This is a genomic window from Flagellimonas aurea (genome assembly GCF_017313785.1).
In the GTDB taxonomy this organism is placed as follows: domain Bacteria; phylum Bacteroidota; class Bacteroidia; order Flavobacteriales; family Flavobacteriaceae; genus Flagellimonas; species Flagellimonas aurea.
Genome location: NZ_JAFLNL010000010.1, coordinates 1 through 57,671, shown reverse-complemented (window position 1 = coordinate 57,671; position 57,671 = coordinate 1). Strand labels below are relative to the sequence as shown.

Annotated in this window: 49 protein-coding genes, 1 tRNA gene and 1 pseudogene (1 of these 51 running past the window's edge); 17 read left to right on the top strand and 34 right to left on the bottom strand. The window is 42.7% G+C overall.

The window, feature by feature from the left end:
* The 10 genes from J0656_RS15830 to J0656_RS15785 all read left to right on the top strand — a co-directional run.
* Positions 1–1,067 carry the 3' portion of an RluA family pseudouridine synthase gene (locus J0656_RS15830; RefSeq protein ID WP_207035635.1) on the top strand. It extends 556 nt beyond the left edge of the window, so 1,067 of the gene's 1,623 nt are visible here — the last part of the coding sequence; its start codon lies beyond the left edge, outside the window; it ends in the stop codon at positions 1,065–1,067.
* 496 nt (positions 1,068–1,563) lie between these two features.
* Positions 1,564–6,078 carry a two-component regulator propeller domain-containing protein gene (locus J0656_RS15825; RefSeq protein WP_207035634.1) on the top strand — a complete coding sequence of 1,505 codons (4,515 nt, stop codon included), beginning with the start codon at positions 1,564–1,566 and terminating at the stop codon, positions 6,076–6,078.
* Between the two features lie 128 nt (positions 6,079–6,206).
* Positions 6,207–6,353: a hypothetical protein gene (locus J0656_RS15820; protein WP_199912659.1), complete on the top strand. Its 147-nt coding sequence runs from the start codon at positions 6,207–6,209 to the stop codon at positions 6,351–6,353.
* 68 nt (positions 6,354–6,421) lie between these two features.
* A complete protein-coding gene (locus tag J0656_RS15815; protein WP_207035631.1) occupies positions 6,422–7,354 on the top strand; it encodes a DUF4412 domain-containing protein in 933 nt (310 codons plus the stop codon).
* Between the two features lie 17 nt (positions 7,355–7,371).
* On the top strand, positions 7,372–8,076 hold the full coding sequence (locus J0656_RS15810; RefSeq protein ID WP_207035629.1) for a hypothetical protein: 705 nt from the start codon (positions 7,372–7,374) through the stop codon (positions 8,074–8,076).
* 15 nt (positions 8,077–8,091) lie between these two features.
* Entirely contained in the window at positions 8,092–8,673 is a 582-nt protein-coding gene (locus J0656_RS15805) for a hypothetical protein (RefSeq protein WP_207035627.1), read from the top strand.
* A gap of 8 nt (positions 8,674–8,681) precedes the next feature.
* Complete coding sequence (locus J0656_RS15800; protein ID WP_207035625.1) at positions 8,682–9,245, top strand: hypothetical protein; 564 nt, start codon at positions 8,682–8,684, stop codon at positions 9,243–9,245.
* Between the two features lie 21 nt (positions 9,246–9,266).
* Positions 9,267–9,806, top strand: a complete 540-nt coding sequence (locus tag J0656_RS15795; RefSeq protein WP_207035623.1) for a hypothetical protein — start codon at positions 9,267–9,269, stop codon at positions 9,804–9,806.
* 22 nt (positions 9,807–9,828) lie between these two features.
* Positions 9,829–10,410, top strand: coding sequence for a hypothetical protein (locus J0656_RS15790; RefSeq protein ID WP_207035621.1), 582 nt, complete (start codon positions 9,829–9,831; stop codon positions 10,408–10,410).
* A complete protein-coding gene (locus tag J0656_RS15785; RefSeq protein WP_207035619.1) occupies positions 10,410–13,439 on the top strand; it encodes a hypothetical protein in 3,030 nt (1,009 codons plus the stop codon). Before J0656_RS15790 ends, J0656_RS15785 begins: the two co-directional genes overlap by 1 nt.
* Positions 13,440–14,162: 723 nt before the next feature.
* Here J0656_RS15785 and J0656_RS15780 read toward each other — a convergent pair.
* The 16 genes and pseudogenes from J0656_RS15780 to J0656_RS15715 form a co-directional block, all read right to left on the bottom strand.
* Positions 14,163–14,234: transfer RNA gene (locus J0656_RS15780), tRNA-Arg, on the bottom strand.
* A 90-nt stretch (positions 14,235–14,324) separates the two neighbouring features.
* Complete coding sequence (locus J0656_RS15775) at positions 14,325–14,729, bottom strand: response regulator (protein ID WP_207035617.1); 405 nt, start codon at positions 14,727–14,729, stop codon at positions 14,325–14,327.
* Between the two features lie 102 nt (positions 14,730–14,831).
* Positions 14,832–15,245 carry a DUF6691 family protein gene (locus tag J0656_RS15770; RefSeq protein ID WP_207035615.1) on the bottom strand — a complete coding sequence of 138 codons (414 nt, stop codon included), beginning with the start codon at positions 15,243–15,245 and terminating at the stop codon, positions 14,832–14,834.
* Positions 15,242–15,799, bottom strand: coding sequence for a YeeE/YedE family protein (locus J0656_RS15765; RefSeq protein WP_207035613.1), 558 nt, complete (start codon positions 15,797–15,799; stop codon positions 15,242–15,244). The genes J0656_RS15770 and J0656_RS15765 overlap by 4 nt, the downstream gene beginning before the upstream one ends.
* 59 nt (positions 15,800–15,858) lie before the next feature.
* Entirely contained in the window at positions 15,859–16,062 is a 204-nt protein-coding gene (locus tag J0656_RS15760) for a YgaP family membrane protein (RefSeq protein WP_207035611.1), read from the bottom strand.
* 10 nt (positions 16,063–16,072) lie between these two features.
* Positions 16,073–16,378: a hypothetical protein gene (locus J0656_RS15755; protein WP_207035609.1), complete on the bottom strand. Its 306-nt coding sequence runs from the start codon at positions 16,376–16,378 to the stop codon at positions 16,073–16,075.
* Between the two features lies 1 nt (position 16,379).
* Positions 16,380–19,574 carry an efflux RND transporter permease subunit gene (locus J0656_RS15750; protein ID WP_207035607.1) on the bottom strand — a complete coding sequence of 1,065 codons (3,195 nt, stop codon included), beginning with the start codon at positions 19,572–19,574 and terminating at the stop codon, positions 16,380–16,382.
* Positions 19,575–19,590: 16 nt separating this feature from the next.
* Positions 19,591–20,679 carry an efflux RND transporter periplasmic adaptor subunit gene (locus J0656_RS15745; RefSeq protein ID WP_207035605.1) on the bottom strand — a complete coding sequence of 363 codons (1,089 nt, stop codon included), beginning with the start codon at positions 20,677–20,679 and terminating at the stop codon, positions 19,591–19,593.
* A 7-nt stretch (positions 20,680–20,686) separates the two neighbouring features.
* Entirely contained in the window at positions 20,687–21,991 is a 1,305-nt protein-coding gene (locus tag J0656_RS15740) for a TolC family protein (protein WP_207035603.1), read from the bottom strand.
* Between the two features lie 153 nt (positions 21,992–22,144).
* The gene (locus J0656_RS20315) at positions 22,145–22,279 is read right to left on the bottom strand and encodes a hypothetical protein (RefSeq protein ID WP_255307398.1); all 135 of its coding nucleotides are present in this window, start codon (positions 22,277–22,279) and stop codon (positions 22,145–22,147) included.
* Positions 22,280–22,285: 6 nt separating this feature from the next.
* The gene (locus tag J0656_RS15735; protein ID WP_207035600.1) at positions 22,286–23,743 is read right to left on the bottom strand and encodes an NAD(P)/FAD-dependent oxidoreductase; all 1,458 of its coding nucleotides are present in this window, start codon (positions 23,741–23,743) and stop codon (positions 22,286–22,288) included.
* Positions 23,744–23,820: 77 nt separating this feature from the next.
* Positions 23,821–24,858: a cytochrome d ubiquinol oxidase subunit II gene (gene cydB, locus J0656_RS15730; protein ID WP_207035599.1), complete on the bottom strand. Its 1,038-nt coding sequence runs from the start codon at positions 24,856–24,858 to the stop codon at positions 23,821–23,823.
* 4 nt (positions 24,859–24,862) lie between these two features.
* The gene (locus tag J0656_RS15725) at positions 24,863–26,236 is read right to left on the bottom strand and encodes a cytochrome ubiquinol oxidase subunit I (RefSeq protein WP_207035598.1); all 1,374 of its coding nucleotides are present in this window, start codon (positions 26,234–26,236) and stop codon (positions 24,863–24,865) included.
* Between the two features lie 133 nt (positions 26,237–26,369).
* A complete protein-coding gene (locus tag J0656_RS20310) occupies positions 26,370–26,498 on the bottom strand; it encodes a hypothetical protein (protein ID WP_262707577.1) in 129 nt (42 codons plus the stop codon).
* Between the two features lie 94 nt (positions 26,499–26,592).
* A pseudogene (locus J0656_RS15720) lies at positions 26,593–27,805 on the bottom strand (NAD(P)/FAD-dependent oxidoreductase).
* Between the two features lie 221 nt (positions 27,806–28,026).
* Positions 28,027–28,233: a YgaP family membrane protein gene (locus J0656_RS15715; protein WP_207035597.1), complete on the bottom strand. Its 207-nt coding sequence runs from the start codon at positions 28,231–28,233 to the stop codon at positions 28,027–28,029.
* Between the two features lie 163 nt (positions 28,234–28,396).
* Here J0656_RS15715 and J0656_RS15710 point away from each other — a divergent pair, with 163 nt between their 5' ends.
* The 3 genes from J0656_RS15710 to J0656_RS15700 are packed head-to-tail and all read left to right on the top strand — an operon-like array spanning position 28,397 to position 30,955.
* Positions 28,397–29,617, top strand: coding sequence for a sulfite oxidase (locus J0656_RS15710; protein WP_207035595.1), 1,221 nt, complete (start codon positions 28,397–28,399; stop codon positions 29,615–29,617).
* Position 29,618: 1 nt separating this feature from the next.
* A complete protein-coding gene (locus J0656_RS15705) occupies positions 29,619–30,071 on the top strand; it encodes a monoheme cytochrome C (RefSeq protein WP_207035593.1) in 453 nt (150 codons plus the stop codon).
* 5 nt (positions 30,072–30,076) lie between these two features.
* On the top strand, positions 30,077–30,955 hold the full coding sequence (locus tag J0656_RS15700) for a sterol desaturase family protein (RefSeq protein ID WP_207035591.1): 879 nt from the start codon (positions 30,077–30,079) through the stop codon (positions 30,953–30,955).
* On the opposite strand, the gene J0656_RS15695 is transcribed toward J0656_RS15700, so the two are convergent.
* From J0656_RS15695 to J0656_RS15640, 12 genes are all read right to left on the bottom strand, one after another.
* Positions 30,952–31,953: a c-type heme family protein gene (locus J0656_RS15695; RefSeq protein WP_207035589.1), complete on the bottom strand. Its 1,002-nt coding sequence runs from the start codon at positions 31,951–31,953 to the stop codon at positions 30,952–30,954. The two genes, J0656_RS15700 and J0656_RS15695, sit on opposite strands and share 4 nt — an antisense overlap.
* A complete protein-coding gene (locus J0656_RS15690) occupies positions 31,953–32,222 on the bottom strand; it encodes a heavy-metal-associated domain-containing protein (protein ID WP_207035587.1) in 270 nt (89 codons plus the stop codon). The genes J0656_RS15695 and J0656_RS15690 overlap by 1 nt, the downstream gene beginning before the upstream one ends.
* Positions 32,223–32,238: 16 nt before the next feature.
* Positions 32,239–32,583, bottom strand: a complete 345-nt coding sequence (locus J0656_RS15685; RefSeq protein WP_207035585.1) for a rhodanese-like domain-containing protein — start codon at positions 32,581–32,583, stop codon at positions 32,239–32,241.
* 98 nt (positions 32,584–32,681) lie between these two features.
* Positions 32,682–34,097, bottom strand: coding sequence for an MBL fold metallo-hydrolase (locus J0656_RS15680; protein ID WP_207035583.1), 1,416 nt, complete (start codon positions 34,095–34,097; stop codon positions 32,682–32,684).
* A gap of 55 nt (positions 34,098–34,152) precedes the next feature.
* Positions 34,153–35,886 (bottom strand): SulP family inorganic anion transporter, encoded by a 1,734-nt coding sequence (locus J0656_RS15675; RefSeq protein ID WP_207035581.1) that lies wholly within the window; start codon positions 35,884–35,886, stop codon positions 34,153–34,155.
* Positions 35,887–35,949: 63 nt separating this feature from the next.
* Positions 35,950–36,582 (bottom strand): Crp/Fnr family transcriptional regulator, encoded by a 633-nt coding sequence (locus J0656_RS15670; protein WP_207035579.1) that lies wholly within the window; start codon positions 36,580–36,582, stop codon positions 35,950–35,952.
* A 142-nt stretch (positions 36,583–36,724) separates the two neighbouring features.
* Positions 36,725–37,798 (bottom strand): sulfatase-like hydrolase/transferase, encoded by a 1,074-nt coding sequence (locus tag J0656_RS15665; protein ID WP_207035577.1) that lies wholly within the window; start codon positions 37,796–37,798, stop codon positions 36,725–36,727.
* 4 nt (positions 37,799–37,802) lie between these two features.
* The gene (locus J0656_RS15660) at positions 37,803–39,392 is read right to left on the bottom strand and encodes a fibronectin type III domain-containing protein (protein WP_207035575.1); all 1,590 of its coding nucleotides are present in this window, start codon (positions 39,390–39,392) and stop codon (positions 37,803–37,805) included.
* Positions 39,392–40,759 carry a (R)-1-hydroxy-2-aminoethylphosphonate ammonia-lyase gene (gene pbfA, locus J0656_RS15655; RefSeq protein ID WP_207035573.1) on the bottom strand — a complete coding sequence of 456 codons (1,368 nt, stop codon included), beginning with the start codon at positions 40,757–40,759 and terminating at the stop codon, positions 39,392–39,394. Before pbfA ends, J0656_RS15660 begins: the two co-directional genes overlap by 1 nt.
* A gap of 6 nt (positions 40,760–40,765) precedes the next feature.
* A complete protein-coding gene (locus J0656_RS15650; protein WP_207035571.1) occupies positions 40,766–42,421 on the bottom strand; it encodes an alkaline phosphatase family protein in 1,656 nt (551 codons plus the stop codon).
* A 77-nt stretch (positions 42,422–42,498) separates the two neighbouring features.
* Positions 42,499–43,947 carry a SusD/RagB family nutrient-binding outer membrane lipoprotein gene (locus tag J0656_RS15645; protein WP_207035569.1) on the bottom strand — a complete coding sequence of 483 codons (1,449 nt, stop codon included), beginning with the start codon at positions 43,945–43,947 and terminating at the stop codon, positions 42,499–42,501.
* A gap of 24 nt (positions 43,948–43,971) precedes the next feature.
* Positions 43,972–47,181: a SusC/RagA family TonB-linked outer membrane protein gene (locus J0656_RS15640; protein ID WP_207035568.1), complete on the bottom strand. Its 3,210-nt coding sequence runs from the start codon at positions 47,179–47,181 to the stop codon at positions 43,972–43,974.
* Positions 47,182–47,463: 282 nt separating this feature from the next.
* On the opposite strand from J0656_RS15640, the gene J0656_RS15635 reads away from it, so the two are divergent.
* On the top strand, positions 47,464–48,030 hold the full coding sequence (locus J0656_RS15635) for a helix-turn-helix domain-containing protein (protein WP_207035566.1): 567 nt from the start codon (positions 47,464–47,466) through the stop codon (positions 48,028–48,030).
* On the opposite strand, the gene J0656_RS15630 is transcribed toward J0656_RS15635, so the two are convergent.
* Genes J0656_RS15630 through J0656_RS15620 form a run of 3 tightly spaced genes read right to left on the bottom strand, consistent with a single transcriptional unit; the run spans position 48,031 to position 51,156 of the window.
* Positions 48,031–48,705, bottom strand: a complete 675-nt coding sequence (locus tag J0656_RS15630) for an HAD-IA family hydrolase (RefSeq protein WP_207035564.1) — start codon at positions 48,703–48,705, stop codon at positions 48,031–48,033.
* Complete coding sequence (locus tag J0656_RS15625) at positions 48,702–49,874, bottom strand: TIGR03364 family FAD-dependent oxidoreductase (protein ID WP_207035562.1); 1,173 nt, start codon at positions 49,872–49,874, stop codon at positions 48,702–48,704. The genes J0656_RS15630 and J0656_RS15625 overlap by 4 nt, the downstream gene beginning before the upstream one ends.
* The gene (locus J0656_RS15620) at positions 49,864–51,156 is read right to left on the bottom strand and encodes a DUF5690 family protein (RefSeq protein ID WP_207035560.1); all 1,293 of its coding nucleotides are present in this window, start codon (positions 51,154–51,156) and stop codon (positions 49,864–49,866) included. The genes J0656_RS15625 and J0656_RS15620 overlap by 11 nt, the downstream gene beginning before the upstream one ends.
* Positions 51,157–51,423: 267 nt before the next feature.
* Here J0656_RS15620 and J0656_RS15615 point away from each other — a divergent pair, with 267 nt between their 5' ends.
* A complete protein-coding gene (locus J0656_RS15615) occupies positions 51,424–53,073 on the top strand; it encodes a solute:sodium symporter family transporter (protein ID WP_207035558.1) in 1,650 nt (549 codons plus the stop codon).
* Positions 53,074–53,119: 46 nt separating this feature from the next.
* On the opposite strand, the gene J0656_RS15610 is transcribed toward J0656_RS15615, so the two are convergent.
* The gene (locus J0656_RS15610) at positions 53,120–53,809 is read right to left on the bottom strand and encodes a LytR/AlgR family response regulator transcription factor (RefSeq protein ID WP_207035556.1); all 690 of its coding nucleotides are present in this window, start codon (positions 53,807–53,809) and stop codon (positions 53,120–53,122) included.
* A 3-nt stretch (positions 53,810–53,812) separates the two neighbouring features.
* A complete protein-coding gene (locus J0656_RS15605) occupies positions 53,813–54,811 on the bottom strand; it encodes a sensor histidine kinase (protein WP_207035554.1) in 999 nt (332 codons plus the stop codon).
* Positions 54,812–55,072: 261 nt separating this feature from the next.
* Here J0656_RS15605 and J0656_RS15600 point away from each other — a divergent pair, with 261 nt between their 5' ends.
* Positions 55,073–55,633, top strand: coding sequence for a YceI family protein (locus J0656_RS15600; RefSeq protein WP_207035552.1), 561 nt, complete (start codon positions 55,073–55,075; stop codon positions 55,631–55,633).
* Positions 55,634–55,682: 49 nt separating this feature from the next.
* Here the strand turns inward: J0656_RS15600 and J0656_RS15595 are convergent, their stop codons facing one another.
* A complete protein-coding gene (locus J0656_RS15595; RefSeq protein ID WP_207035550.1) occupies positions 55,683–56,690 on the bottom strand; it encodes a DUF4421 family protein in 1,008 nt (335 codons plus the stop codon).
* A 227-nt stretch (positions 56,691–56,917) separates the two neighbouring features.
* On the opposite strand from J0656_RS15595, the gene J0656_RS15590 reads away from it, so the two are divergent.
* Positions 56,918–57,571: a carboxypeptidase-like regulatory domain-containing protein gene (locus tag J0656_RS15590; protein ID WP_207035548.1), complete on the top strand. Its 654-nt coding sequence runs from the start codon at positions 56,918–56,920 to the stop codon at positions 57,569–57,571.
* Positions 57,572–57,671 lie beyond the last annotated feature (100 nt).

Here is a 57,671-nt window from a genome sequence, read left to right as displayed (position 1 = left end):
TTACACGTTCCGAGAACTTGCGGTTAGAAAAAGCTATTGGTGCATACAGGAAGTTGGAAGAACGAATTGAAGCACTCAAAATGCTACGTAAAACCAAGTCCAATCAGCTACAGGATGCTATTTTTGAATCGTTTATTTTTTTGAACGGTGAGGGAGAAGGCAAATCCGTTAAAACGGTATTTACCGATTTTGGGGTGGATGTACCACCTGCAGGTGCAGGAGAGTGTGCTGCTCCAAAACTGTTTCAATATGCATTCAAGCAAGGGTTGAAACCTGTGGCTCTAGCTGAGTTCTGGTGGGGACCGTCTCCCGATTCGGAAATAAGGGAACATGGTAAGTTTTACCCGGCATGTAAAGGCAAGTGCCAGCCTATTCTGGCACATATGCTCAATGGAATCCCTGTAAAACCAAATCCCTTGTTGGAAAATTTTGGAGCAGGAAAGAAACTGGAAGTGCTGTTTGAAGATGAACATTTGGTTGTCGTAAATAAACCTACCGGCATGTTGTCCGTGCCAGGCAGGCACATAAAAGATTCTGTAAAATCCCGTATTCTGGAACAGTATCCGAAAGCTTCCGGCCCCATAATTGTACATCGGCTGGATCAGGATACCTCTGGAACAATGATTGTTACCCTTTCCAAAAAAGCGAACAAGCTGCTGCAACAACAATTCTTGGAGCGTACGATTCGCAAAACCTATTTTGCGGTTCTAGAGAAACCAATTGAAGAAAACACCGGGGAGATAGCGCTTCCTCTTATCTTGGATATCAATAACAGGCCCATGCAAATGGTAGATTATAAACACGGTAAACCTGCTTTGACACACTATGAGGTCATAAAAAAAACAGCCCATCAAACCTTAATCAAATTAAGTCCTATAACGGGACGTTCACATCAATTGCGGGTACATTGCGCCCATAAATTGGGACTTCATGCACCAATTGTTGGAGATAATCTATATGGTACGCCTTCAAAACGACTTTGTTTGCATGCACAACAGGTAGAATTTGTTCATCCCATTAACAATGAGCGGATAAAAATCAAGATAGAAATGCCTTTTGTTATTTAAAAATTGTGGGGTAAATCACCCATTAAGAAAATATTGGTTAATTCATTTTGATGGATTGTAGAAAAGTAGCTCCGGCAAGAATCGAACTTTTTTCCCGGACCCCAGTTTTACTGGGGTTTTCACGTTTTGATTTCAAAATGTTGACGATTTGTGAACTTTTGTGATTGATTCGTCTTTCATCATTTCAAATATACCTAAACAATTACAAAATTGTCAATTAAGTAAAACTGATTAATATGATATGCATGTTGAAAATAAGATAATACAGTCCTAAAAATATACTTGGGATTGTTTAACCATTGAGATGATTCTATTCTACTACACCCCGTGATTAGTAGATAATGCCTTATAAAAATTAAATTATCTACGCGTTTACAATATGAATAGGCCACTTACCTACTCTAGATTCATCAAAGCGAACATGTTAGGCCAAAATCGGGCTCTAGGTTTAAGAAAAAAGGTATATTGTAAAAACAAACCTCAACCATTAAAGACATTGCAAAAAAAAAGTAGCCATAACGGCCTTGTCTTTTTATACCCGTGCACCATACTGGTCTTATTATTGTGCCTTGGCAAGTCTACATTTAGTCAAGCTCAAGGTCCACCCGAGGCCCACAATCGATTTTCATTCAATAACCTTACAGTAAATGACGGCCTTTCCCAGAACAGTGTAGTGGGCATCGCTCAAGACACCACCGGATATCTTTGGTTTGCCACACAGGATGGGTTGAACAAATACGATGGAAGGGAATTTAACATCTATAAAGAACAGTTTGAAGATGTTACCAGACCCACTTACAGTAAACTTGGCAAGGTGTTCATTGACTCCGATAACACCTTATGGGTCATCACCAATCCCGGGACCTTAAAATTCTATGATAGAAAAAAGGAAGAGTTTCAAAAAATAAAATCCATAGATAGTGCCAGTGTTGTGTACGAAGATTCGCGAAGGAACATCTATATTGGCACTTATAAAAAGGGGCTCTTTCAAATCAAAGCCAATAAGAAGGATACTATCCAAGTGCTTGGAGGTCAAAATAAGTCACTGGAGATATACGATTTAATCGATTGGGGTGACCATCTTTGGATAGCCGCCTCGGGAGGAGTCTATAAGCTGAACAATGATAAACAGGCCTTGGATACCATCTACCGATCATCTGGGACAAACTTTAGTGCTTTTACCACAAATGGAGAAAATATTTATGTGGGCTCTTATCAAAAAGGACTATTTATAAAGTCGGCCTCGTCAGAAACCTTTGCTCAATTCAAGGGGTTTGGAAATGAAAAATTCCCAACGGATCTGGTCATACAAGACCTTTTATTGGACAAATATGGCCGATTATGGGTTGCAACGTACGGACAAGGTTTGTACATCATTGATTTCTCCACCAAGAGCTTTAGGCATTTTTTGGCCGATAGAAACAATCCCGATGCCATTCATTATGATGACATTTTATTTCTATTCGAGGATTTCACAGGAACTATTTGGCTAGGTACGGATGGTGCGGGGGTCAGCTATTATGATGAGTACTTGGCCAAGTTCAATATTCTCACCAACAAAAATGTGCCCAAAGAGGCCCATGTGGATGTCATAAGGGCCATTGCCAAGGAAGGCCGAAGCCTTTGGCTGGGAACCTCGGGCAAAGGGTTGACCAAAATTAATTTGGATACCCAACAGGCCTTCACCATCAAAATCGGGGAATCCAATTTAATCGGGGACAGGATCATGTCCCTGTATCACGATGGCAATACCTTATGGATCGGACATCAAGAACATGGTCTCCAGAAAATGCGGGGCAACAATCAAATTGAAACCATTGAAGAATTACGAAATCATACGATTTGGAAGATTTATAAGGCGCCCAACAACAATCTATGGCTGTGTACAAGAAACAGGGGGCTTATCTTATTCGATGAGAAAAATGGTATTGTAGCCCAATTCAATTCGGAAAACTCCAATTTGACCACGGACAATATTAGAACCATTGAACATTTCAAAGACAATATTTTTTGGGTGGGGACTGAACAAAGTGGCCTCTTTTCCCTTAACATGGATACCCGAAGGGTAGTAAAAATTGACTCAATTGCCGATGATATAAAATCCTTGCTTCATAAAAATGATAGACTTTGGATAGGTACAAACGGAAATGGACTGAAGTCCTATGAACCATCCACAGGAGAAATTCTACATTTTACGGTTAAAACTGGATTGCCGAACAATGTTGTCTATGGCATCCTACCGGACGAACAAGGGAACCTTTGGTTGAGCTCCAATCAAGGTATTTCCAGGTTTTCATATCATAATGGGAAACATTCCGTGGAAAATTATGGAAACTACGATGGTCTACAATCTTATGAATTCAATACTGGGGCCTATTTCAAAGATGAAGATGGAACGCTTTACTTTGGTGGTTTGGAAGGTCTCAATTGGTTTCGGCCGGAACAATTGCAGACCAATCCCTTCAAACCCAAAACCGTAATCACCAATATAAAGGTTTTTAACGATACCCGGAATCTTTCAGAAAACGTTCCTTTAAAGCATACACAGAACACCATTACATTCGCGTTCTCATCCTTGCAATTCTCTCAACCCAGCTTAAATCAATATAAATACAGATTAATAGGCAATGATGAAAATTGGATCAATGCAGGCAACAACAATACGGCCCGATATACAAATTTGTCTCCCGGCGAGTATACCTTTCAGGTACTCTCCAGTAATTATGATGGTATTTGGGGCGATGTTCCGGCTACCTACAATTTTGAAATAGAACAGCCTTGGCATTTTACAAATATGGCCATTGCCGTGTTTACCACTTTTATATTCCAAGGCTGTTTTATTGCCATTGGCATTTTTATGCTACTGCTTTACTTTAGGCTAAGGAAGCGGGATTATCTATTGTACGGTGTTTATATTTTGATATTTGCTACCTATTTCTTTTTAAGAATAGACCTTGAACTGGAATTACAGCTTTTTTTTAAGAATTATGACACTTCCTATTATTTTTTAGCCCCACTGGTGTTTTTACTATCAGGGGTTTTCATTGCTTTTGTTGACTCGTTTGCAGAAATCCGGGACCATCATCCCAAATTTTCAAGGGAACTCAAATGGTTTTCCATCGCCACTTATTTGGCTGGGGTTACCATATTCTTTTATGTCCTTCTCACTAAAGATTTTTTACTGGTGAAAAGGCATTTGAACCTGCTTTTATTACCCTTACATTTATATGGCATCTATGCAGTGATCAGGGCCTTCATAGTGGTAAAGTCACCTTTACGTTATTATATTCTTCTCGGAAATTTTTTCCTGATCGGGTTTAGCATGGTGGGATTGAACTTAGGCAATCAGCATTCATTTTCAGGGGGGGTGGAATCCAATAATGTCTTTGGTTTTTACAGCTTTAATATTACGCAATTGGGAGTTTTTATAGAACTCCTCATATTCTCTTTGGGTCTCGGACACAAGTTTTACCTTGTGGAGATTGAAAAAAACAAGTTTCAAAAACTTGATGAATTAAAAACCAAACTCTACACAGATATTTCCCACGAAATACGCACCCCACTCACCCTTATTTCGGGACCAATAGAGCATCAATTGGATAGAGCAGGACTTTCCAATGACGATAAAAAGGAACTATCCCTTATCAAAAACAACACCCAAAGACTTTTGGGCCTTGTAAATCAAATGTTGGATTTATCCATGATTGATTCCGGTCAATTCAAGTCCAATCTTACCGAAGGCGACCTAAAAGGATTGTTGATTCAACTGATTGAAGCCTTTTCATATGTTGCTGCGGAAAAGAACATAGATATACAACACAACATTAAAAAACTGGGCAACGCATGGTTTGATGCAGACGTTGTGGAGAAAATTATTTCCAACCTATTATCAAATGCCATAAAGTACGCCCCTAAGAACAGTACCATAATCGTAACTGCCGAAGAAGAACAGCAAAATCTTGTGTTTTCCATTCTAAATTCCACCGATGGATTGAAAATAGAGGACCTAAGCAAGCTGTTTAAACGTTTTCATCAAAATAGTGAAAAATCCGAAGGTGTTGGCGTAGGACTGGCTCTTGTTCGGGAACTTGTATCTTTATCAAAGGGAAGCATTATCGCACACAATATTGGACAGGGCAAGATCCAGTTTACGCTTACCTTGCCAATAGGGCAACCCTTTAACAAAGCCCAAAACATTCCAACCCCTGCATCTTATGACAAATTGGTTCCTGAAAAACCTGTATTGGGTACATTTAAAAAGCCAACCTTGCTCATTGTGGAAGACGACAAGGATATCCTTTCCTATGTGGTTTCCATTTTTAAAAATGAATATGTCATTCTCAAGGCCCCAAACGGAAAGAAAGGTATAGAAGTGGCCCAAGAAAAACTTCCCGATTTGATCATAAGTGACATTATGATGCCTGTTTGTAGCGGGATTGAGCTTTGTCAGGCCATCAAGAAGAATGAGGCCACCAGCCATATCCCTATTATATTGCTCACCGCCAAAGCCGACCAAGAAAGTCAATTATCAGGCTTGGGAATGGGTGCCGATGCCTACGTAACCAAACCGTTCAGTCCCCAAATATTAAAAGTAAGGGTAGAAAAACTCTTGGAAAATCGAGTCCGTCTGCGAGAACATTACTCTAAAACATTTAAAGTTGACCCAGGGCTTGTTCCCACAAAAACGGAGCAAGAATTTTTACGACGGCTGCAGAGCATATTGGACAAACACATTACCTCCACAGAGTTTACAAGTGAGAAATTTGCCAAGCTCATGCTCATGAGCCGTTCCCAATTGCATAAAAAATTAGATGCGGTCACTGGAATGTCCACAACGGAGTTCGTGCGCACACAGCGCATCAATCTGGCCAAGGAACTACTTTGCCTTTCTGACGCTACTATCTCAGAAATTGCATACCAAGTTGGATTTAATACCCCTTCATATTTTAACAAGGTCTTCAAGGAAATTGTGGGTTGCACCCCTAACGAATATCTCTCCAAACAAGTATAAACAAGGTTTTTTCACAGTCGGAAACATATCTTCCATCATTGGAAACATATCTTCCATCCACTCTTTCCCCTCCAAGATACCTTTATCATAAGTTTCAACTAGCAGGTTTTACACCTCTTCCGAACATCATGAAAAAAGGTACGGGACACGATAAAATATATATGAGTATCGACCACTTAAAAAGCGGGAAATACCAGTTGAACATTTTATTAGAAAACAAGGTAGTCCAAACTTTGGAAATCAAAAAGGAAGAAACCAAGCGATTAAAAAAATAACGAGAAAGGCAAATACTCCCCCAACCCTTTTTCATTATCCAATTAAACATAAACAAAATACAATCGTCATGAAAAGAAAAGTAGTTATCATGCTTATGTGCTGCCTAGCCATAACATACTCCGCAGAAGCCCAATTTTTTAAAAAATTGAAGAAAAAAGCAGAGAATGCCGTTGAACGGACCATAATGAACCGTACGGATGAAGAAGTATCAAAAGGAACGGATAATGCCATCGATTCCATAACCAAAGGGGGTAAAGGAAAAAAGAACAAAAAGGACGCCCCGAAAAATATTGGGGAAACCGAAAAGAACATTGACTCCACAAAACAACAAAACAAGGCCAAAGAAGCTGCCATGCAAAAAAAGATGGCAGGTTTGTTCGGGGGTAGCGACCTAAAAGGGGTTCCTGAAGTTTATGAATTCTCGTATAAGGCCACAATGAAAATTTCCAGCCAAAAAGACGAGACCGAAATACAGTATTGGATGGAACCGGGCCAACCGTATTTTGGCAATTGGCACAAAGAGGGCACAATGAACAGCATTACTGTTATGGACATGGAAAACCAAGCCATGGTAATGTTCACTGACGATGGCAAACAAAAAATGGCCATGAAAATCCCAGCCGGGAAAAAAACCATAGAAAAACTCACCAAAAAGATGGAGGAAAAAAACAAACAGGCAGCAGAAGATATCAAAGTCGTCCCCATTGCGGGCAAGACCATTCTTGGCTACCATTGCGAAGGTTATCAAATTACAAGCAAAGATGGCATTTCAAAAGTGTGGGTCACCAATGAGACCCCTGTGGGATACTTGGGCGGCATAGCCAACACCGAAGGCCTGCCAAGCAGTGTATTGCCCATTGGCGAGAACACCATGTTCATGGAAATGCAGTTTGAATCGGCCAAGAAGAAAAAGGACAACTTTAGTATGGTATGCACCGAACTGAAAGAAGAAAGCATGTCAATTATAAAAGCGGAATACTCCACCATGGGTGGGTTTTAAAATCTAAAATTTATACTATGAAAAAATTATTGGGATGCGCTATGTTTTTAATGCTCATGTGGACAGGGACACAAGCACAGGATTTTGACTTGGACGACATTATGGGTGAAGCGCAGGATTTCTTTGGCGAGGCACAGGATGATGCCGAAAAAGCCGCAGATACTGAAGCTCAACGGAAATTTAAGGAGGCATTTAAAGATAAATTCAAAAAATGGGGGGAGTTTTCAGAAAATCTCGATGATTATTCACCTCAGACCAAATGCTTGTACCTAATGGCCAAATATATTTCGGAATTAGAAGCACTTAAGACAGAAACAGAAAAGGATAGTGACTGCAGAAGGACCTACGACCTGTTAGGGATGCAACTGATGGCCATGATGTCCAGCACCACGATTATGTTCTGTACGGAGGAATTATTCAACACTTTAGGTAAGTTGGGGCCAGAAATGTCACAAGAAGACATGGATTATATTTCCGAAATAAAAAAAGACTTTAATCTATTGTATGTTAAAGAGAAAAACACAGATTTTGAAAAAACCATGGTACAGTTTTACATAAACGATTACGCCTTTGTAGACCCTTACTATGAAGATAATTTGTCGATAGAATTCACAAAAATAAATCAATACTTGCTGAAATACTTTCATCCGCTTTCCCTTATGAAAGAAGGCATGGCCATAAGCCAACAAATGGACAAGCTCAAACCTTGCACAGGGTATTAAAACCATCATTGTCCTATGAAAATCAATAACTCCTATATAATTCCATTTGTTTCGTTCCTGCTCGTATCCTGTGGAAGCAAAGAAAGCAAGAAACCCGACCAAGATGCAACCAACACCGTTGAACTGGTAAGGACAGCCAAGGATGTGCAAGAGAACCAGTCAAGTCTGGCGAATGAAACGCCTTTGACCAAGGAAGAATTTGCGTCATGGTTGCCCGAAACACTTTTAGGAATGCCCCTAACTTCCTCGACCATCAACCTGCTTCCAGATATTGGCTCCTGTAGCGCAACATATAGTGTAAACAATAGGAGAATCAGAGTAATGGTCATTGATGGCGCTGGTGAAAAAGGAAACAATGCCGTTAGTTCCTACCGAATGTCCAGCACCATAGAATACGATGAGAAAGGTACTTGGGGTAGCACCAAAACAACAACCATCAGCGACATCAAAGTAAAAGAATCCAGCCTGAAAAATGGCAAGTTCAACCTGTCCATGTTCCACGAAAACCGATTTGCAGTTGACGTGGAGACCTATGAGGTGGGGCATGAAGAATTGGAACAACTCGTCAAGGAATTGAATTTGGAACAACTTAAATAAATGAAATCATGAAAACAAGAACCATTATCCTCGCGATCGCATTCATAAGCATCGCCACACTCACACAGGCCCAATCAAAGGCAATATCACTCAAAAATGGCAAAAAAATCATTGTGGCCATTGACAATGAAACAAAAACAGTTGTGGATATCCTTCCAGCAGAGGCCTTGCCCGACAAAACCACAGCAGCCAAAAAATACCCGGGCAGCACTTTTTTTGCCGGTATGCTGTATGGGGAATCCAGCCGTTCGGTACGTCCGCATGAGTATTCGGATATTAAAAAAAGACAGTTCGCGGGCAACAGCTCCAAAACAGGTTCCCGCTCCGTACATCCACATGAGTATTCGGATATCGAGAAAAGGACATTCCTATCCATAAAAAGCACCAAAAACTTTTCGATGGCACCTCAAAAAGATGCCATACTGGCCTTTGATCTCTCGCAAGCCTATATCCCCGGAGACACATTCATTCCAGATGACACATTCATTCCTGGAGATACATTCATTCCAGGTGACACATTCCTTGTAATGTTCGATGAGAAGAAAAAAATAGTCATGCTAAAGGCAAGGTAGCCCACTCTTAAAATTTAAATGATGAATCGTAGAAAAATCAATTCCTACAACTATTTCCTATGCTTTTTGATAGCAGGAACCCTGTTCTTTTCATGTAAAAATGACCAAAAAAAAGAAGTTGCAGCGTCCACTGGTGAACTTTCGGGCAACTTTGCCGTGGAGGTCACCATGGAAAACAAGGTGTTCCATATTGAACAAGAAGACTTGCTGCCTGTAAAACGAACCTTTGCAAACGATAGTATTTTACTTTTATTCAGGGCGGATGGAAACCCGTTTCAGCTCAACCTAAACCTTACACATACCAATATTCTGGATGACCAAAGTGCAGAATACAGCATCCCAGATGCGAATGCGGGAAAAATAAAAGTAGATCTCAACTTCTTCAATGCCGATAGGGATGTAAAAAGAACCAACAAACGGATCGTTTTCAAAAAAGGGATTATCACCGTTAAAAAGTTAACAGCAAACAAGCTGGAAATGACCTTTACGGGCGAAGGCAGTGGAATGATAGAACGTGATGGCAATTTTCCGATTTCGGGCAAAATAAATGCCTCTTATTAAAACCATAATTGATCGTAATCAAATGAAAACAATATTGAAAATACTGGGCCTGATGTTGCTGATGGTCTCATGCAATACACAGAACAAAAAAGACAACACCGTTGATGAAACCGTAAAAATGGGCAAAACCGTACAAGATTTGGCCAAACAGTCACAAGACTTAAAAGAAACCGAGCCTGTGTCCGAAGAAACACTCAATAATTGGTTTCCCAAAACCCTTCAGGGCATGGAACGCCAGAAAATAGTCAAAGGCACATTGACCGGCTATGGAATAAGCGGTGCCACGGCCACATACGAAGGCTCCGATAAAAGCAGATTAGTTGTGAACGTGAACGATGGTGCCGGGGAAAAGGGTACAATGCTCACCTCGCAGTACATTGCCTTCAAAAACCTGAACACTGACATGGAAACCGATACTAAATCGGAAAAAATCCTGAACAACAATACCATGTTGGGTGTGGAAACTGTCTATAAAACTGAAGGGAAGGTCATGATCAACTTCCTGTACAAAGACCGATTCGCAGTAAACATGCAAGCGGACAATATTGAAAAACAAGCTGTTTGGGATGCATTTGACCAATTGGATATTGAAGCACTTTTTTGATGGATAACCCTATGACCAACAGTGCATCCCGAAGGGACTTTTTCAAGCAAATGGTGCTTGGCGGGACAGGATTGTACCTATCCCCCCTATTGTTTCAAGGCTGTGACGATGAAGACTTGGGCAGGCCGCCCTTTGGGGTTTGGGAAGACATGATCAAAAAACTCGAACAAAGTCCCGACCATCTCATCGGTAGAAGAAATACCCTTATCGCTTCCAAAGACCCCAAAGCAATGACGGATTTTGTCAGGGAAAGCTTTCAGGTTTTGCCAAACCAGCGTGACTTTTTGAGACAGCTGGCCCATGAAACCCTTTATGGCACCGATATGGCATTGCGGTGTGGTTTGGCCACTCCCCGGGAAAAAGCGGAAATATTGAAAGATATGTTGGTGGAGGCCGGATTTGAGGCAAAGGTGGTCTTGGAACATACCAACATTTCCCTGGATGGGGCCAAGGACATCGTTTTCAAAAAACACATTCCCGATTTTGATCCTCCCATTTCTGAACGACAAATGCATAAGTGGAACAAGGCTTTGGGTGCCTCGGAAACAAACGGGAGCTTTGAGGTCATCCCCGATCTAAAGAAAAGATCCGAGGTGTTGGCCAATGATCTTTTGGAAAAAATCGACGAAAAATATATTAGGGAGGCATCGGTCAACCAAGGATTCCATAAGAATGGTGTGCCCTCTGTCATCCTATATGAGAATGGTGGGGAAAAATATGCCCATGTGTTCGATCCCGCAGTGCCCTTCGGGCAGTTGCACCCCACTAACCAAGAGAAAAGGTTCAGTGATGCCACTGCATTGAAAAAGCCCAAGGACAACGATATCACCATAGCTCTTTCATGCCGGAACGCCATGGACAAATGGAACGAAACGGAGCTCGTCTCAGGTACCTGGAAACTGTCCCAACTCTTGGGCAACCAGTTGCAAGTACTCTTCTTGAACAACATGGCGTTTGAAGACCAGGCCACAAAATCCATCTCCCAGGTGTGCAACTTTACACCTTGCTTGGCACTTCAAGATATCAATAAGGATACCACATATTTGGAAGAACGCTCCTTTTTGGGAGAACCCATCAACTTGGAAGGGGAAAAAGTATTGGACCGTTACAATCCCACGGTTCTACCCAAAGAGGAATTGGCTGGTGCCATCGATAACATACACTCCTTAGAAGGAAAAGTCGTTCCACAGGCCTTCCCAAAAGTCAGATTGGAACTGGAACCAATGGATGCCGAAGGAAATATCATCGGAGGGCTTTCCACAGCCAATTTTGAGGTTGCGGACAATGGACAGAGCCCCATGGTCTGGATGCAGCAGAACAGTATTTCACCCAAAATACTGCTGCTTTACGATACCTCTATGAGCATGCCCACGGAATATCGGGGAGAAGGCATCAAAACATTTTTGAGAAATACCGAAAGTGATGTGAAGGAAGCCTATCCGACCGCACAGTTGCTACTCCAAGAAACAGGTTCCAACATATATACCTCGCTGCTAAGTGCAAAACAATTGGATGTTGATCTCATCCTGTATGCAACGGACGGGCACAACAATGATGAGTACGACCCATCATACCGCTCCATTTATGATGCCGGACCTCCTGCCATCTTGCTCAATGTGTTCGCTGTAGATACTTTTTATAAGCGTTTAAGGGAAAACATGGACTTTGTTGAAATCCAAGCAGATGACCAAGAACGGACCATAACGAAAATAAAGGAATTCGTAGGTCAGTTGCATTTCCCCACTTATGTGCTCACCTACAACTCGTTTGATGAGGGTAAAGACCATGAGGTGGTCGTGAAGGTGAAGGACACAGTGCACCGGATAAGATTGACCTATCATTTTCCAGAGAACGACAACGTTCTAGGAAACAGGATGATTGGCCTCTACCTTACCATCAGTAGCAATGGAATGCAACCCATAAAAAGGACCCTTGCCGGGTACGAACTCCATAAGGACAACTACATGAGCCCCATAAGGCCTGACCGAAAAATGATAGACGAAGTACATGAAATGTTATTGGGCGGTGCCGTAATGGCCTTTGAACGGGAAGCTCCCACCCTTTCGCTCCAACTTACGGAATACCTAAAAACATTGATGAGCAACAAAGCGTGGTTTGAGGCCTATCAGGACAACGATCTCGGGAGAGCAGTTGAGGAGTTGCAAAAGGGAGGTTTAAGCTATCCAGCTCTTTTATTGACCATGATGCAGCCCTTGAATGACCAGGTTACGGACAAGGCCATCACCTATCCCAGTGGCTTCCGCTCATGCCTGATAAAACTCACCCCGGGCTATTATAACAAGGAATCCAAGACCTCATTTGATTACCTGCCTACCTCGGAATACCTTTCGGCCACCCGTGATAGTAAGGGCGGTTTTGCAGAAACCCTCAAAAAAACGGCCCAATTGGCCATTTTAGAAGGCCATGTTTTTGAGGACAGCGCCCTTGACCTATTGAAGGGAAAACCACTCTTGTTGAACAAGGACAGGGGGCTGGACGAGCGGTTCACGACCAAAGCTTTGGGTGAGGACTATGGCTATTTCAGCAAATTTGTTTTCGGAGGTTCGGAGTTGAAGTTTTTTGATACTTCCCTTCAGACAAAGTCCTTCTGGAAAATAAATCCGGTGAATGGGGAACTATACGGCATTTTGCCCAACCAGACAGGTGGCGGAACTAGGACTACCTATGAACAGTTAATGGAGCTGGACAGCGTCATACAGGGCTACAAAGAAGTATTGTCCGGAATGAATGTGGGTCTGGCAGTAACCGGTCTAGGAGGCCTACCTTTGGGCATTGTGGCCACCTACAGTCTAACCTTGGTGAAACTGTATGCCCTTGCATCCCAAGCACTCATATTGATGAACACTACTGGCATGGATGAGGACATCACCTTGGCACTTCAAGCATTGGCATGCGATATCTATAAGGAAGTTCTGTATGATTCCTTTTATGCTGTCGGTTCTGCCGCAAGTACTATTGAAAACCTTATAGGCGCCGTGGGGGGCAACTTTTCATTTTTCAAGTGTTGAAAAACTGGGTGTTCAGGGAATCCCCTTAACATATCAATGGCTTCATAAGAAAAAAGAGCCATTCAAAGGATGGACGGGTTGGAAAACTTAATAGCCATGATGGGGGATGATGAATTTTCATTTTTGCCCTGCCCATCAGCTTAAATCTTAATGGTTGGCGTTACGCGATTTGGTTAAAATTGGAATTTGGTGATTACTTCTTTAGGAGGAACTTTTGCAAACCAGGTGTTGGTTCTTATGAGGCGGAGAAAGTCCCTTCTTTCCACAATTCCTATAGTACCATACAAGCAGGAAATTGTAATCTAATTCGCTTGTGCCGGATTGCGTGTCTCAGGACTCACCCCCAAGCTTTATAGACTTGCTTGCCAATCGAGATGAATTGGTTTGAAGCCTATCCAGTATTGATAGGACAAAGCCATGCAAGCATTGGGAAAAGACAATTTTGAATATCTTCTACTTTATTGGCCATGACTGGAAAATTATACCCGGTCATTGCCTGCACAAATAGATTTAGAATTAGTTAAAATAGCAAGCGAAACAAGTTTCGCGCTGCAATCATCCCAAAATAAATACTCTGCGAGTCTATTGCTATGTAACGTGAGGTCATAAGCGACCTGCAAACCCTTTGCAAGTCTTACTTGGAAAAGGATTCTAGTTACTATAAGAATAAAGATCAGACCGAATGGATGGTTATTGGCACTAATTGATTCAGAAGTCAAAAAGTAGCCCCGGCAAGAATCGAACTTGCATCTAAAGTTTAGGAAACTTCTATTCTATCCATTGAACTACGGGGCCATTCCATAAAATGGATTGCAAAAATAGGTTTTTTGATGGATTTTATGCAAACACACTAATCTATTTACATCAAAAAAATGGGGGAACCACCTAACTTCGTTTTACTGTTTCTTCCTTCAATATTTTTTCCAGATAGGAACGCGACAATGGCTTATCGACATATCCCGAGATCATTCCGTTTTTTTTCGCTATGGCTCTATCTTTTGTATTGGTAAAGGCAGAAAGAACGTACACACTTGGAAGCAAATGTCCTTTGAACAAATTCTTTAAATTTTCCAAAAAATCCCATCCGTTCATTCCATCCATAACCAAGTCCAAAAAAATAATATCGGGCAATCTGTTCTGCTCCTCTATCGAACTCAAACAAGCCTGTAAGCCTTCTTCTCCGCTGGAACAAGTAACAATATCAAAATTACCATGGGATTGCTGTATGCAGTATCGAGTCGCAAATTGCGACACCAAGTCATCGTCTATGATAAACGTAGTTAACTTCATGTAGGAACTATTACGTAAGTTTGGGGAGAGCAAAGCTAGAAGCAAACCATCAATGCGCCATTCATTTTCGTTGTTTGGCCCAAATATACCGTTGAGTCAACCTTAATAAGGCAATTTACTCCTAACAATACCATATACAAAAGCTCCGAGAACAGCACCCATAAGCACCAGAATTATAGGCCAATAACCCGCTCCTACCAATATATAGATGGGTCCAGGACATGCCCCTGCCAAAGCCCAGCCCAGTCCAAACAGGGTTCCTCCCAAAATATATCTCGTAAACGTTTTTTCTTTATCTGGGATGCTGATGATTTCTCCCGAAAAAGATTTGACCTTCGATTTCTTTATCCAGAAGACCAAAACAACTCCCACAGCCAAGGCAGAACCTATGATGCCGTACATATGGAATGAATCGAACTGGAACATTTCATAGATTCTGAACCATGATGCTGCTTCCGACTTGTAGAGCACAATACCCAAAAAAGTTCCCAATATGATGTACATTATATTCTTCATGCTGAAAAAATTAAAGGGAACAATAGGTGCACCATAATCAATCCACCGATAAAAAATCCGATGACAGCAATTAATGATGGTCGCTGTAAATTACTAAGACCAGAAATTGCATGCCCAGAGGTACATCCGCCAGCATATCGGGTTCCGAAGCCCACCAAAAAACCAGCAATCAACAGGATAACCCACACTTTGGGGTCCGCCAATGAATCCATGCTGAAAAGTTCTGTGGGCAAATAGGCCTTGCCAGCACTATCAAAACCTAAATCTTGAAGCTTCGCCACCGTTTTATCGGAGATATCCACAGCAGGATTGGGCGACAACCAATGCGCTCCCAAAAATCCTCCAATTACCGAACCCAAAACCACCAATAGGTTCCAACGTTTGGATTTTACATCCACTTTGAAGTAATCCGTGAATTTTCCTGCTCCGCCAATGGTGCAAAAAGTCTCCAAGTTGGATGACATTCCAAATTTTTTGCCCATCAAAATGAGCAAGGCCATGATGATGGCAATGAGTGGGCCCGATACATACCAAGGCCAAGGTTGATAAAGCATTTCGTGAGGTTTTGTGCAAATGTCACGAAAATGCTTTAATTATCAAATATGGGAGGGTTTTAGCAACAGTTCTTTTCTTCGTTAGACACCCCGAACTTTTTAAGGATATCTTCCAATAAACACCATTTGGTCAAGGACGATTGGAACAAATTGGCCCCGACAAACGCGGTAAACCAAAGCCAATTCTGGCTCACATAAATCGCCAAAACTAAGCTGATCAAGATAAAACTTCCTGCTACCCCTCTTACGATTCTATTTCTCATTTCTTGATTTTTAAACGGTTCTCTCAATGGGTATTTCCACGGCCCTTATCGGGTTGGTGGTCTCACTTTCCTCGTTGAATTGTTTCAATAATTTGAACAACTCGGTCACTTTTTCTTCTTCGGTAAAGGAAAAGAACATGTTCGATGCCGCTCCGCCTTTTTCACTGGGAAACCAACTGCTGGTGTACATCAATGGCGCGGCACTTTTGTACCCATCTATGTCGGATTCGCTAAAGCTTTCGACGCCTGCTTGTTTAAAGAGTTTAAAAACCTGGCTTTTATACTCTTCCACTGTGGTCACAATGATCATTTTCATTTTACTTGTAGTTTTTACGTTCAATCATGTAATACACCAATGGCACTACCAATAGCGTCAAAATGGTCGACACTATGGTTCCTCCCATAAGCGATATCGCCAACCCCTGAAAAATGGGGTCGAACAAAATCACAAAAGCTCCAATGACCACAGTACCCGCGGTCAATAAAATAGGAATGGTACGCACAGCACCTGCTTCCAATACGGCCTGCTTAAGGGGAACTCCCTCGTCCAACCTTAGGTTGACGAAGTCGATAAGCAATACCGAGTTCCGCACCATGATTCCTGCCAAGGCAATCATCCCGATAAAGGAGGTTGCGGTAAAGAATGCTCCTAACAACCAATGCCCGAGTACAATTCCGATCAAGGAAAGTGGGATGGCCACCATCATCACTACAGGTGCCTTAAAGTTTTGGAACCAACCCACAATAAGCATGTAAATAATCACGATCACGCCCATAAAGGCAATTCCCAAATCGCGGAACACCTCCAAGGTAATCTGCCATTCGCCGTCCCATTTCACGGTATAATCATCCTCAAATTGGGGTTGCTCCATATATAATTCGTCAATGGAATACCCTTGTGGCAGCTCTAACTGGTTCAATTTATCCGTCATACCCAAAATGGCATACACCGGACTCTCCAATTCTCCAGCCATATCGGACATCACATATACCACTCTTTTTTGATTCTTTCGGTAGATGCTCTTCGCCTTGACGCCTTCTTTTACCTGAACCAAATCACCAACGGAAACCATATTTCCTTGTTGGGATGCTATCTTCACTTGTTTGATCTCATCCAAACTGGATTTATCCTTTTCACTCATGGAAAGTACAATCCCGATTTGGTCAAAAGCATCCTCTCGGTAAATATGCGATACGGGTTGTTCACGGAAAGTCATGGCCATTACCTCAACAATTTGTTGTGGTGTAACGCCATAAAGCATGGCCTTTTCCTTATCGATTACAAAATCATATTCCACTTGGTCATCCTCGACCATCCAATCCACATCTACCACATCCTCAGTATTGTTCAAGATGCCTTTTACATCATCGGCCAAGGCAATCTGCTTTTCGTAATCCGGTCCATACACCTCAGCTACAATGGTTGACAACACAGGAGGCCCTGGTGGCACCTCAACAATCTTAATGTTCGCATCGTACTTTTTGCCCAATTCCTGAATCTTCGGCCTAAGCAATTTGGCTATATCATGACTTTGTTCACTCCTATCGTGCTTGTCTACCAGATTGACTTGGATATCGGCCATATTGCTACCACCACGAAGGTCGTAATGCCTTACCAAACCGTTAAAGGTAATCGGCGCAGAGGTTCCCACATAACTCTGATAGTTGACCACTTCGGGCCGAGTGGAGAGATACGCTCCTATTTCCTTGGTCACCGCTGATGTTCTTTCCAATGTGGTGCCTTCAGGAAGATCTATGACCACCTGGAACTCGTTCTTGTTATCAAAAGGCAACATTTTTACGGCTACCGATTTGGTAAAGAACATGGCCATGGAGGCAATCAACAAGAAGAAAGTGATTCCCAAAAACAACCATCTTTTTTTATTACTCTCTATCAAGGGTCTTTCGAAGCGAGCATAAGCTTTATAAATAAAGGTGTCATTGATTTCAACAGCTTCTTTTTCCTTTTTCTTCTTTTTGTCCTTTTCCCTTAGGAAGATATAGCCCAAATATGGGGTTATGGTCAATGCAACAAACAAAGACAACAACATCGCAATCGAAGCTCCAATGGGCATTGGGGACATGTAAGGCCCCATCAAGCCAGATACAAAGGCCATGGGCAGTACGGATGCAATTACCGTAAATGTTGCCAAAATGGTCGGATTACCTACCTCGTTGATGGCGTAGATAGCGGCATCTTTAAAGGGTAATCGTTTCATTTTAAAATGACGGTGCATGTTCTCCGCAATAATGATGGAGTCATCCACCACAATACCTGTTACAAACACCAAAGCGAACAACGTGATTCGGTTCAAGGTGTAATCCAGCATGTAGTAGCTGAGCAAGGTCAATGCAAAAGTGATGGGCACTGAAAGGAAGACCACTAGTCCACCTCGCCATCCCATGGCCAACATCACCACAAAGGTTACGGCGATGATGGCACCGATCAGGTGCATCAATAGTTCAGACACCTTTTGTGAAGCAGTTTCACCATAGTTGCGGGTTACCTCGACCTTAACTTCGTCTGGAATCAAGGTTGTTTTTAAGTGGTCCACTTTTTCCAATACCACATCGGCAATCTTCATGGCATCGGCCCCTTTACGTTTGGCAATGGAAATGGTTACCGCTGGGTATTCCGATTTATATTCCTTTGCCTTTTCGCTGGCAGCTCCAAATCCAAGGGAAACATAGTTTTTTGGTAATTCGGGCCCATCCAAAACGGTGGCCAATTGCTTCAAATAAATGGGTTGACCTTGTTTGGTTCCTACAATCAGGTTTTCGAGATCTTCTTTGGTTTCCAGAAAATTTCCTGTGCTGATATGGAACTCCGTGTCGTTGGATAGGAAGTTCCCTGCATCCATCTGCTGGTTGTTGGCTTGAATCATTTGGGCCACGGCCAACATATCGATTCCTGATTCCGCCATTTTATCCTTGTCCACGACTACACGAAGTTGGGGACTACGCCCTCCTATCTTTTTGGTAATGGACACCCCGTTTACTTTTTCAATCTCGTTGATAAGCTCTCCTGAAATCTGTCTCAACTGAAAATCATCGTACTCCTCGCTCCAAAGAGTCAACGCCAGCATGGGCACATCATCAATGGCACGGGTTTTCACCAAGGGCATGGTCACACCGGCGGGCATTTCGTCCATGTGCTTGTTAATCTCATCGTATAGACGCACCAAAGATCTTTCGATATCCTCTCCCACATAGAACTGCACAATGGCCATCCCCTGCTCTTGCATCGAGGTGGTGTATACATATTCTACACCTTTGATGTTCGATATAATTTTTTCCAGCGGTTTGGTAATCCTGGATTCCACCTCGGTTGGGCTGGCCCCTGGGTATCCCACAAAAATATCCGCCATGGGCACATCTATCTGTGGCTCCTCTTCCCTTGGGATTAGGAAAGAACTGTACACCCCGATGACCATGAAAACGATCATTAAGAGCACCGTTAGTTTGGAGCTGATAAACCCTTTGGCTATTTTTCCTGCAAGTCCGTCTTTCATTGTTAGCGTTTTTGGGTTATTGAATGCTTACTTTAGCTCCATTGTACAGCTTTCCTTCGGCGGATACGATGTACTGATCTCCTTTGGACAAGCCTGATAACACTTCGACTTCATCTCCAAAGTTCTCGCCCAATCGCAGCCAACGCAGCAAGGCCACATTATCCTGTCCCAAGGTGTAAACTCCAGTCAATTGTCCTTTATGCACCAAGACTTCGGACGGAATGGTAACAACTGTTTTACCGTCGCTCTCGTTTTCCGCCTCGAGCCTAACGGTGGCATACATCCCTGACAAAATCTTGGTGTCTGTTTTATCCAATACAACCTTCATCACATATTGTCCGCCCGTGTTTTGTGCAGATGCACTCAACTCGGACACTTTTCCCGTAATCGTAGTATCCAATGCTTTTACCAAAATGTGAGCTTTGGTTCCCACTTCGATGGCCGAAATGTTGTTCTCGGCCACTTTGGCCTCTACTTCAAATCCTCCTGGGGATTCCACAGATACCAACGGAACGCCAGGATTGGCCATATCGCCTTCATCGATGTAGGTATTGGTAACCACTCCGCTAAAGGGCGACCTAATGTTGGCATAAGCGAACTGGGAGTTCACTTCGTTCTTCATTTGGTTTGCGGCCTCCAATCTGGCCTTGGCCATTTCGTATCGTGCGGTCATGTCATCCAACTCTTTTTGTGAAGCGCTGTTTTCCCTGAATAGATTCTGGAATCTTTCATAGTCTTTCTTGGCATTGTTAAAAGCTACTTGCGCTTCGGTAATGGAGGCTTCCACTTGTGCTTTTTTGGCGCGTAGGTCTACATTGTTGATGGAAATCAGCAAATCTCCCTTGTTTACTTTCTGACCTATTTTTACGGGAAGTGATTCCACGTGGCCCATTATTCTAGTACTCAAGGTGGCGCTATTCACGGCCTTAATTTGACCACTTCCTGCCAAAATGGTGGAACTATCGCCCATATCCACCTCAGCAACGGTTACTGGAACTGCTTCCGCGTTGTCCACAGTCTGTTTTTCGTCACTTCCACACCCCATTAGAAGGAATCCCAAGTAGGCGGTCAGCATGAGGCTTTTATATATCGTTGTGTTTTTCATCTTGCAATTATTCTTTGGTTAAAAATGTTAATAAGGATTGTGCTTGATTGTATTCAAAAATGGTCTGATAGTAGGCCAATTGCTTTTCAGCATAGGTGGCTTCGGCCATTAATAGGTCGGTTGTTTTTTCCAAGCCCTCTTTGAACCTGTTGGTACGTATCCTCAACGATTCTTCGGATTGCTCCATAGCCAGTTTTGATGTCTGGAGCCTGCTCTCGGCATCTTCGACCATCCGCTTGGTGCGTTGAAGCTCCATAATACTTTTGGCGACGTATTGTTCGTATTCCTGTTTCGCTTTTTCATAACTTGTTTTGCTCTTTCCTGCTTTGGCGAAGCGTTGAGATCCTTTAAAAACATCCCAGCTTAAACTTGCCCCGATAATGTATCCTTTGGCATCAGCCTGAAAGATTTGGTCATCGTACATTTCGTAACTGGCGAAGGCGTTCAACCTTGGCAAGAAGGTCATGTTATCGGCCTTCATATTTGCCCTGTACGCTTCGGACACCAAATCCATGGCTTTTACATCTGCCCTATTTTCCAAAGTGACTTCAACGGTTTCACCAAGATTGTCGGGCACCAGTTCTTCTGATGGTTGGTAGACGACATCTCCCTGTTCGTTCATTAAAAATGCCAAATAATCCGACGCATTTTTCACATGGCTCTTGGCCGTTTTCAGTTGGTCGGAAACCTCCGTGACCCGAACTTTTACTTCCAACAGATCGGCTTTTTGAAGCAATCCTTGGTCGTAACTGTTCTGTGCCATGTTCAAGTTGGCATTTGCGGCCTCAAAAGCTTTTTGCAGCACTGCTACAGCTCTGTGTGCAAGTTGCAGTTGCCCGTATGCCTTTTGGGCTTCAAAATTGAGATAGTCCCTGGTTCGCATCGCTTGGAGTTCCTTGGCCTCCATGGTAGTTTTAGCTGCTTTTCGCTGATAAAATCCGTCCAAATTGATCAAGGGTTGTTCCACCGAAACCTTGGTGGCGTAGTTCTGGATCTGGTCGGGGTCATTCAATAAAGCAGGATTAAAATCAGCCTGGGTCAAAATCTCTTGGTTCAGTTTGGAACCGAAGGCCATCAATGGGTTTGTGGTCGCCATTCCCGTATGCGACACAGCGATCTGTGGCAAGAAAATGGAATTGGAGAACCTATAATCATATTTCGCCATCTTGGCTTCCTGCTCGGAAACCTTTATACTGGCGTTGGACTCCTGCACCTTGGCCAGGACATCCGCTAAGGAAATCTTGACATGGTCTTGGGCAAACAATTGCCCCTGGGTCCATATTAGAATTGTGATAATTAAAATCCGTTTCATCTACTTATTCAATTTGAAGCAAAAATAGATTTGGTCGTACACCTGCACAGTAACCTTGGTTACTGAGAAGATTTAAAAAAAACACCTCAATACGAAGACATCCTAACAAAGTAAATCCGTATTGAGGTGTTCTACAATGATGAAAGTCAGTGACTAAGCATTTCGGGTCCCCCCGTGCCCGCCTGCCACCACAATCAATACCTTAATGCTCAAATAAATGAACTTAAAGAACTGGATGATGGGATTCATCATCATAAATCGTTTGTATTTTGAGATTCTTCGTGTCATAACTTTCTATTCTGGGATTAACCACCAAAAGGGTTTCATTTTTGCTTTGTAAATAAAGGCATAGTGCAATGCCAACTTCAACCAGTGACCTGCTAGACCTATGGTTCCAAAGGTTTTACCCAATTTTCTACCATGGGTATCGGGATATTTATTGTAATCGGGCACAATGGGATAGGTGGTAATGCTCACACCGCTTCCCGTGGTCATACCAAACCCTGCGGATGCTATACAGGCTGCACCCATATTACCCATAGATCCTTTATGATGTAGTTCATCATTGGAGTGCTTGATCATCTCTATGATGTTATCCGCTACTAATTTTGCGGTAATTCCAGACGGCATTCCCGTTCTGGGAGGTGCAGGTGTGATATCGGTACCATTCTTACTTTTTCTGGGTTTGGATATGCTATGCGGTGGTGCGAAGGCAATACCAGGTGCAAAAATGTTGGAATATGATGGGTTTTGATAGGTTTCCGGCCAATCTTGAACACTCCATTCTTCATAAGGTTTGGGGGCATAATCGGCATCCACGATCATGAAACCCCTAAAAAGTTTATCGGTAATATCCTCCCCTGACTTATCATATGCCTTGAAACCATGTCCCGAGAAGGAAGGTATCAGCATGGCAAAATCATAGCTTTCCTTTTTATACGCTCCATCTAAGGTCTCGTAATGGGCCACTCCGTCCTCAACTTTGCTGACCCCTGCTTCCAAAATCCATTTAATCCCCCTATCCTCAAATATCATCTCCACCATTTCGCTGGACTTCATGATATTGCTTCCGTAGCTCATCAACATTCCGTCCATACCAAAATCGCCTAGGTTATATTCGTTGGAGATCCATGTGATTTCGGCCATATCCCTCACTTTGTGCCTTCGCAGTTCTTGCTCAATATTCAAAATGTACTCAAAGGCCGCTCCTTGACAGGTTGATTTGGCATGACCCGTACCAATCAATATTTTTACTTTTTTTCCCTCCTTCATTTGCTTGATGAGTCCTTCCAATGCAATCCACGCCTCTTGCGCGTGGGTATAGGTGCACACCGAGTGCGCTTTATTTTTACCGGGAGACAATCCTTCCGTCGCTTCAAAATTGAGTTTAGGCCCTGTGGCATTGATCAGGTAATCGTAGGTTACCCTCTCCTGGTTTCCTTTTTCATCGCCCGTGACATATTCCGCCAGGATATAGGGCTTGTTTTCTTCCGAATCACCTTCGGGATGAAAACTAACGGCTTTGGCCTGTTTATAATCAATATGTTTTTTGGCATATAGGGGTGCCAATGGGAATAAGATATCCTTTGGTTTCATTCTACCAATTCCGACCCAGATATTGGACGGTATCCATTGGTAGTTCCCATTGGGGGATACCACCATGACCTCATGCTCTTTAGAGAGCTTTCTTCTTAAATGGGAGGCTGCAACATGACCTGCAATACCAGCTCCCAACACGACTATTTTGGACATTTTTGAATTATTTATCCAAATTTACTTGTAGCCAACCAGATATAAAGTGACTTAGGTCACATACAAAAAATCTACAATCAATAACTGGTCTCGTCCAATTTAACCTTTCCCCAAAATGTCTTGTATACGAAGATGGTATAGAAAAGCACCAAAGGTGTACCTATAGCCACAATGACCATCATGATCTGCAGGGATTTTGTGGAAGATGCAGCCTTATAGATATCTATATTGTACATAGGGTCTATCGTGGAACGCAATAATACCGGATACAGTTCAACCGCTACCAAGACCAATAAAAATGCTATGGTCAACGAGGAGAACAGAAAGGCCCACTTGTATTTTCTTTTTTCGGCCAATCTGGGCACATTGGCAATGCTCAGGAAAGTGAGCAAAGGAATTATAAAAAGTGAGGGGTTGCTTTTGAAATCATCCGACAAATGGGGAATATATATCAAAGTATAGAGGGTGGTCACTGCGAAGCTGACCATAAAAAATATCATCCCTCTTTTTAGAAGGCGCGTTAATTTTGCGAAAAGCCTCCCTTCTGTTTTCAGCAACAGGAAAATAGCGCCATGTGCCATAAAAAGGGACAGGGTGGTAAAGCCCGTCATCAAGGCATAGGGATTCAAAAACTCAAAAAGTACTCCCCCTTGGTATTGATAGTTCTCGCCAATAGCTATCCCTTGCAGTACATTCCCCAGCACAACACCCAACAAAAAGGCCAGCATTATACTTGAAATACTATAACAAATATCCCAAAGCTTTCTCCACCACAACATGGGTTCCTTCCCCCTGAACTCAATGGAAATAGCCCTGAAAATGATGAACAGCAAAAACAACATAAAGGGAACATATAATGATGAGAACATTGTGGCGTACATTACAGGGAACCCAGCAAAAAGAGCGCCGCCACCAATGACCAACCACACCTCGTTCCCGTCCCAAACGGGACCAACGGCATTCAATGCGATTCTACGGCTGTTCTCTTTCTTTAGAAAGAGATGCCAGGCTCCCGCCCCAAAATCAAAACCATCCAATATGGCATACCCTGAGAAAAGTCCTCCTACTACCAAAAACCACCATGTGGGATAATCCAATCCTAAAAAAGTTTCCATAAGCTTAGTTGATCATATGAGTTAGTGTTCCGCCAAAAGGTGTATCGTCAGATTCCGATTCTTCATAGGGCCCGTGTTTGATTTTCTTGTGCAGGAGATAAATGAACAGTGCAAACAACAAGGCATATACCAAAAAAAACAAAATAAGGGAGAACATGATCTGGTTATCCGAAACGGCCTGCGAAAATGCCTCATTGGTCCGTAAAAGTCCATAGACCACCCATGGCTGTCTGCCCATTTCGGCCGCAAACCAACCTACTTGATTCGCAATCTGCGGAAGAAATACGGCGAACACAAAAATCCAGAGCAGCCATTTTTTATCGAATAGTTTGCCCCGCCACCATAAAAATGACGCGAAAAGGGTCAAGAATATCAAGGCCATTCCAATGGCCACCATAATATGATAAAACTGAAACACGGCGTTTATTTGTGAAGGACGTTCATCTTCAGGAAAGGCATTGAGCCCTGTTACCGGGGCATCAAAATCATAATCCAGCAAAAAGGACAATCCTCCAGGCACCTTGATTCCCGATACCTCTTGATTTTCTTTGTCCACCCAGCCCAAAATGTACATATCAGCGGGAGCCGATGCTTCAAAATGGCCTTCGAGCGCAGCCAGCTTTGCAGGTTGGTTCTCCGCAACCCCATCAGCTGATTGATGACCTGTGAACAATTGTCCAAGGGAGAACACGGTGGCCACCACCAAGGCTATTTTAAAAGCTTTCTTGGAAACCTCCACATATTTTCCTTTAATCAGATAATAGGCGTGGACACTCAATACCAGAAAAGCTCCTGCCAAAAATGCCCCGAGCCAGACATGGGTCAACCTGTCCACACTGGAGGGATTGAAGACCATAGCCCAAAAGTCGGTGATCTCGGCCCGCGCGTCCATCCCTTCGCCTACGATATGAAATCCTGCGGGGGTCTGTTGCCAACTATTGGCCACAACAATCCAAATGGCGGAGAACATGGAACCCAGAAAAACCCCGATGGTGGATACCAAATGTACCCACGGTTTTACCCTGTTCCAACCAAACAACAATATTCCCAAAAAACCACTTTCCAGCGCAAAAGCAAAAATGCCCTCTGCCGCCAATGCACTTCCAAAGACATCTCCGACATAACGGGAGTATACGGCCCAGTTGGTGCCGAACTCAAACTCCATGACAATGCCCGTTACGACCCCGATACCGAAGGTCAGGGCAAATATTTTGGTCCAAAAACGAGCTAGTTTGTGGTAGGTTTGGTTTTTGGTTCTGATATAAATGCTTTCAAAAATGACCAATAGTAGACCAATGCCTATGCTTAAAGGCGGGTAGATGTAATGAAAGGCTACTGTGAAGGCAAATTGAATCCGGGCGAGAATTTCGGTTTCCATGGATAATGTTTTGTCCTTCAAAAGTAAGAAGGAGAACACTTGCTATAAGTTACCCAAGTTACAAATGAAATGGATTTAACATAAAAGCAAACTATCCTATGCTAAATCCATTTCTCCTATGTCTGGTTAGTGTTTATTCTTTACCACTGTTCATCAAGGCGAAGACTGCGATCACAAGAACTATGACCACCAGCGCAAACACACCTATCATCCAGATGCCGTTTTCCCATGATACCAATGGAATGTTTATTAGTGATTTCACGATGTATTGGTTTTAAGTTTGAGTCAAATTTACAGGCTTAACCCGATTGAAAATATGATAATTCTCATGAAAATTAAATCCTAATGAATTGACCCTAAACATTTTTACCCTTGAGCATCTTGTTCCAGTACAAATTGGGCAGCCCCTTATTTCTTCAGCATCCAAAGTCTCCAATGTTCCTTGTCACTATTAAAGACCAGCATACGCTTTAACTTAGGATCCGGTATAAAATTATTGTTGTAATCAAACTCGGCCAAGTTCATTTTTCCATAACCAGTAACCAATGGACACGAAGAATAGCCGTTATAAGATTTATTGCTGGCCGACTTGTGCTCCATCAATTTAACAATGTTGTCCACCACAACGGGAACTTGTTTACGAACCGCGGCCCCTGTTTTGGCCGTTGGCAATGCCGCAACATCGCCCAGACCAAAAATATTCGGGTAGGTATGGTGCTGCATGGAATGGTGGTCCACATTCAACCATCCAGAATCGTTGGCCAATACGGAATCACGTATAAACTTTGGTGCCGCTTGCGGTGGGGCCAAGTGCAACAAATCAAAAGGCACACTTATATCCACATCGCCCACCATGGTTTCTCCCAGCTCGTTATCTTCGTTGATGATACATCTGTTTTCTTCCAGAGCGGTGTGGCTAAAGTGAACGATTCGGTTTTCCACATCAATTTCTTTCGGTGCGTAAAACGGTTTAAAGTGAATGCCATACCGATCAATGACCTTCATGAGGGTCTCCCAAATCTCCTTGACCCCAAAAATAACGGTTCCCGGGGTGGCAAAAATCACGTTGGTGTCGTTCTTCAGGCCTTGTTTCCTAAAATAATCCGCTGCCAGATAGGCAATCTTTTGGGGAGCCCCTCCACATTTAATGGGCGTGGTGGGCTGTGTGAACAAGGCGTTTCCTTTTTTAAAGTTCCTGATGGTTTCCCATGTACGCTCTGGGTCAATATAATTGCTACAGGCCACTCCTTGCTCCAAAGCTTCGGGCAGGCCTTTGATCATACTTGGTTCCATGACCAATCCAGGAGCCACTACCAAATAATCGTAGGTAATGTCCCCGCTGCTTTTGGTTGAAACACTATTTTTCTCAGGATTGAAGCCAGCAGCCTTATCTTTGATCCAATCGACATCTTGCGGCATGACATCCGCCATGGGTTTAGCGGTCTTTTTAAAATCATAGGTTCCAGCTCCCGCAAGGGTCCATGCAGGCTGGTAATAATGTGTTTAGGAGGGCTCTATAATAGCTATGTCCAGCTTTTTGTTTTTCTTCAATAATTGGGCAGCAGTCATAATTCCGGCCGTTCCTCCCCCAATTATCAGAATTTGATAATGTTACTTCATGTTTGTTTAGTTAAATCTATCTAGGTAAAATATTGAAGAATATCATAATATATTGTAACTAAAGTTACATACTTGACGATTTGAAGGCTTTTTTATGTGAATATTATCATTTTTACACAAAAAAAGCCGCTCTAGTGAGAGCGGCTTTCCTTATCAACCAACCAAAAAACCTAATTCTTGACCTTGCATGTATTAATCCCAAAAAGGGTGTACAAAGGACAAAAACTAACAAAACTTGTCAAGACAAATATGGCAGCCAAAGCCAGCAGCACATATACCAATGTTCCTGTTATCACATTAAAATAATACAATGCCCCTATACCAAGTGCCAGGATAATCCGAATTGTACGGTCTGCACCGCCCATGTTTTTTTTCATAATTGATAGATTTGGATTTTACGGTACAATTTAATTAACAACCCTTTTATTGATTCTGACAATCAGTTTCTTACCGTAAAATTATATGTTTACTTTCAACCTTACGGTAACATCGGTTACATAGCTTTGCCTATTTTTACGATACATTTAAATTTTGACCTAAATGAACAGAAGAGGTTTCACGAATAAAATTTCGTTGGCAGCCATGGCCACCGTTTTGGGCAGCGACATAGTTTTTGCCCATAGGATGCCGAAGGATTACTTACCCTTGGGCTTGCAAGATCCCGACCCTTTCAAAATGTTCAGCAAAGACAAAGGAATGGTCGTTTTAAACGATAAGCCCTGGAATATGGAAGCCAAGGCACATCTACTGAACGATGACATTACCCCGAACAAATTCATGTTTATTAGAAACAATGGTCGGACTCCAGAACAAATCGATACTTCCAAATGGACTTTGACGCTGGATGGTGAATCGGTAAAGAACGCTAAAACCTATTCCCTTGCCGAACTTAAAAGTAAATTTCAGCACCATACCTACCAACTTACTCTAGAGTGCGGGGGCAACGGTAGAAGTGAGTTCAATCCACCTGCAAAAGGAAACCAATGGACCGTAGGTGCGGTATCTTGTGCCGAATGGACAGGAGTAAGACTACGGGACGTTCTTGATGATGCAGGAATCAATTCCGATGCGGTCTACATCGGTTATCATGGAGCAGACACCCATTTGAGCGGCGACCCAAAAAAGGAACCGATCTCCAGGGGTGTTCCCATATCCAAGGCTATGCAAGACGAAACCTTGCTTGCCTTTGCCATGAATGGAGAGGATATTCCCTTGGCGCATGGACACCCGTTGCGTTTGGTATGTGGGGGATGGCCCGCATCCACGTCGGGGAAATGGGTCAATCGAATCAGTGTCCGGAACAAAGTGCACGATGGTGAAAAAATGGGGGGCACCTCGTACCGTGTCCCTTGCGAAACTGTTGCCCCGGGCAGCAAGGTCGAAGATTCTGATATGTGCATCATAGAGTCCATGCCGGTAAAATCCTTGATAACCTACCCAAAAAGTGGAGCACTGATCAAACAGAGCCAAACATTGAACATCAATGGCCATGCGTGGGCAGGTGAACTTGAGGTTTCAAAAATGGAATATTCCATCGATTTTGGCAGTACCTGGCATAGCTGTTCCCTTAAAAAACCAGCTAACCGTTTGGCGTGGCAACATTTCAACGCAACAGTGTCATTTCCCAAAAAAGGGTATTACGAGGTGTGGGGCAGGGCTACGGATGCCAAAGGAAAAGCTCAGCCGATGGTACTTCCTGGCTGGAACCCGAAAGGATATCTCAACAATGCCTGCCATCGTATAGCAGTCAAAATAGTATAAGATGGGAAACGAGTTTCAAAAACAGGTACGCGCACTTTCCAAAACCCTCTTGTCCTTTCTAATATTGGTCCTTTTCCTCTTTGGTGGGCTATACTATTGGGCCAACTATACCCCGCAACCGGACATTGTGGAGATTCCTTTGGAAGAAACCACCGATGATTACGACAAAGTGGAAAACGGTGTCCATGTTGCCACCGGATTTATAGATGATACGGGAATGCAAGCGACCATTCAAAATTGTACCGCCTGTCACTCCGCAAAATTGGTCACCCAAAACCGAATGAGCAGGGAAGGGTGGAAAGCTGCTATAGAATGGATGCAAGAAACTCAGAACCTTTGGGATTTGGGCGCTAATGAGGAATTGATTTTGACCTATTTATCAAAAAATTATGCTCCGACCGATAAGGGACGCCGCCAGAATTTGGAGAATATTGAATGGTATGAGCTAAAATAGCTATAATGAAATATGTTGATGCGCTAGTTAATGGTTTTTTGGGAATGGTTCAATGGACCTGGAAATCCATTGTTTTTGATGTGCCTTGGTATACCAATTATTTTTGGGGTTTGATTCTTATCTCACTTTTGGTATGGGGGCTGGAAATCCTCTTTCCATGGCGCAAGGAACAATCCATTTTTAGAAAGGACTTTTGGCTGGATATATTTTATATGTTCTTCAATTTCTTTGTATTCGCCATCATCATAAACGGGGTTTATAAAGTTTTGACGATACTTTTTAACGATTTCGGAATTACTTCAAAATCTTTGGCCATTTTGGATATTGCCAATTGGCCCCAATGGGTTCAGTTGCTTGTGTTTTTTGTAGTGCTCGATTTTGTTCAATGGTTCACTCATATCCTTTTGCACAGGGTCCCTGCTTTTTGGGAATTTCATAAAGTACACCATAGCGTGAAGGAAATGGGCTTCGCTGCACACATGCGTTTCCATTGGATGGAAAATGTTCTCTACAAACCCTTAAAAACTTTGGGATTGATGGTCCTCGGAGGGTTTGAACCCGAACAGGCCTATATTGTACATTTTGCAGCCATTGCCATCGGACACTTTAATCATTCGAACATTAAACTGACCTATGGTCCGCTTAAATACGTTTTGAACAATCCCGTAATGCACTTATACCATCATGCCCACACCATTCCCGAAGCATCCTACGGGGTGAATTTTGGCATAAGCCTAAGTATTTGGGATTACATTTTCAAAACAAACTATATTCCGGAAAGCAGTGGTAAGATTGAATTGGGCTTTCCAGGGGATGAGACCTTGCCCAAAGGGTTTTGGGGCCAGTTGATTTATGGTTTCAAAAGGGAAAAAAAAGACACCTAATCCGTCTTTCTCGGAGTGTCGAAAACGATGCTCCAAATACCTCGTATCTCGTCGGGCCCATATCCTACCGCCTTATCTTGGGGGTACAGTTCCGATAGGCTTTCATATACTTTTGGGGTTATGTTTTCTTTTGGAGTTCCATGGCAGTTTAAACACATAGTGTTCGTTACAATAGGAAAGTAGAAGTACACTTTTCCGTTCTCTTCCCTTAAAATAGGCTCAACGGACTCACCGCCCGCAACCTGACCCTTAAAAGTTTCAATATGGGCCAATTCTACCGCATTTGCTTGATTTTTAGGGTTACGTGGTTTATCCGAAACCCTTTTGATTCGTGCATTGAAGTTCGTGGACATGCTATCTGTCAATGGATACGCCCGTTCATTGCAGAACTCTACGGCGGCTTCCACTCCTTTGTTCTGAATGGCACCCATCAGATTTTTGCCAAGTACTTTTTTGGTCTCCAAAGCATAACGCATCCCCAGTTCCTTGGGGGTCACTTCCATTTCGGACACTTTTGGTGTCCTACCTCTGTTGTATAGCGAATCCCCTCGACGATCCATCCAATGTGCTTGGAACCAATCCGGTTCCTCTATCCGATAATCGTACATGTACTCGGCAATCTTCCTTACCTCATCTTCTGGGAACTGTTGGGCAGGCATCAATCCGAACCTGCGGACTGCTCCCCGCATTTGGGCATGGTCCTCAGACCGTAATTTTACGAATGCCATAATAGCGTCCACAAAAGCTTCCCTTTCCGCATGATTTTCCATGTAATGGGCTTTTACGGCCACCATGGGCGGACCAATGCGCTGTCCGTTTTCCGGTGTTGATGGATTATGGCATAAATAGCATTGATTTTCCATCAATCTTTTGCCCTCCTCGACTTTAGATGCCGTTTGCGCTATCGGTTCAGAGACTTCTCTATCTGATGTTTTAGGTCCCTGTTTGCAGGATAGCATCAGTAAAAAAACAACTATGGAAATCAGTGCAGGTCTCATCAGTTGGACATTTTACCGCTGGCACAACTCACAAACGATTTTGCCTTGTCCACAAAACCATTTTCATCATCGATTGTAGGGTATTCCATGCGTTTGAGGGCATCTTTAACTAAGGAAGCATCATCGGCGCTTTGATGATCAAAGCTAACCGATGAGCTGTCCTTCTCCACAATCACATCTTTAATTTCTTTTATCCCTGAAAGTTTGTTGGATATCGTCTTGGCGCATCCTCCACACTTTAGGTTTTGTACTTGGAATGTTGTTTTCATTATGACCAAATCTGAATTAATAGCTCCAGCTCCTATACCCGCCCCTAAGATCGTATACCTTGGTAAAACCCATGCTTACGAGCTTTCTGGCTGCCTTCTGACTTCTGTTTCCCGATTGACAGTAAATGTAGAGGGGGGCATCTTTCTTCATCTTGGAAAATGTGGATTCGAAAGCGGACCCTTGGAAAAAATCGATGTTCTTGGCCCCTTTTATGTGACCGGACATGAACTCTCCCTTGGTTCTCACATCCACTAACTGGACCTTGCCTTTGGAAATGGCGTCTTTATATTCCTCCCTATCCATGATTTGGATTTCATCGGGAAGGTTTTGTTCTTTGAACAAAAAACTGAATATTGACATAGTATCATTTTTATGAGATACTAAAGTATCCCAAACAACCTATGGCAGTCAGTAACGATAGTTACATAAAACCCTCTTTTTCCCAATATTTTTCGGGCTTATTTCAACGTAGTCGGGCAAACGTAATCCGTCACGGGTATTCCTGCCTTTTTGATATCGGCAAAGCCACCTGCTACGTCCACCAAATTATGGATACCCCTGCTCTTCAAAATGGAAGAGGCGATCATGCTGCGATATCCTCCCGCACAGTGTACATAAAAAGTTTCTTTTTCGGGAAATTCAGATAAGTGGTCGTTGATATAATCCAAAGGGGTCAAGTGTGCATTTTCCACGTGCTCTGCTTGGTATTCCGATTCCTTTCGGACATCGTATACCGGAACCTCCTCTTTTTCTGCCATCAATTCTTTAAGCTCTTCTGCATTGATGCTGTCCACGGTATCCGCTTCTTTTCCTGCTGCCTTCCAAGCCTCGATTCCGCCTTTTAAGAAGCCCAAGGTTTGGTCAAACCCAACACGGGACAATCGAGTGATGGTTTCTTCCTCCCTACCTTCGGGAGTCACCAAAAGTATCGGTTGCTTTACATCGGCTACCAATGCTCCCACCCATGGGGCAAAACTACCGTCCAGCCCAATAAATATGGAACGTGGCACGTGCCCTTTGGCAAAATCATCTTGATGGCGCACATCGAGCACAACGGCACCTGTTTCATTGGCGGCCGCTTCAAAGGCATCTGGGGTAAGGGCTTGGGTGCCTCTTTCCAATACTTTATCAATATCCTCGTAACCCTCTTTGTTCATTTTTACATTGAGTGGGAAATATTGTGGTGGTGGCAACAAGCCATCGGTCACTTCATCAATAAATTCATCACGGGTCATATCCGCCCTAAGGGCATAGTTCATCTTTTTCTGATTGCCCAAGGTGTCCACGGTTTCCTTCATCATATTTTTCCCACATGCGGAACCAGCGCCGTGGGCAGGATAAACAATAACATCATCTGCCAATGGCATAATCTTGTTTCGAAGGCTATCGAACAAGGTCCCTGCCAATTCTTCTTGGGTCATATGGGCCGCTTTTTGGGCCAAATCCGGACGGCCAACATCTCCAAGGAACAAGGTGTCCCCACTAAAAATGGCATGGTCCTTTCCATTTTCATCCCTCAACAAATAGGTAGTGCTCTCCATGGTGTGACCGGGTGTATGCAATGCCACTATGGTGATTTTACCCAGTTTAAACTCCTGCTGATCTTTGGCAATAATAGCTTCAAATGAAGGTTCAGCGGTAGGACCGTATACAATGGGCGCTCCCGTTTCTTTGGATAGCGTAAGGTGGCCGCTTACAAAATCGGCATGGAAGTGTGTCTCAAAAATATATTTGATCTTTGCTCTACTTTCCTTTGCTGTTTTCAAATAGGGGTCGATTTCCCGTAGCGGGTCGATTATTGCTGCTTCTCCTTCGCTTTCTATGTAGTAGGCGCCTTGTGCAAGACAGCCTGTATATATCTGTTCTATTTTCATGTTTTCCAGTTTTTTCAAATATAGTATTCCGCATCCGTAAGTTCAGTCACCAAAGTTACAAACTCTTGTTTTTGGACTGTAGGGACACTTTTTTCTGCATAAAGCTCCTTTCACTCTGCTCGGAACAACCGTTCACGGCGTCGATTGTTTGTACGTACAGGTTCTCTTCCCCAAGGATATCCACGATTCCGCTACTGTACAAAATATCCCTTGTTGGACCTATGGCCGCTGCAATCAAAAAGTGGATGTCACGGTGCCTTAAATCCAAGATGATACGCTCCAACATGGAAGCGGCGCTGCTATCAATATAATTGATAGGTTCCGCATTTAAAATGATATACCTCAGTACCGGGCCTTTTTTTGCAATCTGCCGGTATAGTTGCTTTTTGAAATAATCCTTGTTGCCGAAATATAATTGGGCATCGAAACGTATCACCAGTTTATCGGCTTCCACCTCCACATCGCCCGAAAAGCGATCTATATTTTTAAAATAGCTTGTATCTTTGATTCTTCCCAATACCGCCATATGTGGCTTGGATATCCGGTAGACCAACAACATTAAGGACAATAATACCCCAAAAAGGATTCCCTCCATCAACCCAATGAACAGTGTCATCAAAAAAGTGGCGACCAACAACAGGAATTCATCCTTTCTATTTTTCCAAAGTACCCACGGATATCTTAAATTGATGAGACCCGATACCGAAACAATAATAATGGCCCCCAACACCACTGCTGGAAGATTATAGAACAAAGGGGTAAGAAAAAGCAATACCCCAGCAATGATCAGGGTGCTAAAAATCAATGACATTCCTGTTTTTGCCCCGGCTTTGTCGTTCACCGCGGTTCTTGAAAAACTTCCCGATACCGAAAAGGACTGGAAGAATGAACCTAAAATATTGGCAATACCCAATGCTCGGAGTTCTTGGTTGGGGTCCAATTCATACTCGGGATGCCTTTCCTCTACCGTTTTGGCTATGGAAACGGATTCCATAAATCCGAATAGGGCCACAGTTATGGCTATGGGCATAAGTTGCCCCATCTTGTCCCACTGGAACTCAGGGACCTGAAAACCGGGAAGTCCCTTTGGGATATCTCCCACAATATGGATTCCCAACGTATTAAGACTGAAGATAACCACGGCCAAAATGCCCAATACCACCAAGAAAAGAGGCACTGGTAATTTTTTATTGAATCTGTTCAACAGAACTATAAATAGTATGGATCCCAAGCCCATAACAAAGGTAGGCCAGTGAATGTAGGGCAAGCTTCGGAATATATTCGCTAAAAGCTCGTGTATTCTACCTGACTGTGCAAAGTTGGTTCCCAATATATGGTTCAATTGACCAAAACCTATAAGAAGTGCCGCAGCCGATGTAAACCCGCTTATGACCGGTTTGGACAAAAAATTGACAAAAAACCCCATTTTTAATATTCCCATAAGCAATTGCAGACCCCCGATAAGCAAAGTCAGGAAAAGTACCGTTGTGATATAGTCCTCCTTGTTGATTAAATTCAAGGCTCCGACACCTGCTGCCACCAATAATGAATCCATGGCCACGGGCCCAACGGCCAATTGCCTTGAAGTTCCCATTAAGGCATAGACAAGTTGGGGCACCAATGCAGCATACAATCCATAAATAGGGGGCATTCCGGCAATCATGGCATAGGCCATACCTTGAGGAATCAACATGATTCCCACCGTAAGACCTGCCACTAAATCGCTATTTAACTTTGAGCGATCATAGTTGGTAATCCACGATAAAAAGGGAAAAATCCTTTTGAGCATGCAATTGGTTTTATGCAAAAATAGGTTGCCTAATGGCAATCCACAGTAACAAAGGGCACAAACTTAGAGATTCACAATTTGAATGTAATTTCTATGCAGTTCCAACTTCTTCATTTTTTCCAATTTTTTTAGCAATCGGGAAACCACAACTCTTGAAGTATGGAGATCGTATGCTATTTCTTGGTGGGTATTTCTTATTTGGTTGTCATTCGTGACCTCAACCTTCTTTTTAAGATAATCAACCAGTCTTTGGTCCAAGTTTTTAAATGCAATACTGTCCACAGTCTGTAGCAGCTCGTTCAGGCGGTTCTGGTAACTTTCAAAAACGTAATTGCGCCAACCTTTGTACTTGGCCATCCATTCTTCCATTTTTTGAACGGGAACCATTACCAGTCGGGAATCGGTCTCGGCAATCGCCCTGATTTCACTTTTGGTCTGCCCCATACAGCAGGCCATGGTCACCGAACAGGTCTCACCTTGTTCCAGATAGTACAGCAGCAGTTCATCTCCCTCTTCATCCTCCCGAAGAACTTTAATTGCTCCCGACAACAATAAGGGCATACTTCGGATGTACTGCCCAATATCCATTATGGTCTCGCCCGCAGGAACTTCCATTAATCTCCCTTCTTCCATGATTTCATCTATAAGGGGCTTTTCAAAATGGTTGCTGAATGTTGCTAAAAGCTCTTCTTTCATGTGATAAAAATACGTTCCTCTAAGGTAACCATTTTAGTAAAAACGAAACTTCTTGGGAGATGCCAAAAAACGAGACCCGTACCAATGGCACGGGTCTACTGCGGTTACGCAAACTAATAAACTGAATCAAACGAACTTAAACTTATAATTTCATGGGTTTTCCCTCGATTTCCTTTGGAACGGGTATTCCCAGTATCTTTAAAATAGTCGGTGCAATCTGGTTGGAGTATAATTGTTTTTCCTCCTTTACTTCGCCTTTGGGGTCAACATTTTTTCCAAAAGCAATCATCCAAACAGAGCCTGCCCCTTTAATATCCTTTCCATGACTTCTCCATGTGTCCAAAGGCTCGGTTCCCCGGCCATGATCCGTAGTAATCAAAAACACGGTCTGGTCCTTATAAAAATCATCTTTTTGGGTAAACTCCCATACATCCTTAATCAACCCATCGGTATTGTGGGCCGATTTTAAATAAGCTTGATAATCCCCATCATGAGCAAAATCATCGGTTTCTCCGTAGGAAATGAAAACCAATCTTGGATGTTCCTTTTTCATGTGCTCCAAAGCGTAATGATGCGTAAATGCATCCAACCGGACCGAGCCCCATGGACTGGGTATCTGGTTCTGCAATTGGTTGAGAAACTTTTCCCTTTCATTCAGGTTTCCTGTAGCTGATTCAAAACCCGCATTGACGGGAACTCCTGACCGCTCTTCATTTACGATGGATGGAAATACATCCCAACTACCAAAGGCAGCGACTTTGCCCTTTCCTTCGGCGGCGTTATTGTAAAGCTCTAAAACTGTTGTGTTGGGGTTTGGTATTTTGTCATTACTTCGGATGTTTTTATCATCTGCAGTTCCTGTCAAAATTTCGTTGTAACCCGGGTAAGAGAACCACATGGAATTGGTCAAATCTACTTTGCTTTCCAACTTTCGATTTCCATGAATCTGGCCCATTTTTACCACTTGACTCCAGAAAAAGGGCAACAACGCTTCTCTTCTTTCAGATGGGGTGTCTCTCCAGAAAGCTTTTTTCAACATTTCGGGCTCGTGAACATAATCCTTGTTGTCTATCAAAAGGGAATCCGCACCGGTAAACAGTTCCTGCCAACGGAAACCGTCCAACGTTATCAAAACTACCTTGGTATCTTTATTTTGGGCATTTACCCTGAACATTGCCACCGTGGCAATCATCAAAAACAAGATTCTATTTTTCATTTTCTTACTTTGTTTTAAATGATGCTGTTTCGGACCAATCACTCCAGTTCAAGTTTTGGTCTCGGTACCGAACCCTCCAATAATAGGTGGTATTGGGTTGTAATCTTTTGGTTTTTTCATCGGTCAAATCGTCCTCTTTTTGACGATTTTCCTTGTAGTACCAGTTTTCGAACTGTTTCCAGCTGTCCAAATCCAACTTTTCAAAATCTTGGGTTTGGGAAACTTGCCAATGTGCAGCCGCATGGAAAGCACCACCGAGCGGACTTGAAAACTCTCCGGCCTTCAAGGTGACAAATTCTTCCAGTATTTTTTCATTTTTAGTTGGAAAAACTACGGTTGGGGCATCGGGTTTCTTCTCTAATCGCCAGATGGTAATACTGTCGCGAAGCTCATTTTGTCTTGACTTCACATTGTTCCCTTGACTGATTCTTTTGATAGTGAATTTTGGGTCGCTCCGGTTTCCGTCGATTTCGACCATAACAAAACCGTATTCGTCCTGTGTAACGGTGAATTCATCATAGTCCCTTCCTTCGAACTCGCCCCAATTGTCGATGGCTCCCCCAGCCGAGGCCACATTGATCCACAAATGTTTGTGGTCTCTAGATTGCCCTCTTGAATAGCCATGGGTGTGTCCAAAAAAATGAACGCTGGGCTTTCCTGTTTTGGTTGAAAAGGCCTCCAACATTTTAACCACCCTCCCTGTGGATTCTTCCTCGCCCGGAATCCAAAGTTCGGATTTGTGGGGATGGTGCAACTGAGCGAACACAAAATCAATATCCTCGTTCTTTTCGGTATCGGCCAAAACTTGTTCCAACCATTCATATTGTTCGCGAAGATCGCGGTAACCTTCGTTGGAATTCAACCCGATGATTCTCGTATTACCATAATCCTTGTACCACCAATGTTCGGCAAAGGCGGGCGTTCCATTTTCCGGAAGGCTGAAGTATTTGAAGTAGAAAACGGAGTTGCGCTCATGATTGCCCAACACTGGATATACGGGCACCTCAGCAAAGAGTTTCTGTGCCGGATCAAAAAAGTGTTCTTTCCATTGGTAGTATTTACTGCCCGAAGAAACCAAATCCCCGGGTATCATCACCATAGCCAGATTGTCCGGCAACTTGCCACCGTGCTCCTTTTCCAAATACTGTAGAATGCCTTGGTTCACGATTTCGGAAAACTTGTTCGGATGCTGGCTATCATACTGCATATCACTCATGGCAACAATGTTGAACGACTCTTCATCGCTTGAAAATGGCGGTGTCTTGAACTGGAAAATATCGGATTTGGCCTTGCCGGTCCTTACCCGATAATAATATTCCGTAAAACGCTTGAGGCCTTCCAGTTTTACGGTATGCACCCGTGATTCAGAGAAATTGATATCCTCGGCTTTTCCTGATGTTTTTTTGCCCAGTTTTTCCGTGGTCCCCCATTCCACGATGCTTTCTTCGCCACTGGCGGTTTCCCACATGATCACAATGGAATTCGGTTCTGCATCCTGAAGATAGGGCTGCACTAAAATTTGGGGTTCGGTTTGGGCGGTAAGCTCCATCAGACCCAAACAGAATACGATAAATAGTTGTTTGATTTTTTTCATTAGGCAATATGGTTTGTTTTTAAAAAGGCAGAGTTCAATATTTCAAATGCTTTTTCCAGTTCTTCCCTGGTTATGGTCAATGGTGGAGAAAGCTGTAGTACGTTTCCTTTGGAAACCTTGAAACTCAATCCCTGTTTTAGACACTCGTACATAATTTCTTCGGCTTCGGCAATCGCTTTTTCCTTGGTGGTCCTGTTAGTTACGAGTTCGATGCCCCAAAGTAATCCCACTCCACGCACGTCCCCGATCAAGGAATATTTTCGATGCATTTTGTACAGGGCTTTTCTTATGAATTCTTCATCTTCTTTCACCTTTTGCAAGATGTTTTCCTCTTCCAACACCTCCAAAAGCGTCAATCCTGCCATAGCCCCCAAGGGACTTTTTTCATGGGTATAATGCCCGAGGGAAATGTGTCCGAATTTGTTGTATTCTTCCAGGGTAACAATCGCGGCTTGAGGGATAATACCACCTCCCAACCCTTTGCCCAAGCAGAGAATATCGGGTTCTATATCAAAAAGCTCGTAGGCGAACATGGTACCCGTTCTTCCAAAAGCGATGGGTATTTCATCCAAAATCAACAAAACACCATGTTTGGTGCAAAGTTCCCTAGCGGCTTTCCAGAATTTTTTTGATGGAATCTGTACATCGGTGTTGCGAATGGTCTCGGCCAAAAATGCCCCGATTTCAGGGTCCTTCTCCAAGACATACTGTAGATACTCCAATGCCTTGTCCTCGTTCCCTTCAAATATGCCGCGATAGGTTATTGGGGGGGGGATGCGCTCCACACCGGGCATCAATGGTCCCATGTGCTCCTGAAAAACTGCTTCGCCCCCAACGCTGATGGCATCCAAAGATGCACCGTGGAACGAGTCCCAAAACGAGACGACTTTGTGCTTGCCCGTGATGGCCCTGGCCAACTTTATAGCAATACCTATGGCTGAGCTTCCGTTTGGGGTCAATAAGATGCGATTAAGGCCTTTTGGGGTGTAGGAGGTCAGCTTTTCTGCAAATTGAATGGCAGTTTCATTTGTGTAGCGTCTTGTGGAAAAAGTCAAGTTTTGAAGTTGCTCCGTTAGTCGAGCGACCAGTTTTGGGTGGGAAAATCCGATTTGGTGCACATTGTTTCCGTGAAAATCGAGGTATTTCTTGCCCGACACACTTATCATGTGCGAACCTTCACAATTCTGGAGCACGTCCAAACAAGGTGTGGACATGGATTGATGCATAAAATACTTGGCGTCCTTTTCCAGTAGTTCCTTGGTCTCTTCGCTCACTTCGTTCTGCAACCATGTTCCCCTCGCAGGAGTCAGGTTGATGTCACCTTCCACAACAGATTCTGCGTTGTGCTTGTTGCGCTTTTGGTTCATTCTATATTATTTTTCTCTAAACAACTTACTTGCAGGAATTATTTGTTTTGGTGTATTGGGACCTGAATATTTTACGTCCAAATGATAGCCTCCCCCTCCGTTGAAAAATTCTACACGGACCAAATGTCTGCCTTCGGATAGTTCCAACGAACCGCTGCGTTCCATCACCCCATGATCACCATCGTTATCCACTATGGCTTTACCGTTGATGTAAAGTTTGCTGCCATCATCACTATTGGTAAAAAAGTTATACGTTCCTTCTTCTTCCACTTCCAAATAACTTTCAAAAACCACGGCTACTTGTTCTTGTGGCATAGCATCGGAAAGTGCCTGTTTATGGGAAAACTCAGTAACAAATCCTTCATGTATCGGATTTAAGGTAGTGAAATCCGGGAGCTTTTCGATACTGCTTACTTCAAATACTTTACATTTTACAGGATCTTGTTTTTCTTTTGAAACAATCCTAAAATTGCCTTCGGCCACAGTGCTAACCAATTGATTATTCTGAAAGATACCCGCCTTGATGATACTTGTCTGCTTTAAGTAAAAGGTATCTTGATAGACCTGACTGTTCTCCAAAGTGGGCACATTGTTGCCAATGGTATAGCGAATCTCACCTAAATTATTAGGGTTTTGCATGACCACTGCAACAGAATCGGCTTTGAAAACTCCTCCGGCTGGCTCAAAATAGCCAGCATCCGGAAGAATTTTGGGTTGGGTTATTTGCTCTTTTCGCTTGTATATCAAATTTGGAGCTTCATTACCTGCAAATGCTCCTATGACCGGTCTGCCTATCCATGATTGCGGTGTTTGCAAGCCCATGGCATAGGCAACTGTTGGTGCATTATCGTATTGGTAAACGGTTTCTTCTATTTTATATCCTATTTTGATGCCCGCACCGTACAGAATGAAGGGTATTTCCATTTCTGCTAGACTTTCTCCGCCATGTCCAAAGCCTAAACCTCCGTGGTCTGCTGATATAATGAACATGGTTTTTTCAAAAATTCCTGCATCTTTGGTTGCATTCACGATTTCGGCAATCAAAGAATCTGCTTTCTCCGCGGATTTGTAATAATCAGGACTTCCATGTCCTTGGGAGTGTCCCGCATGGTCTACATGGTCCAAGTGCACGAAGGTGAATTTTGGTCTATGTTCTTTGATATATTTTACCGCTTCTTGGGTTGTTTTATCTTCGTGATCTCCGTCGATGTCAAAATCCACATCGGATTTCTCGAACAGTCGACCAAAACCGTCCCAGTCGTAGATGGCGCCCACATGAGCTTCTGGTTGTTGGTCTTTGAACAGTGTGAATATGGTGGGAAATGTTCCATTTTCGGTAACGACCACCGGCGGTAATTGGTGGTCGAACTTTTCCCAGCCATTGGAAGTCACCCCGTGTTGTTCGGTATCGGCACCCATGATCATACTGGCCCAATTCGAACTGGAACTTGAGGGCAGTACGGAACGGGCATGCAGGGTTGCCGCCCCGTTTTGCATCATGGAATCCAAAGTTGGCGTATCGGCATTTTGAATTCCGTTGGGACTCATCCCATCGATTCCAATGACAACCACGTGCTCAATATTGTTGGGTCGGCTTTCTCTTTTAGCGCATGATGCCACCAAAACGGTCAACAAAATGGGCAATAATAGTTTTTTAGACATCCTAATATTTTTAATAACAAAGGCTGCCCTGAAAAACAGGGCAACCATATGCTTGTTAAAGGACTATTTTCAATCGTTTAATATCTGGTTCCGGTTTCCCACCAACCAGGTGTATTGATGTTGTCTCCTTCTCCTCCCATGGCTTGCAAGGCGGCTTGGTAATTGGCCGTATTCAATGTCTGCTCGGATGATGGATATAGGAAACGAACTGGATAGCGTCCACCATTAAGGTCGTCCTGACCAGTCTCCAAGGCAGGAATTCCCGTTCTTCTGTAATCCATCCATCCTTGGTAATCCACATTCCAAAGCGCGATGGTCTTTTGAGTTAAAAGCAATTCCAGAGAACCATCGTATTGCACAGATGGCTGCGCCAAGTATGCATCAATCTCGGCATCCGCTACGCCCCAATAGGCCAAGCTTGCCCTAATTCCTGCATTGTAGTAATCGGCAGCACTACCGGCAATGAATCCTCTTTCGGCAGCCTCTGCCAGAATGAACTGTACTTCGGAGTTTTTGATGATAAATGCTTCCGCTGCCGTGGAAGAGAAGTAGAACAGTTCTACATCCAAACGGCTTGGACTGTTGGCATCATCATAGGCACGGGCATTGTCCTGGTTCAGACCAATTGGAATACCTACCCATTCGCCATCACTGTTACGATCGAACCAAATATCCAATCGTGGGTCGTTGAATTCTTCAAAATAACCCAACAGCGTGGTACAAAGGCTCTTCTCGTCAAAACCACCGATACGACCTGTACTTTGTGGCCAAGAATCCGTATTTGATGTGCCGCTATAGGTCAATGTGGCGTTATCTTCATTAGAATTGATGTAGTTCCCAGCACTTACAATCGCCTGCATTTCCGCCGAGACATCCCTTTGTTTGGAAATTCTCATCAAATATCTAAGGCGTAAAGAATTGGCCAACTTTCTCCATTTGGATGCATCTCCATCGTAAATAACGTCACCGGTGGACCCGGTAATCGCCTCCCCTTTTGCCAAAGCGGCATCGGCATCGGCCAAATCCTGAAGCACACCGTTATAAACGGTTTCTTGATCATCGTATACCGGGGTAAAGATTCCTTCGGTTTCACCGGCCATTGCCTCGGTATAAGGGACATATCCATATAAATCGGTAAGATTGGCAAAGCTAAGGGCCCTCAATGTCAAGGCAATTCCTTCGTAAGTGGCATTTTGGGTTCCCTCTGTCCTTGAAATCTCCAAAATATCATTGATCTCGGGCAGGTAGTTATAAAAGAAGTCCCACATACCTTGATCCCCCCAATCGAACTGGCTGAAACCGGGAAAGTTGTTCTTGGCCATTAATTGGGTAATGGTATTGCCATCGCTGTAACCCTCATCGGTCAACCTTCGTGTTATTTCGGAAGTAACCGTGGAGGTCAGCAAGTTGGCACTTACCTGTTCAGGGGCATTGGGGTTGGAGTTGATGCTCTCAAAATTGTCCGTACACGAAACCAAAACGGTTCCTGCAAATAAAATGGATGTTATGAAGTTTGATGTTTTCATCATTCTTTGTCTTAAATTCTTTCTTTAAAATTCTACGTTAAGGTTAAGTCCAAAACTTCTTGTACTTGGCAATGCCATATCTTCCACGCCTGGCACTATTGAACCTCCGGAGAAAGAAATGGATTCAGGATCTACGTGGTCGTTTTCTGTCCAAAGCGCCAGGTTACGACCTACCAAAGAAATTGTTGCCGAACGTATTGGGGTGTTGGCCAACAGCTTGCTTGGCAGCGTGTAGCCCAATTTCACTTCTCTTAGTTTTACGTAGGTAGCATCGAACATTGAGCTTTGCTCATTGCCCCTGTTGTACACGTGTGAGTAGTAGTTTGAAGCCGCCACATTGACCGTGTTTGGCGTATAATTGCCGTTTCCATCATCTACAACACCTTGGGCGACGATACCTGTTTCACGACCTGGAACGGTGAAGTCCAGCATCCCTGTGGTACCACCAATAGCAACGGTTCTTGAGTGATAAACTCCACCTTGTCTCCAATCGAAAAGGAATCCGAAACGAAGATTTTTGTACTTGAAGCTGTTTTGGAAACCAACCATAAAGTCCGGGTTGTAATTGCCAAGATTTCGCAGTTCGTTGCTTCTTATGGGCAGACCTGAATCACCATCAATTATCCATTGTCCGTAGTAAGGACTGTTTTGGTCGGTCACTTGTTCGAAACCTGTTCCGTAAAGATCGCCCATACGTTCGCCGACCTCAGCAACAACTTGAAGGTAATTTTCCTTCACCAAATATTGCGTCAATCCATCCGTAAGTTCCTTTACCTCACCACGGTTGGTGGTAAAGTTGATGTTGGTATCCCAGCTAAAGTTGTCGGTTCTAAGCGGTGTTGCCGTCAAGGTAATTTCCAAACCTTTATTCTCTACCTCACCGGCATTGATGACCCTGGAACTAAATCCAGAGGTGTTGGATACGGGCAAAGAAAGAATCTGGTTGTTGGTCACTGATTTGTATGCGGCCACATCCAATCCCAAACGGTTTCCGAAGAACCGAACATCGGCACCTACTTCAAATGAATTGGTACGTTCTGGTTTAAGGTCGGCCAATTTTAATTCAGAAGGGGAATAGGCCCTTGAATATCCATTGAATGTATTTCCAAATCCAAAAGTAGCGGCCAAGTTATAAGGGTCGGTATCGTTACCCACACTGGCCCAGCCTCCTCGAACTTTTGCAAAGCTTATGGACTCTGGCATCTGGAACATATCAGAAAGAATGAAACTCAAACCAACGGATGGATAGAAATAACTGTTGTTTCCATCAGGCAATGTGGAAGACCAATCGTTACGAGCGGTAACATCCAAGAAAGCATAATCCTTATATGCCAAATTGGAGAAGGCATACAAACTGTTTACGGTGAATTTACCATCATAATCACTCTGCGTCAAAGGCTCGGCCGCGTTTCCAAAGTTATAGATTCCAGGAATAGACAATGAGTTGGCACTTATCCGTTGATATCTGTTTTTAGCGGAACGATGGTTACCTCCGAAGGACACCCCAAAATCAAAATCTTGGTTCAGCTCAGTGTTATACGCAAAAAGAAAATCAGTGTTTTGCTCGTAGGCATAAATAAAGTCCTCCCTGTACTGACCGTTCGGGAAACGTTGCGTTGAATATGCCCTTTTTCTCATGTCAAGTTCACTGGAATAGTCAAAACCGGAACGCAACATTAGGCTCAACCCTTTGGCCAAGGTAAGATCGGCCCTTAGGTTGGTGATCACACGGTCCTTGTTAAAGGCGTTGGTGTTTTCGTAGACGGTAAAGAAAGGGTTATCGTGGTAGTTGTAGTTATAATTGTACTGCTGCACACCTTCCAAACCTGGCTGCCAATAGTCCCTTAAATTGTTCATGTTGATATGACGACCGAACCAAATCCACAGATACATCACGTTTTCTGTTCCATAAGAGTTATTGGGACGGTTGCGGGAGTTCGAGTTGATGTAGTTCATGGAACCGGTCACTTTTAACCAATCGGTAAGATTGTATGACCCATTGACTTGGTAAGATCTTCTTTTAAAGTTGGAGTTTGGGATAACGCTCTCACTTTGCAAATCGGTGAAGGACACCCTAAAGTTACCATCTTCGTTAGCTCCCGTCAAAGCAATGTTATTGCTCATGGTGAAGCCTGTTCTAAAGAAATCATCAATATTATTGGGCTGTGGAGAAAAAGGTGTTGCGATTATTTCGTCAGCAAATACTCCTTCAGAATCTCTTGGTCTAACATGAACATCTCCGGCTCGCAGACCGCTAGTGGTAGGGCTATCGTGCTGTGGAATCAATTGTCCGTTCAGGGCAGGACCCCAACTTTCGTCCACATGATCGTTTATACCTCCTGTCAAGGAACGGTTCTGCCCCCCATCATTAAAAGCAAACTGACCTCCCGAACCTTGTCCGTAGCGGTTTTGATATTTTGGGAGTGTCAAAAGATCTTCGAAAGTGGAATTGTGGGTATAGGAAACTCCAATCCCTTTACTCCCCTTACCAGATTTAGTGGTAATAAGCACAACCCCATTGGCTCCTCTGGAACCATAGAGTGCTGTTGCATTCGGTCCTTTGAGGACGGTCATGGTCTCTACATCATCTGGATTGATGTCCATGGCACCATTACCATAGTCAACGCCCATATTCCCCTCACTTCCTGTATTGTTCACATTGTTGTTGATAGGAATACCGTCCACTACAAATAATGGTGAGTTGGCACTGGGACTCGGATTGAGCGAGTTTTCACCACGAATAATAATCTGTGAAGTGGATCCTACTCCCGAGTTTCCACCCGTAATCTGGACACCGGCCATTTTACCGGCAAGCGAATTGACCACGTTGGTCTCTTTGGCCTCGGAAATTTCCTCACCAGAAACCTTTTGCACTGCATAGGCAAGCTTTTTGGTCTCCCTTTGAATACCCAAAGCGGTTACCACAACCTCATCCAATTGTTGCGAATCGGGCTGCAATACAATGGTTGCGCTTGTTTGGCCCGCTGTTTCCAAATCCTGGGAGATATATCCTATATAGGATACCACCAAGATTTCTCCTCCTTGCGGGAGCTCAATTTCAAAATTTCCATCAAAGTCGGTGGCCACTCCAGTGGAACCACCCTTTACAACCACCGATGCACCTGGCAATGGTACGTTGTTCTCGTCTAATACCTTTCCTGAAAAGGTGACTTGCGAATAGCCAATTATACTTACGGTGAATGCAAGTAAAAAAGCTACAATCGATTTTTTCATTTGTTGAGTATTTGTAAAAATTGGTTAATTATTTATCAACAAATATCCAACACATGAGTTAAGGCAGGCCTTTAAACAGATTAAAAAAATGATACGGAATGGTTAAAAGAAACCGTTCAATGTTATGTAAACATTATTTACAAATATGCAATTTATTCAAATCGACAAAAAGACAGATTTTACAACATACCCCAGTAGTTTAATGGATTAACCGTATTTTTTTAGTATTCTTGATTTATCAAAAAATATTATAAATACTAAAATTTAGGAGAGCCATAAATAATGGAAGATTACCTCATCGGGATTGGGAAAAGAATAAAGCAAATCCGCAAGAACAATAAAAAGACCATAAACGATGTTGCGATAGCTGCCGGGGTAACTGCAGGACTTATTTCACGCATTGAAAACGGCAGAACTATACCATCTCTTCCTGTATTTTTAAAAATTGTGGAAGCTTTGGGCACCCAAATGACCGATTTTTTTGACGGTATTCCGAAAGGTATCGGTCAAAATTTTATTGTAACCCGTAAGCACGAACAGTCCATTATAGAAAAGGAGGACGAAGCAGTTGGTTTTACCTATAATTATATTTTCGGAAAACAGTTGAACTCCGTAGGGTTTGAAAGTGTGCTTCTGGAGGTACAGCCCAATTCAAGAAGAGAAAAGGTAGTGACCGATGCTTTTGAGTTCAAGTATATGTTAACGGGAGAGTGCTATTACGAGATTGGCGACCACGAGGTTCTTTTAAAAGAAGGGGATTCCATTTTTTTTGACGGTAGAATCCCCCATGTACCTATCAACAGAGGAAAAGTTCCCTCCAAAATGTTAGTGGTCTATTATTTTATTTGATCAAGAAAACAATACCTGTTCCAAATCGGTCAGGGAATCCAGTATCAGGGTCGGTTGGGCAGTCAACAACTGTTCACGTGTTTGGGCGCCGGTCAAAACACCCACGGTCCAACCACAATTCGCATTTTTCCCCTCTTCAATATCGATTACGGAGTCACCTGCCTTTAACACATTTTCGGGTTTAGTGATTCCGAACATATCCATGGCCTTGTCTATCATTTCCGAAGAAGGTCTTCCGTTTACCACATCATCGGCGGTAATCACAGCATCGATTTGATTCCCTGCAACCCATCCCAGTTTGTTCAAAAGTGAACTTGCGGTTTTTTGGTCATATCCAGTGTTCAATACTACTTTGACATCTTTGGACTTTAATAGTTGAAAAAAAGCCTCTACACCGTCATAGGAGGTAACTTCTAAATTGGCATAGGCTTCGTCCAACATTCCTTTGAAATCTTCAAAAACAAGATTGGCATCAACTGATGTGTTTTTGGTCTGTTCCAAAATATCTGCTATGGCCTTAAATTTTTCCTTACCTGCGCCAAATTCCAGAACGGTATCCAAAGAAACTTCTACCCCATGCTTGGCCAAAGCGGCCCCAACCGTTTTGTAGACTACATTGTCCTCGTTCACTGTGGTGCCTGCCATATCAAAAACGGCCAATTCTATCTTTTTCATAAATTGATTTTCTGCTTATTGAATATAGTAGCAATGCTTTTCTTCGCGAATCCGGCGCTTCCCGTCATCCCCTTTCCACCGATTCCTGTCACAACATGAATATTGTTGTCAATCGTTTTTTGAAAAATATCGCTGTTCTTGCATTGTGAGTATATCCCGTACCACCTTTTTTGGATTTGATACGTAGGAAGGTCAATGATTTTTTTGGCTTCCTCTATCATAAAATTATCGATGTCCATGTTAAGATCATACCCCAAATCTTCAATTCGGTTGGCATCGGCATATTGATGGGAATCACCCAAAATCACCGAACCATCCATCGCTTGTTTAAAAAGAATGTGTACGCCCCATTTTTTCTGAAGGCTGTCCTTTGGCTCGTTTTCCTTGATTCCAGCAAAGGATGGGCATTCATGGAAGGCTTCATACCTTTTAATGGACCATCCCGTTAGGATAGATCCCTTTAACTCGTAGTTCTTTTGCGGTTTCGTCTGCATCATCTGCAGTTTGGAAACTTCCAAATCGCTGGAGGCAAACATTTCCGGGTACAGATTTTTAAACTCAGCTCCATTACAAACAATTACTTTCTTACCGAATACCTCATTACCTTTTGTGCTTTGAACCAAAACCCACTCTCCATCAGATTCGCAGGATACGACGGGAAAATCAAACTTGATTTCCAAGCCTTTCTGGTCCATCAGATATTTCTGTAGCTTATGGATCATGGTTCTAGGCTCGACCGTGACCTCTTGTGGAAAAAAAAGACCTGCTGTCACATAGTCTTTTCTAAGTCCGGGGTAATTGGCCAAACATTCTTGTTTGGTGAGCATTTTTGATGTGTAATCGTTCCCATTGTTGATAGCTCTCAACTCCATCAGCAACTGTTCCTCCTCTTCGTTGGATGCCAAATACACCGTTCCGTTCTGACGGATACTGATATCAAATTGGGATTGAATCTCCTTGTATATTTTCAGACTTTCCCTTCCAAATTTCTGCCATTTGGAATTCATGCCCGAAGGGACGACTTGTCCAAAATTTTGTGTGGTCGCTCCTTTGGGATAGATATCTTTTTCTACCAAACAGACTTTTAGGCCCAATTCCAGTGCATGGTAGGCATGAAAAGTCCCTAAAACACCCCCACCTACTATGACGGCATCATACTTATTGTCCATATTCCAATTGCTTATTAAATTCTTCCGATCTGTGGCGGGTCACAAAGTGCACATATAATATCGATGTACTGACAATACCTATCAATGCAACTGCGTACGTTCCGTACACAAAAAAGTTCAGCCACGACACATTTGCCTGCCCAAAATTCTTGTACAGTAATACCAGGATGCTTCCAAGGTACCCAAAGGCATCTGCAATGTAGATGAGAAAACCTGAGTTTCCCTTTACCTTAAAAGTGGCTATAAAGCGATCAAAAAAGAGACAGTTGAACGGTACGTAACAAATATAAAGGCCAAACCCGGTGCAGACCATCCAAACGAACGGGTCCAAAACCCCGGTTTGAAACATTATGGTACTGATCACCAAAGCCAAAGTTCCTAAAATCAGTAGCACATGATAGGTAAGCAAGGCTTTAAAGTTATCTTTCACATAAAAGATGGTCCCGATAATCAAAAGCACTACGACGGCAATAATAATTTCGGAGGTAGAATAAACAGAGACATCCCCTTGATATCCAATACTATCCCACAATTCTCGGGCAAAATTGTCACGAAAATCCCGAAAAGCCGTCAAAAAAGTATAGAACAAGACTATGATGAGCAATGGAAACATAAACTTTTTCACCAAACTTTTTCTATCGGCTGCCGTCATTGGAATCCGCTCCGTAAGGTTGGCAATATCTTCGGCTGTCGGCGGGGGTACCCGTTGCAATAAATAAGAACTGATCAAAAGGGGAACAAAGAAAAGCGCACCGGTAACGGACGGCATCCAAAATTCACTAACGCCCCAAGAATTCATCACAAATAACCCGACCGATTTTACCACTCCACTGGATACTATAAAACTTGCGGAAAGGACTACTCCCAAAATATCGGTAAACCTACGTCCTTCAATATAAGAGAACACAATGCCCCATATCATTCCCAAAGGAAAACCGTTAAGGAACATAAATGGGATATTGTACGGTGCGGCTACCCATGCGAAGAGCAAGAGCGAAATTTCCGCAAGTACTATAAGTGAAATTAGGTAAAGTAACCTTCGGTTGGGCTTAAGTTCCGAGATGACTTTTATCCCAACAAATTTGGAAAGTGCATAACCCAAAACCTGGGCAATCACCAAAAGTATTTTGTAATCCACACCTATAAAGGAGAGTCCATCAAAAGTGGCCACGGAAAATGGCTTTCTAAAGGCGTACATACAAAAGTAGGTGCCAAAAGCGGCAAGCGAAGCATGCAATACAAACACGAACCCTGGTCGCTTGATGATCGTACTTTTATTCATAGATGTTTACAAATAATAAAATTATGTTTCAAATTACTCAATTTTTTAAAAGAGTGGCCCTACTTTTTAGTTTAAATTATCGTTAGCGATCCATTATGTTTTTACAAGTGTCATAAGCACATCCTTTTTTTTCAAATACTTCAGTTTTAAAATAAAATGTTGAGTTTAAGGCTTCACCCTTAATTTCGGAAAATTCAAGTTATATTAGCGTGCACAACCAACTAAACAAATTGTTCTGTCCATGGACAAAACACCAAATAATATAGTATGGCACTTATTTCGTTTTTAGGCTTCACCCTTTTAGTAGGAATCATTTCTTGGTGGTCGGTTAGAAAAACAGATGAAACATCGTCCGATGGTTACTTTTTGGGCGGCAGAAGCCTAACCGCTGGAGTCATAGCTGGCTCCTTATTGTTGACCAACCTTTCCACAGAACAAATTGTAGGGCTAAACGGAAGTGCTTACAAAGATGGTCTCTCCGTTATGGCATGGGAAACCTTGGCCGCTCTAGCTATTGTAGTTACGGCTATGTTCTTGCTGCCAAGATATCTTAAGGGTGGACTAACCACCGTACCACAATTTTTAGCGAAACGTTTTGATGTGGCCACTAAAACGATAACCTCTGGACTGTTTCTTACGGGCTATGTAGTGGTTTTGCTGCCTGTAATATTGTACTCCGGATCGGTCGCTATAAGTGGCATGTTCGATGTTCCCGCTTTGTTGGGTGTGTCCGACTCCACCGCTCTGGTAATCTGTATCTGGGGCATAGGGATCATCGGCTCCATTTATGCGGTTTTTGGTGGACTGAAGGCTGTTGCCGTTTCCGATAGTATCAATGCGGTAGGTCTTATTATCGGAGGTATCATGATTCCGGTTTTTGGTCTTATGGCCATTGGGGATGGTAGTGTAATGGGCGGATTGGATACCTTGATGGCGGCCAACCCGGAACGTTTTGATTCAACTGGAAATCCCGGACAAGAGGTTCCGTTTTCCACCATTTTTACCGGAATGATGCTGGTTCAGCTTTTCTACTGGGGCACCAACCAACAAATTATCCAACGCGGTTTGGGAGCAAAAAATCTTGCCGAAGGGCAAAAAGGACTTCTTTTGGCCGCCTTTTTAAAAATTTTGGGGCCAATCATCTTGGTATTGCCAGGAATGATCGCTTACTACTATTTTGAAGGCGGATTGGCCAGCAGTGACCTTGCCTACCCTGAACTGGTGAGAGCCGTGCTGCCCAAGCCATTGATGGGCTTTTTTGCCGCTGTGCTTTTTGGAGCTATTTTGAGTTCCTTCAACAGTGTTCTCAATAGTTCGGTGACCTTGTTCGGAATAGATATCTACAAACAGCATATCAACAAAAATGCATCGGAAATGACCGTGGTAAAATACGGTAAGGTATTCGGGGTGTGCTTGGCACTTGCAGCGATGTTCATAGCGCCACTGATTGCCAATGCGGGCAGTTTGTTCAACTACCTTCAAGAGATAAACGGTATTTACAGTATTCCCATCTTCACAATTATCGTGGTGGGCTATTTGACCAAAAGGGTTCCTGCCATCGCAGCAAAAATTGGTATACTTTCTGGTTCAGTTCTTTATATCATCAGTCAATTTATTGTTGGACCAAAAATGGTCGCCAACGCACTGGCCGAAGCAAAAGCAAACGGAATTACCGACCCTGTTGAACTCAATTTAATAGAGGCCGGAGCATACCCTCACTATCTTCATGTAATGGCGATATTGTTTATTTCCAACATCCTCATCATGTTGATTATCGGAAAATTCTACCCGCGAGAAGAGCCTTTCCAACTAGAGTATACCAAGCAGGTTTCCATAGAGCCTTGGAAACATGTGAAATTGGCAAGTACATTTATTGCCATAATCGTAGTTGGAATTTACATCTACTTTGCAAAATAGAAGATGAGATAAAGTAACATATGAAAGCCCAGAAATCTGGGCTTTTTTATAGAATACTTTTTAAGAAGTTATCCTTATATGCCCTCCCCATGGGTATTTTGGCTCCATTGCTCAGCATTACAAGATTTCCCGATATACGGTCAATTTTTTTGGTATTGATGATATGGGATTTGTGTATCTGGTAAAATTGACTGCCCCCAAGTACTTCCATCCAATGCCGTAATGGTTCGTTGGACAATATTTTTTTATCCTTAAGGTGTATTTCGGTATAATCAGAGTCCGAAGCAATAGTGTAAATATCTTTCACCAGCACCTTAATATGTTCGTGACTGGATTTTACATAGATTTCGGTAAGTGGTGCTGTATCATTTTTGGCTACAACCTGTTCGTGCTTTGCGTTGACCTTGTTGACAGCCTGTAGGAAACGCTGAAAAGAAAAGGGCTTTAAAAGATAGTCCACGACGTTCAAATCGTATCCTTCGAGTGCATATTCTGAAAAAGCAGTGGTCAATATAACTTGCGGAGGGTCCGGAATGCTCTTTAGAAAATCCAGTCCATTAATTTTGGGCAGATGGATATCTAGGAACATGAGGTCCACCGACTCCTTGTTCAGGAATTCCATAGCCGTCAATCCATCGGAGAAAACCTGTACCAGTTCCAATGTGGGCACATCCTGAATAAACTTCTTCAGTATTCGCTGTGCCGGCGGCTGATCTTCAACAATTATACATCTCATAACCTAAACCTTTTCCAATTCCAGCTTCAGAAACACCTTATAGCTGTTATCGGTCTCCTCTATATGCAAAATATGCTTTTTTGGATAAAGAAGTTCAAGACGCTTCTTTACATTTTTTAAACCGATTCCTTTGGCAACACTATCCAGACTAAACCCTGGCTCATAATTGTTCTTGCACCTGAACTCCAATATAGAATTGCTCAACTTTACGGAAATATCTATTTCAATATTTGAAGACTGTCCCGATTGGCTGTGCTTGAAGGCATTTTCTATGAAAACAATCAAAATCAAGGGTGCAATCCTATAGTCTCCCTCAATTTCGTCCACATCAAACTGTACTTCTCCCCTATCTTCTATTTGCAATTTATACAGACGGATAAAATTGCCCAATTGCTCCAGCTCCTTTTTCAAGGGTACTAATTTTTCCTTGGATTCGTATAGCATATAGCGCAATACTCCGCTCATCTCGAGTATGATTTCTGGAGTTTTGGGAGATTCTTGCAAAGCATAAGAATACAGGTTGTTTAAATTGTTGAACAAAAAGTGAGGATTTATTTGACTACGCAAAAATTGAAGTTCACTTTCTTGTATGGTGGTTTCGAGTTCATCGATTTGGGCCTGTTTTTTAAGGGCGTCCCACCCAAATTTACATCCTGACAGAATGAACATTACGGGCAAAATTCCCAATAAGGAAACGTAGACACCTGGAAAGGTATTCGCCCTTTTGGTATGGGGGAATATTAGAGGTTCCATAATCGTTTCTTCTATTACAATGACTATGGCCACTACCAAACCAGCTCCTAAAAAAAACTGCCAATACTTTTTCCTGTAAAGAAATTTAGGCATCAGATAATAGGTGATTCCCACAGTAGCCAAAGAATAAAACAATAGGAATATGGCCCTGTGCACCACTATGCTCCCTGTATTTCTATCAAAAGAAAAGAACAGGAGAACCAATACGTGCAATACTATTTGAAAAAGAAGTTCCTTTTTAGAAATCAATGCAATTATAGTTAGGTGAGCCAAAACTATGTATAAAACTGCGTTTAAAGAAAAGTAGCTTTACCAACAACCATATTTAACCCCTCAACGACATCTTATTTCTTTCCATTCTTAACCAATTGGTTGATTGAGGGTTAAGCCATGTTGTTCACGGAAAATATTTATATCTTAAGTTTTAATTGATCATATTTAGTTGAAAATTTTATCTGAAATTGGTAAAAGCATTATAAACAAAACTACTAACACTTAAATCACACAATCATGAAGAAGACTATTTTCGCACTTGCGTTTTTAACATCCCTAGCGGTTGCGGCACAATCCACTTGGAAATCGGACGGGGCACACTCCAAGGTCGGTTTTGGCATTTCACACTTAATGATCTCCACCGTAGAAGGCCATTTTAGCGATTTTGACATAACGGCAAAGGCAACCGATACTTTTGACGACGCCGAATTTATGGTGGACATTAAAACCACCAGTATTGATACGGATAATGATAGGCGCGACGATCATTTACGAAGTGCCGACTTTTTTGATGCGGAAAAATATCCTTCCATCACTTTTCAGAGCACAAGTTTTGAAAAAACTGGGGACAAAACCTTTAAGCTAACGGGAGACCTTAGCATGCATGGGGTTACCAAGCCGGTTACCTTGGAAGGTACTGTGAACGGAATAATAACCGATCAACGCAGTCAAAAACTGAAGGCCGGACTAAAACTCACCGGTACCGTAGATCGCTTGGAGTTTGGAGTTGGCAGTGACACACCTACATTGGGAGATGAAGTGGAGTTGACCATCCATTTGGAAATGGCCCAACAATAACAAATAAACAGCAACAAAAAAGCCACCGAAAATTCGGTGGCTTTTTGTTTTAGAACAACTGTTTTAATTTTTCCTGAGCACCAATCCTATAGGCGATATAAAATGAACCCTGCCAAAGGTTGTTGGAGATGTTGTTGGAACTTTCGCCATTGTAACGATAGCCATTAAGGCTACCTGCAATACCCATATAAAGTTTATCCGAGTTATAATCTAATTGTAGTCCAGTATTGTATTCAACAACAAAATAATGGTTCCTTTCCACCACTCCATCCAACGTATATTTTGAAAACTTAGGCCCAATTCCTGCTCTAACAGATAGCACAAGATTAAACTTTTGTGTGATGGACCAATTGAAATAATATCCCAAATCGGCTCGCAAATCCACCATATTTTCCTTTCCGTAAGAACCATCCACAAAATCATTGGTCATATTGGTGAACTCATAACTAATTATGGGAATCAAACTTCCACCACTTGTCCTTTGCCATTCCTGCCGGTTCAGCAACGACCTCAGGGAAAAATTTTTATTCAGGACATATCCGGTATATCCACCCCATGCTATACTCTTTAAGTCCGGGAATTGAATATAAGGGTCCATAGCTGAATTCCAATTTGGCACAAAATCATTGGTATTCTCTACATAAAAACCCTTCATTCGCCTAAAGAAAATAGACTGGACAAATCTTTTTGGAAACAGATTGAACCTATACTCTGTAAATGAGCTTTCCCCTTTTTTATCATCATCGTCATTACCTGGTAAAAATTTGGGTGAAAAACCGGCGCTCAAACTCAAAAATTTATAGTTGAGCTTTAGTGTAAGCTTTAAGTCATTGTTTGACACGAGGTGAAAGTTGCTAACATTTGGACTGTTAACTATAAATTCATCTATGTCCGTACTCATATCCAGACCAAGAGCGATTTTATCGGAATATGAAACAATTGTAGAGTCTTGCTCTTGTTGGCACCAAATGTTGGACGTAAAGGTAAAGGCCAATATGAGCCATCTACCTTCCTTTAAAGGAAAAAAAGGATTCAATACATCTACAAGACCACGCATGAATAATTATTTACTTATTGATTAACAGTTGTTTACACTAAAACAATCAAAAAAGTCGCATTATTTTCAATCCATAACAAAGTCTATGACAGTAATTATTAAATACACTTTTAATCAATTCGTAGATTTTATTCTTCGAATACCATTGAAGTGAGGTATATCGGCATATTTTTTGATGCATCTTTTTACCATTGCTATCTAAACACTATATCATAATCCTCTATACAATGACAATCCAAAAAGCAATTGAATCAAACTGCGAAGCCACACATCCCGGTAAGATCTTCCTCAAACTAATTTCTCGAAGACCCATCCAATTCTTTGCTTGGTCAATATTTTCTATTTTATTGGGATATGGTCAAATAACCGAAGGTCGGGTACTGGACGCTGAAACCAAACAACCTTTGAGTAATGTAAATGTGTTTATAGAGAACACTGAAATTGGCACGGCCACCAATAACAAAGGTGAGTTTGAGCTCCGGTATACAAACGTGCAAACATCGGACAGCGTGGTATTCTCCATAATAGGCTACCAAACACGTAAAATCAGGTTTAAGAATCTCAACGGAAAAACATCGCCCACAATATTAATGCAAGAACGGACCAGCGAACTGGGAGAAGTGATAATTTCAGAAAAGAAAAAGCTTAGGGAAAAACTCCGTTACAATAAGTTATCTTCAATGAAAAAGGGTCTTTACGCCTTTGATTGCACCGTGGTAAACGACACCATATACGTTATAGGGGGCAGCGAATCGTTTGTTGAGGATACCATGAGGAAGGCCATAGATGATGCCAACACAAACTGTCCCGATTGCGGGTTCCTTGCTGTTTTGGACGAACTGGAACCAAATGCATCCTATTGGATAAGCCGGGTAAAGTGACCCACCTTCGCCGGATGAAACTGACCAGGGTAAACGAACTGCCTAGATTTGATCTATCCTTGGGTTAAACTTAGTTTTTATTTTTCAATTTTCTTCTCAT

Coding starts and splice junctions, on each gene's coding strand:
- J0656_RS20315 (WP_255307398.1), bottom strand. CDS start 22,279: ATGACACGAAGAATCTCAAAATACAAACGATTTATGATGATGAATCCC.
- J0656_RS15705 (WP_207035593.1), top strand. CDS start 29,619: ATGGGAAACGAGTTTCAAAAACAGGTACGCGCACTTTCCAAAACCCTC.
- J0656_RS15670 (WP_207035579.1), bottom strand. CDS start 36,582: ATGAAAGAAGAGCTTTTAGCAACATTCAGCAACCATTTTGAAAAGCCC.
- J0656_RS15790 (WP_207035621.1), top strand. CDS start 9,829: ATGAAAACAATATTGAAAATACTGGGCCTGATGTTGCTGATGGTCTCA.
- J0656_RS15615 (WP_207035558.1), top strand. CDS start 51,424: ATGGCACTTATTTCGTTTTTAGGCTTCACCCTTTTAGTAGGAATCATT.
- J0656_RS15685 (WP_207035585.1), bottom strand. CDS start 32,583: ATGTCAATATTCAGTTTTTTGTTCAAAGAACAAAACCTTCCCGATGAA.
- J0656_RS15660 (WP_207035575.1), bottom strand. CDS start 39,392: ATGAAAAAAATCAAACAACTATTTATCGTATTCTGTTTGGGTCTGATG.
- J0656_RS15680 (WP_207035583.1), bottom strand. CDS start 34,097: ATGAAAATAGAACAGATATATACAGGCTGTCTTGCACAAGGCGCCTAC.
- J0656_RS15620 (WP_207035560.1), bottom strand. CDS start 51,156: ATGAATAAAAGTACGATCATCAAGCGACCAGGGTTCGTGTTTGTATTG.
- cydB (WP_207035599.1), bottom strand. CDS start 24,858: ATGGAAACTTTTTTAGGATTGGATTATCCCACATGGTGGTTTTTGGTA.
- J0656_RS15650 (WP_207035571.1), bottom strand. CDS start 42,421: ATGTCTAAAAAACTATTATTGCCCATTTTGTTGACCGTTTTGGTGGCA.
- J0656_RS15795 (WP_207035623.1), top strand. CDS start 9,267: ATGAATCGTAGAAAAATCAATTCCTACAACTATTTCCTATGCTTTTTG.
- J0656_RS15635 (WP_207035566.1), top strand. CDS start 47,464: ATGGAAGATTACCTCATCGGGATTGGGAAAAGAATAAAGCAAATCCGC.
- J0656_RS15745 (WP_207035605.1), bottom strand. CDS start 20,679: ATGAAAAACACAACGATATATAAAAGCCTCATGCTGACCGCCTACTTG.
- J0656_RS15805 (WP_207035627.1), top strand. CDS start 8,092: ATGAAAATCAATAACTCCTATATAATTCCATTTGTTTCGTTCCTGCTC.
- J0656_RS15675 (WP_207035581.1), bottom strand. CDS start 35,886: ATGCTCAAAAGGATTTTTCCCTTTTTATCGTGGATTACCAACTATGAT.
- J0656_RS15775 (WP_207035617.1), bottom strand. CDS start 14,729: ATGAAGTTAACTACGTTTATCATAGACGATGACTTGGTGTCGCAATTT.
- J0656_RS15710 (WP_207035595.1), top strand. CDS start 28,397: ATGAACAGAAGAGGTTTCACGAATAAAATTTCGTTGGCAGCCATGGCC.
- J0656_RS15640 (WP_207035568.1), bottom strand. CDS start 47,181: ATGAAAAAATCGATTGTAGCTTTTTTACTTGCATTCACCGTAAGTATA.
- J0656_RS15645 (WP_207035569.1), bottom strand. CDS start 43,947: ATGAAAACATCAAACTTCATAACATCCATTTTATTTGCAGGAACCGTT.
- J0656_RS15755 (WP_207035609.1), bottom strand. CDS start 16,378: ATGAAAATGATCATTGTGACCACAGTGGAAGAGTATAAAAGCCAGGTT.
- J0656_RS15610 (WP_207035556.1), bottom strand. CDS start 53,809: ATGAGATGTATAATTGTTGAAGATCAGCCGCCGGCACAGCGAATACTG.
- J0656_RS15810 (WP_207035629.1), top strand. CDS start 7,372: ATGAAAAAATTATTGGGATGCGCTATGTTTTTAATGCTCATGTGGACA.
- J0656_RS15595 (WP_207035550.1), bottom strand. CDS start 56,690: ATGCGTGGTCTTGTAGATGTATTGAATCCTTTTTTTCCTTTAAAGGAA.
- J0656_RS15785 (WP_207035619.1), top strand. CDS start 10,410: ATGGATAACCCTATGACCAACAGTGCATCCCGAAGGGACTTTTTCAAG.
- J0656_RS15760 (WP_207035611.1), bottom strand. CDS start 16,062: ATGAGAAATAGAATCGTAAGAGGGGTAGCAGGAAGTTTTATCTTGATC.
- J0656_RS15800 (WP_207035625.1), top strand. CDS start 8,682: ATGAAAACAAGAACCATTATCCTCGCGATCGCATTCATAAGCATCGCC.
- J0656_RS15750 (WP_207035607.1), bottom strand. CDS start 19,574: ATGAAAGACGGACTTGCAGGAAAAATAGCCAAAGGGTTTATCAGCTCC.
- J0656_RS15715 (WP_207035597.1), bottom strand. CDS start 28,233: ATGAAAAAAAACATGGGCGGTGCAGACCGTACAATTCGGATTATCCTG.
- J0656_RS15735 (WP_207035600.1), bottom strand. CDS start 23,743: ATGTCCAAAATAGTCGTGTTGGGAGCTGGTATTGCAGGTCATGTTGCA.
- J0656_RS15600 (WP_207035552.1), top strand. CDS start 55,073: ATGAAGAAGACTATTTTCGCACTTGCGTTTTTAACATCCCTAGCGGTT.
- J0656_RS15740 (WP_207035603.1), bottom strand. CDS start 21,991: ATGAAACGGATTTTAATTATCACAATTCTAATATGGACCCAGGGGCAA.
- J0656_RS15625 (WP_207035562.1), bottom strand. CDS start 49,874: ATGGACAATAAGTATGATGCCGTCATAGTAGGTGGGGGTGTTTTAGGG.
- J0656_RS15770 (WP_207035615.1), bottom strand. CDS start 15,245: ATGAAGAATATAATGTACATCATATTGGGAACTTTTTTGGGTATTGTG.
- J0656_RS15725 (WP_207035598.1), bottom strand. CDS start 26,236: ATGGAAACCGAAATTCTCGCCCGGATTCAATTTGCCTTCACAGTAGCC.
- J0656_RS15690 (WP_207035587.1), bottom strand. CDS start 32,222: ATGAAAACAACATTCCAAGTACAAAACCTAAAGTGTGGAGGATGCGCC.
- J0656_RS15695 (WP_207035589.1), bottom strand. CDS start 31,953: ATGAGACCTGCACTGATTTCCATAGTTGTTTTTTTACTGATGCTATCC.
- J0656_RS15765 (WP_207035613.1), bottom strand. CDS start 15,799: ATGCTTTATCAACCTTGGCCTTGGTATGTATCGGGCCCACTCATTGCC.
- J0656_RS15700 (WP_207035591.1), top strand. CDS start 30,077: ATGAAATATGTTGATGCGCTAGTTAATGGTTTTTTGGGAATGGTTCAA.
- pbfA (WP_207035573.1), bottom strand. CDS start 40,759: ATGAACCAAAAGCGCAACAAGCACAACGCAGAATCTGTTGTGGAAGGT.
- J0656_RS15590 (WP_207035548.1), top strand. CDS start 56,918: ATGACAATCCAAAAAGCAATTGAATCAAACTGCGAAGCCACACATCCC.
- J0656_RS15815 (WP_207035631.1), top strand. CDS start 6,422: ATGAAAAGAAAAGTAGTTATCATGCTTATGTGCTGCCTAGCCATAACA.
- J0656_RS15665 (WP_207035577.1), bottom strand. CDS start 37,798: ATGAAAAATAGAATCTTGTTTTTGATGATTGCCACGGTGGCAATGTTC.
- J0656_RS15820 (WP_199912659.1), top strand. CDS start 6,207: ATGAAAAAAGGTACGGGACACGATAAAATATATATGAGTATCGACCAC.
- J0656_RS15630 (WP_207035564.1), bottom strand. CDS start 48,705: ATGAAAAAGATAGAATTGGCCGTTTTTGATATGGCAGGCACCACAGTG.